53 protein-coding genes, 1 tRNA gene and 4 pseudogenes (1 of these 58 cut by a window edge) are annotated in these 56641 nt (G+C 65.5%); 32 read left to right on the top strand and 26 right to left on the bottom strand.

Features of this window, described 5'->3' with window-relative positions; all coding sequences use genetic code 11:
• The 4 genes from ABIC16_RS00290 to ABIC16_RS00275 all read right to left on the bottom strand — a co-directional run.
• Positions 1-262 carry the start of a BtaA family protein gene (locus tag ABIC16_RS00290; protein ID WP_277968885.1) on the bottom strand. The gene continues 980 nt to the left of window position 1, outside the view, so only the first 262 of its 1242 coding nucleotides appear in the window; its start codon is at positions 260-262; its stop codon lies off the left edge, out of view.
• Positions 263-526: 264 nt separating this feature from the next.
• Complete coding sequence (locus ABIC16_RS00285; protein ID WP_354289625.1) at positions 527-1081, bottom strand: fasciclin domain-containing protein; 555 nt, start codon at positions 1079-1081, stop codon at positions 527-529.
• 91 nt (positions 1082-1172) lie between these two features.
• Entirely contained in the window at positions 1173-1925 is a 753-nt protein-coding gene (locus tag ABIC16_RS00280; protein ID WP_354289624.1) for an anti-sigma factor, read from the bottom strand.
• Positions 1922-2464: a sigma-70 family RNA polymerase sigma factor gene (locus tag ABIC16_RS00275; protein ID WP_277968909.1), complete on the bottom strand. Its 543-nt coding sequence runs from the start codon at positions 2462-2464 to the stop codon at positions 1922-1924. Before ABIC16_RS00275 ends, ABIC16_RS00280 begins: the two co-directional genes overlap by 4 nt.
• Before the next feature lie 243 nt (positions 2465-2707).
• On the opposite strand from ABIC16_RS00275, the gene rpiB reads away from it, so the two are divergent.
• From rpiB to ABIC16_RS00255, 4 genes and pseudogenes are all read left to right on the top strand, one after another.
• Entirely contained in the window at positions 2708-3160 is a 453-nt protein-coding gene (rpiB, locus tag ABIC16_RS00270) for a ribose 5-phosphate isomerase B (RefSeq protein ID WP_354289623.1), read from the top strand.
• Positions 3157-4473 (top strand): serine hydroxymethyltransferase, encoded by a 1317-nt coding sequence (gene glyA, locus ABIC16_RS00265; protein WP_354289622.1) that lies wholly within the window; start codon positions 3157-3159, stop codon positions 4471-4473. Before rpiB ends, glyA begins: the two co-directional genes overlap by 4 nt.
• The gene (nrdR, locus tag ABIC16_RS00260) at positions 4474-4944 is read left to right on the top strand and encodes a transcriptional regulator NrdR (RefSeq protein WP_277968880.1); all 471 of its coding nucleotides are present in this window, start codon (positions 4474-4476) and stop codon (positions 4942-4944) included.
• Positions 4945-5035: 91 nt separating this feature from the next.
• A pseudogene (locus ABIC16_RS00255) lies at positions 5036-6197 on the top strand (TrmH family RNA methyltransferase).
• A gap of 182 nt (positions 6198-6379) precedes the next feature.
• Here ABIC16_RS00255 and ABIC16_RS00250 read toward each other — a convergent pair.
• Positions 6380-6685, bottom strand: coding sequence for a chorismate mutase (locus ABIC16_RS00250; protein WP_354289621.1), 306 nt, complete (start codon positions 6683-6685; stop codon positions 6380-6382).
• 223 nt (positions 6686-6908) lie between these two features.
• Between ABIC16_RS00250 and rpsD the strand changes: the two genes are divergently transcribed.
• Entirely contained in the window at positions 6909-7523 is a 615-nt protein-coding gene (rpsD, locus tag ABIC16_RS00245) for a 30S ribosomal protein S4 (RefSeq protein ID WP_010161826.1), read from the top strand.
• Between the two features lie 196 nt (positions 7524-7719).
• Here the strand turns inward: rpsD and ABIC16_RS00240 are convergent, their stop codons facing one another.
• Positions 7720-9696 carry an alpha/beta hydrolase family protein gene (locus ABIC16_RS00240; protein ID WP_354289620.1) on the bottom strand — a complete coding sequence of 659 codons (1977 nt, stop codon included), beginning with the start codon at positions 9694-9696 and terminating at the stop codon, positions 7720-7722.
• A gap of 159 nt (positions 9697-9855) precedes the next feature.
• Between ABIC16_RS00240 and ABIC16_RS00235 the strand changes: the two are divergent.
• The 3 genes and pseudogenes from ABIC16_RS00235 to ABIC16_RS00225 all read left to right on the top strand — a co-directional run bounded on the left by ABIC16_RS00235 (position 9856) and on the right by ABIC16_RS00225 (position 13712).
• Positions 9856-11488, top strand: a pseudogene (locus ABIC16_RS00235) (M28 family metallopeptidase).
• 18 nt (positions 11489-11506) lie between these two features.
• Positions 11507-12481, top strand: coding sequence for an agmatine deiminase family protein (locus ABIC16_RS00230; protein WP_354289619.1), 975 nt, complete (start codon positions 11507-11509; stop codon positions 12479-12481).
• Between the two features lie 193 nt (positions 12482-12674).
• Positions 12675-13712, top strand: a complete 1038-nt coding sequence (locus tag ABIC16_RS00225; RefSeq protein ID WP_354289618.1) for a metallophosphoesterase — start codon at positions 12675-12677, stop codon at positions 13710-13712.
• A gap of 197 nt (positions 13713-13909) precedes the next feature.
• Here the strand turns inward: ABIC16_RS00225 and ABIC16_RS00220 are convergent, their stop codons facing one another.
• Positions 13910-14308, bottom strand: coding sequence for a low affinity iron permease family protein (locus ABIC16_RS00220; protein WP_277968873.1), 399 nt, complete (start codon positions 14306-14308; stop codon positions 13910-13912).
• A gap of 49 nt (positions 14309-14357) precedes the next feature.
• Between ABIC16_RS00220 and aguB the strand changes: the two genes are divergently transcribed.
• The gene (gene aguB, locus ABIC16_RS00215) at positions 14358-15209 is read left to right on the top strand and encodes an N-carbamoylputrescine amidase (protein WP_277968872.1); all 852 of its coding nucleotides are present in this window, start codon (positions 14358-14360) and stop codon (positions 15207-15209) included.
• A gap of 189 nt (positions 15210-15398) precedes the next feature.
• On the opposite strand, the gene ABIC16_RS00210 is transcribed toward aguB, so the two are convergent.
• On the bottom strand, positions 15399-16067 hold the full coding sequence (locus ABIC16_RS00210) for a uracil-DNA glycosylase (protein ID WP_354289617.1): 669 nt from the start codon (positions 16065-16067) through the stop codon (positions 15399-15401).
• A gap of 23 nt (positions 16068-16090) precedes the next feature.
• Between ABIC16_RS00210 and folK the strand changes: the two genes are divergently transcribed.
• Positions 16091-16588 carry a 2-amino-4-hydroxy-6-hydroxymethyldihydropteridine diphosphokinase gene (folK, locus tag ABIC16_RS00205; RefSeq protein WP_354289616.1) on the top strand — a complete coding sequence of 166 codons (498 nt, stop codon included), beginning with the start codon at positions 16091-16093 and terminating at the stop codon, positions 16586-16588.
• Positions 16589-16605: 17 nt separating this feature from the next.
• Positions 16606-16681, top strand: a tRNA-Lys gene (locus ABIC16_RS00200).
• Between the two features lie 38 nt (positions 16682-16719).
• Here ABIC16_RS00200 and ABIC16_RS00195 read toward each other — a convergent pair.
• Positions 16720-18051 (bottom strand): capsule polysaccharide biogenesis protein, encoded by a 1332-nt coding sequence (locus tag ABIC16_RS00195; protein ID WP_502958271.1) that lies wholly within the window; start codon positions 18049-18051, stop codon positions 16720-16722.
• Positions 18052-18297: 246 nt separating this feature from the next.
• Between ABIC16_RS00195 and ABIC16_RS00190 the strand changes: the two genes are divergently transcribed.
• The gene (locus tag ABIC16_RS00190; protein ID WP_354289615.1) at positions 18298-19722 is read left to right on the top strand and encodes an LTA synthase family protein; all 1425 of its coding nucleotides are present in this window, start codon (positions 18298-18300) and stop codon (positions 19720-19722) included.
• Positions 19723-19726: 4 nt separating this feature from the next.
• Here ABIC16_RS00190 and ABIC16_RS00185 read toward each other — a convergent pair whose 3' ends face one another.
• Positions 19727-20503, bottom strand: a complete 777-nt coding sequence (locus ABIC16_RS00185; protein ID WP_354289614.1) for an SDR family NAD(P)-dependent oxidoreductase — start codon at positions 20501-20503, stop codon at positions 19727-19729.
• A gap of 161 nt (positions 20504-20664) precedes the next feature.
• Between ABIC16_RS00185 and ABIC16_RS00180 the strand changes: the two genes are divergently transcribed.
• Complete coding sequence (locus ABIC16_RS00180) at positions 20665-21279, top strand: sterol desaturase family protein (protein ID WP_354289613.1); 615 nt, start codon at positions 20665-20667, stop codon at positions 21277-21279.
• Between the two features lie 38 nt (positions 21280-21317).
• Here the strand turns inward: ABIC16_RS00180 and ABIC16_RS00175 are convergent, their stop codons facing one another.
• The 5 genes from ABIC16_RS00175 to ABIC16_RS00155 are packed head-to-tail and all read right to left on the bottom strand — an operon-like array spanning position 21318 to position 26580.
• On the bottom strand, positions 21318-22511 hold the full coding sequence (locus tag ABIC16_RS00175; protein ID WP_354289612.1) for a glycosyltransferase family 4 protein: 1194 nt from the start codon (positions 22509-22511) through the stop codon (positions 21318-21320).
• Positions 22508-24145 carry a capsular polysaccharide export protein, LipB/KpsS family gene (locus ABIC16_RS00170; RefSeq protein ID WP_354289611.1) on the bottom strand — a complete coding sequence of 546 codons (1638 nt, stop codon included), beginning with the start codon at positions 24143-24145 and terminating at the stop codon, positions 22508-22510. Before ABIC16_RS00170 ends, ABIC16_RS00175 begins: the two co-directional genes overlap by 4 nt.
• Entirely contained in the window at positions 24142-24750 is a 609-nt protein-coding gene (locus ABIC16_RS00165; protein ID WP_354289610.1) for a histidine phosphatase family protein, read from the bottom strand. Before ABIC16_RS00165 ends, ABIC16_RS00170 begins: the two co-directional genes overlap by 4 nt.
• Positions 24741-25592 (bottom strand): 3-deoxy-manno-octulosonate cytidylyltransferase, encoded by an 852-nt coding sequence (locus ABIC16_RS00160; RefSeq protein WP_354289609.1) that lies wholly within the window; start codon positions 25590-25592, stop codon positions 24741-24743. The genes ABIC16_RS00165 and ABIC16_RS00160 overlap by 10 nt, the downstream gene beginning before the upstream one ends.
• On the bottom strand, positions 25585-26580 hold the full coding sequence (locus tag ABIC16_RS00155; RefSeq protein WP_354289608.1) for a KpsF/GutQ family sugar-phosphate isomerase: 996 nt from the start codon (positions 26578-26580) through the stop codon (positions 25585-25587). Before ABIC16_RS00155 ends, ABIC16_RS00160 begins: the two co-directional genes overlap by 8 nt.
• A gap of 156 nt (positions 26581-26736) precedes the next feature.
• Between ABIC16_RS00155 and kdsA the strand changes: the two genes are divergently transcribed.
• The 3 genes and pseudogenes from kdsA to ABIC16_RS00140 all read left to right on the top strand — a co-directional run bounded on the left by kdsA (position 26737) and on the right by ABIC16_RS00140 (position 30323).
• On the top strand, positions 26737-27585 hold the full coding sequence (gene kdsA, locus ABIC16_RS00150; protein WP_277968861.1) for a 3-deoxy-8-phosphooctulonate synthase: 849 nt from the start codon (positions 26737-26739) through the stop codon (positions 27583-27585).
• Positions 27586-27620: 35 nt separating this feature from the next.
• Positions 27621-27935 carry a hypothetical protein gene (locus ABIC16_RS00145; RefSeq protein ID WP_354289607.1) on the top strand — a complete coding sequence of 105 codons (315 nt, stop codon included), beginning with the start codon at positions 27621-27623 and terminating at the stop codon, positions 27933-27935.
• Between the two features lie 203 nt (positions 27936-28138).
• Positions 28139-30323, top strand: a pseudogene (locus tag ABIC16_RS00140) (TonB-dependent receptor).
• A gap of 45 nt (positions 30324-30368) precedes the next feature.
• Here the strand turns inward: ABIC16_RS00140 and galE are convergent.
• Positions 30369-31364: a UDP-glucose 4-epimerase GalE gene (gene galE / locus ABIC16_RS00135; protein WP_354289606.1), complete on the bottom strand. Its 996-nt coding sequence runs from the start codon at positions 31362-31364 to the stop codon at positions 30369-30371.
• 63 nt (positions 31365-31427) lie between these two features.
• On the opposite strand from galE, the gene msrA reads away from it, so the two are divergent.
• Positions 31428-31970, top strand: a complete 543-nt coding sequence (gene msrA / locus ABIC16_RS00130) for a peptide-methionine (S)-S-oxide reductase MsrA (protein ID WP_354289605.1) — start codon at positions 31428-31430, stop codon at positions 31968-31970.
• Here msrA and ABIC16_RS00125 read toward each other — a convergent pair.
• Positions 31967-32939, bottom strand: a pseudogene (locus ABIC16_RS00125) (L-threonylcarbamoyladenylate synthase). The gene msrA and the pseudogene ABIC16_RS00125 overlap by 4 nt on opposite strands.
• A 38-nt stretch (positions 32940-32977) precedes the next feature.
• Here ABIC16_RS00125 and ABIC16_RS00120 point away from each other — a divergent pair.
• Both ABIC16_RS00120 and ABIC16_RS00115 read left to right on the top strand, forming a co-directional pair.
• A complete protein-coding gene (locus ABIC16_RS00120; RefSeq protein ID WP_354289604.1) occupies positions 32978-34708 on the top strand; it encodes an acyl-CoA dehydrogenase family protein in 1731 nt (576 codons plus the stop codon).
• Positions 34705-35541 (top strand): arylamine N-acetyltransferase family protein, encoded by an 837-nt coding sequence (locus ABIC16_RS00115; RefSeq protein WP_354289603.1) that lies wholly within the window; start codon positions 34705-34707, stop codon positions 35539-35541. The genes ABIC16_RS00120 and ABIC16_RS00115 overlap by 4 nt, the downstream gene beginning before the upstream one ends.
• Positions 35542-35568: 27 nt before the next feature.
• On the opposite strand, the gene ABIC16_RS00110 is transcribed toward ABIC16_RS00115, so the two are convergent.
• Both ABIC16_RS00110 and ABIC16_RS00105 read right to left on the bottom strand, forming a co-directional pair.
• On the bottom strand, positions 35569-35925 hold the full coding sequence (locus ABIC16_RS00110; RefSeq protein WP_354289602.1) for a GntR family transcriptional regulator: 357 nt from the start codon (positions 35923-35925) through the stop codon (positions 35569-35571).
• A 41-nt stretch (positions 35926-35966) separates the two neighbouring features.
• Positions 35967-36545, bottom strand: a complete 579-nt coding sequence (locus ABIC16_RS00105) for a nitroreductase family protein (protein ID WP_354289601.1) — start codon at positions 36543-36545, stop codon at positions 35967-35969.
• A 115-nt stretch (positions 36546-36660) separates the two neighbouring features.
• Between ABIC16_RS00105 and ABIC16_RS00100 the strand changes: the two genes are divergently transcribed.
• The 3 genes from ABIC16_RS00100 (at position 36661) to ABIC16_RS00090 (ending at position 40067) form a co-directional block, all read left to right on the top strand.
• A complete protein-coding gene (locus tag ABIC16_RS00100; protein ID WP_354289600.1) occupies positions 36661-38454 on the top strand; it encodes a peptide MFS transporter in 1794 nt (597 codons plus the stop codon).
• A 15-nt stretch (positions 38455-38469) separates the two neighbouring features.
• A complete protein-coding gene (locus ABIC16_RS00095; RefSeq protein WP_354289599.1) occupies positions 38470-39165 on the top strand; it encodes an NnrU family protein in 696 nt (231 codons plus the stop codon).
• A 65-nt stretch (positions 39166-39230) separates the two neighbouring features.
• Complete coding sequence (locus ABIC16_RS00090; protein ID WP_354289598.1) at positions 39231-40067, top strand: Rossmann-fold NAD(P)-binding domain-containing protein; 837 nt, start codon at positions 39231-39233, stop codon at positions 40065-40067.
• Here ABIC16_RS00090 and ABIC16_RS00085 read toward each other — a convergent pair.
• The 4 genes from ABIC16_RS00085 to lepB all read right to left on the bottom strand — a co-directional run bounded on the left by ABIC16_RS00085 (position 39977) and on the right by lepB (position 43612).
• On the bottom strand, positions 39977-40906 hold the full coding sequence (locus ABIC16_RS00085) for a DMT family transporter (RefSeq protein ID WP_354289597.1): 930 nt from the start codon (positions 40904-40906) through the stop codon (positions 39977-39979). The two genes, ABIC16_RS00090 and ABIC16_RS00085, sit on opposite strands and share 91 nt — an antisense overlap.
• Positions 40903-41904, bottom strand: a complete 1002-nt coding sequence (locus ABIC16_RS00080) for a threonine aldolase family protein (protein WP_354289596.1) — start codon at positions 41902-41904, stop codon at positions 40903-40905. Before ABIC16_RS00080 ends, ABIC16_RS00085 begins: the two co-directional genes overlap by 4 nt.
• A 187-nt stretch (positions 41905-42091) precedes the next feature.
• Entirely contained in the window at positions 42092-42760 is a 669-nt protein-coding gene (gene rnc / locus ABIC16_RS00075; protein WP_354289595.1) for a ribonuclease III, read from the bottom strand.
• A 9-nt stretch (positions 42761-42769) separates the two neighbouring features.
• Complete coding sequence (gene lepB, locus ABIC16_RS00070; RefSeq protein ID WP_354289594.1) at positions 42770-43612, bottom strand: signal peptidase I; 843 nt, start codon at positions 43610-43612, stop codon at positions 42770-42772.
• A 114-nt stretch (positions 43613-43726) separates the two neighbouring features.
• Here lepB and pgi point away from each other — a divergent pair, with 114 nt between their 5' ends.
• From pgi to gorA, 3 genes are all read left to right on the top strand, one after another.
• On the top strand, positions 43727-45217 hold the full coding sequence (pgi, locus tag ABIC16_RS00065) for a glucose-6-phosphate isomerase (protein ID WP_354289593.1): 1491 nt from the start codon (positions 43727-43729) through the stop codon (positions 45215-45217).
• Positions 45214-45588, top strand: a complete 375-nt coding sequence (locus ABIC16_RS00060) for a DUF4174 domain-containing protein (protein ID WP_354289592.1) — start codon at positions 45214-45216, stop codon at positions 45586-45588. The genes pgi and ABIC16_RS00060 overlap by 4 nt, the downstream gene beginning before the upstream one ends.
• A 154-nt stretch (positions 45589-45742) precedes the next feature.
• Positions 45743-47092 carry a glutathione-disulfide reductase gene (gene gorA / locus ABIC16_RS00055; protein WP_354289591.1) on the top strand — a complete coding sequence of 450 codons (1350 nt, stop codon included), beginning with the start codon at positions 45743-45745 and terminating at the stop codon, positions 47090-47092.
• A 13-nt stretch (positions 47093-47105) separates the two neighbouring features.
• Here gorA and ABIC16_RS00050 read toward each other — a convergent pair whose 3' ends face one another.
• The 3 genes from ABIC16_RS00050 to ABIC16_RS00040 are packed head-to-tail and all read right to left on the bottom strand — an operon-like array spanning position 47106 to position 49743.
• Positions 47106-47396 (bottom strand): type II toxin-antitoxin system RelE/ParE family toxin, encoded by a 291-nt coding sequence (locus ABIC16_RS00050; protein WP_354289590.1) that lies wholly within the window; start codon positions 47394-47396, stop codon positions 47106-47108.
• A complete protein-coding gene (locus ABIC16_RS00045) occupies positions 47389-47628 on the bottom strand; it encodes a ribbon-helix-helix domain-containing protein (protein ID WP_354289589.1) in 240 nt (79 codons plus the stop codon). Before ABIC16_RS00045 ends, ABIC16_RS00050 begins: the two co-directional genes overlap by 8 nt.
• A 60-nt stretch (positions 47629-47688) precedes the next feature.
• On the bottom strand, positions 47689-49743 hold the full coding sequence (locus ABIC16_RS00040; RefSeq protein ID WP_354289588.1) for a M13 family metallopeptidase: 2055 nt from the start codon (positions 49741-49743) through the stop codon (positions 47689-47691).
• A gap of 158 nt (positions 49744-49901) precedes the next feature.
• On the opposite strand from ABIC16_RS00040, the gene ABIC16_RS00035 reads away from it, so the two are divergent.
• The 7 genes from ABIC16_RS00035 to ABIC16_RS00005 form a co-directional block, all read left to right on the top strand.
• Entirely contained in the window at positions 49902-51428 is a 1527-nt protein-coding gene (locus ABIC16_RS00035; protein ID WP_354289587.1) for an acyl-CoA carboxylase subunit beta, read from the top strand.
• 67 nt (positions 51429-51495) lie between these two features.
• On the top strand, positions 51496-51783 hold the full coding sequence (locus ABIC16_RS00030; RefSeq protein WP_277968838.1) for a hypothetical protein: 288 nt from the start codon (positions 51496-51498) through the stop codon (positions 51781-51783).
• Positions 51780-51992, top strand: a complete 213-nt coding sequence (locus ABIC16_RS00025) for a hypothetical protein (RefSeq protein ID WP_354289586.1) — start codon at positions 51780-51782, stop codon at positions 51990-51992. Before ABIC16_RS00030 ends, ABIC16_RS00025 begins: the two co-directional genes overlap by 4 nt.
• 178 nt (positions 51993-52170) lie before the next feature.
• Positions 52171-54003, top strand: coding sequence for a cobaltochelatase subunit CobT (cobT, locus tag ABIC16_RS00020; protein ID WP_354289585.1), 1833 nt, complete (start codon positions 52171-52173; stop codon positions 54001-54003).
• Between the two features lie 183 nt (positions 54004-54186).
• Positions 54187-55299 carry an acyltransferase family protein gene (locus ABIC16_RS00015; protein ID WP_354289584.1) on the top strand — a complete coding sequence of 371 codons (1113 nt, stop codon included), beginning with the start codon at positions 54187-54189 and terminating at the stop codon, positions 55297-55299.
• 26 nt (positions 55300-55325) lie between these two features.
• A complete protein-coding gene (locus ABIC16_RS00010; RefSeq protein WP_354289583.1) occupies positions 55326-55589 on the top strand; it encodes a ribbon-helix-helix domain-containing protein in 264 nt (87 codons plus the stop codon).
• Between the two features lie 54 nt (positions 55590-55643).
• Positions 55644-56641: TonB-dependent receptor (locus tag ABIC16_RS00005; RefSeq protein ID WP_354289582.1), on the top strand; the 998-nt coding region annotated here is incomplete at its 3' end.

Here is a 56641-nt window from a genome sequence, read left to right as displayed (position 1 = left end):
GCGGGTTGGCGGTCAGGTACGACAGCACGTTGCATCCGCCCGACGCGATCGTGACGATGCGGCAGTCCGGCGTGATCGCAAGCGCTTCCATGTCGACCGCGGGATCTTCCCAGATCTGCGCATACACCAATCCGCGAAACGCGAAGGTGAACGCGCGTTCGAGCAAGCCCTGCTTGGACAGATGGTCATGCCGATGCACCGCATTGCGCACGGCGGTATTCTTGGAAGCGGACGTCTTGGGGGATCGAAGCGCGATGGCCATTTCAACACTCTCCTGCCGGATCGCGCGGCATAATGGCGCACCGGGCGGCGCCAACGCCGTTACGACGATCGGGTGACGCTTCCATGACGATATTGCGGGGGATTGGGAAGGACCTGCCGACAAAAGGAGGTCGGCAGGTCCCTTACAATCAACCATTCGCCGCAAAGGAGGGGATCCAGCGAACGGGTACACGCATCGGCTCGTCGCCTAGCACATCAATATACGAACGATTCCGGCTGCGGATGCGTCCGAACCATGCTTTTTTTAGGGAAGCATAACGGTGTCGATCACATGAATCACACCGTTCGACTGCATCACGTTGGCGATGGTGACTTTTCCGCTGTGACCCTTGGCATCGGCAATCGTGTAGCTCTTGCCCGATTTTGCGAAGGTCAACGTTCCACCTTCCACCGTGGTGTAGGTCGCCTTGCCCATGTTCGCCTTGATTTTGGACGCGATGTCCGCCGCGGTGATCTTGCCGGGAACGACATGGTAGGTCAGCACCGACGTCAGCATCGCCTTGTTCTCGGGCTTGAGCAGCGTATCGACCGTGCCGGCGGGAAGTTTGGCGAAGGCCGCGTTGGTCGGCGCGAATACCGTGAAGGGGCCGGGGCCCGACAGCGTGTCGACCAGGCCGGCGGCTTTGACTGCAGCGACCAGCGTGGTGTGGTCCTTGGAATTGACGGCATTCTCGACGATATTCTTGTTGGCGTACATTGCTGCACCGCCGACCATCGGGTTGGTCGCCGCGCTCGCGAACGATGCTCCGCTGATGGCGACGGCGGCCGCGACGAGCGCGCTTGGAATGATGCGGTTCATGACTGCTCTCCTGTTTTCGCGTCCTTGGCTGGACACGCAGGAGATACGGCGATCGTTACGGGGCGGATGCGCAATTAAATCTCGCGCGACGTTACACCGGCGCGAGTGCACCCGTTGCGACGACCGGTCCGGTCGGCAGTCCGGTCTTGGAGCCGCCCAGCGGTTCGATCGAGACGGCCAGCGTCGCACCTGCCGCCAGATGACGGCGCAGTATCGGACTGAGCGTCAACGCGGTGCCGCCACGGTCCTGCAACAGACCCAGCGAGCGCGGCGTGCCATCTGCCGGGATCACCCACAGTTGCGCACTGCGATCGGCGCGGGCCAGCGTCGACTGGGTCAGGCGGATCGTACCGCTGCCCTGGTCGTAGACTACCGTCATCGGCAGCGCCTTGGTATCTGGCTCGAGCGACGCGACGAGCGTCGGCTGCGGCGCGGTGACGGGCACGTTCTGGCGCGGCTCCGGAACGGTCGGGAGTGGAATCGGCCGGAGCAGCAGGATCATCAGCAACCCGACCGCCGCGATGCTCGACAGCGCCGCCAGTGATGGCCACAGGCGACTGCCGCGCGGTTGGGCGTGAACCACGGTTGTTGCCCCGGACAGCCGGTCGATCGAGCGTTCGATGCGCGGGAAAATGTCCGGTGCCGCCAGTGCTGGCCAGAGATCGAACAACTGCGAAAGATATCCGCGCCATTGCTCGACCGCGCGGGCAAAACCCGGTTCCGACAGGACACGGCGCATCGCATGCGCACGCTCGTCGCCGTCCAGCACGCCCAGCGCGAGCTCGGCGGCCGTCATGTCGGGACCTTCGTCGCCCGGAATTTCGGAGTGTCGCGAGTCGGTCATCGCTCGAGACACTCGCGCAACCGGGCGAGCCCACGACGTACCCAGCTCTTCATCGTGCCAAGCGGGATATTCTGGCGTTCGGCCAATTCGGCATAGGTCACACCGTCGAAGAAGGCAGTGTGGATCGCGCTACGCTGCCGCTGTTCCAGCAGGTCGAGGCATTCCTGAAGCAGGTGGCTTTGCTCGTCGTGGAGCATCGTCTCGCTGACGAGAGGGGCCTTGTCGAGGATCTCCGGCGCGTCCTCGATCGGGGTCGAGCGGCGGACGGTCTGCGCGCGCTGCCAGTCGATCGCGCGGTTGCGCGCGATCGTGGCGAGCCACGTGATCGGGCTGGCGCGCGAGGGTTCGTACGCCCCGGCCCGCTTCCAGATCGTGAGATATACGTCGTGCAACACGTCTTCCGCTGCCTGCCTTTCGCCGCAGATACGGTAGCAAATCCCGAAAAGCTTCGCAGACGTCAGGGAATACAAATCCCGGAATGCGACACGGTCTTCCTCACCGGTCCGTACCAGCGCCTCGACCAGCCGCGCCCGCGCCATCGCCTCGGGCGATTCGCTGCCCGGCCGTGGTGCCGGGGCGGAGGCTGCTGCAGCATCGGGCGGGAAATCCGTCACGTCCAACGGCGTAGCCCGGCAACACGCGCGCGGCAATCGCCTGTCCCGTCGATTTGGGCGAATTGTTTCAGGAATCGTGGTTCGCTGTGGCAATTCGACGGTCGCGGCGGTATGGGCGCGGTCATCCAACCTGCCCCTATGGGCTCTTTCTTGGGAGCGCGTGCCGCTTTGCGCATCGCCATCGCATCCGATCATGCCGCCTTTGCGCTCAAGCAGGGGCTGGCCGGCTGGCTTGCCGACTTGGGCCATGACGTGCTCGACCTGGGCCCCGACAGCGATGCGCGCGTCGATTATCCCGATTACGGTTTTGCCCTCGCCGCCGCCGTCGCGGACGGGCGTGCCGAACGCGGGATCGCGCTGTGCGGTTCGGGGATCGGGATTTCGATCGCGGTCAACCGCAACCCGGCGGTGCGCTGTGCGCTCGTGTCAGAGCCGTTGTCCGCCGCGTTGGCACGCGAACACAATGATGCCACCGTCATCGCGATGGGCGCGCGCCTCGTCGGCGAGGATATGGCCCGCGCTTGCATCTCCGCTTTTCTTGCCACCGCGTTTGCCGGTGGCCGTCATCAACCCCGCGTCGAGAAACTCGGCGTCCCCGTTTTTGTGAAAGAACCGGCATGAGCACCAACCCCAACCAGCTTCACGACGTCCAGCCCGACGGCTTCTTTACGCGGGGCCTGACCGATGCCGACGCCGCCGTCTTCGGCGCGATCGCGCAGGAACTGACGCGCGAACAGACGCAGATTGAGTTGATCGCGAGCGAGAACATCGTCTCCAAGGCGGTGTTGCAGGCGCAGGGGTCGGTGTTCACCAACAAATATGCCGAGGGTTACCCCGGCAAGCGCTACTATCAGGGCTGCGCGCCCTCCGATGTGGTCGAGCAGCTCGCGATCGACCGCGCCAAGGCGCTGTTCGATTGCGCCTACGTCAACGTCCAGCCGCATTCGGGTGCGCAGGCGAACGGCGCGGTGATGCTCGCTTTGGTCAAGCCGGGCGAGACGATCCTGGGCATGAGCCTCAATGCGGGCGGACACCTGACGCACGGCGCGCGCGCAGCGATGTCGGGCAAGTGGTTCAATGCGGTGCAATATGGTGTCGACCCGGTAAGCCATCTGATCGACTTCGACGAAGTCGCGGCGCTGGCACGCGCGCACAAGCCCAAGCTGATCATCGCAGGCGGCTCTGCCTATCCGCGCCAGATCGATTTCGCCAAGTTCCGCGCGATCGCGGATGAGGTCGGTGCGTATTTCCTCGTCGACATGGCGCATTTCTCCGGGCTGGTCGCGGCCGGGCTGCATCCGTCGCCGCTGCCGCACGCGCATGTCGTCACCACGACGACGCACAAGACGCTGCGCGGTCCGCGCGGCGGTATGATCCTCAGCAATGACGAGGCGCTCGGCAAGAAGTTCAATTCGGCAGTGTTCCCGGGGCTGCAGGGTGGTCCGCTGATGCACGTCATCGCCGCCAAGGCAGTCGCGTTCGGCGAGGCGCTCCAGCCCGGCTACAAGAGCTACATCGCCGCGGTGATCGAGAACGCCAAGGTGCTCGCCGCGACGCTCAAGGAGCGCGGTGCGGAGGTCGTCTCGGGCGGCACCGACACGCATCTCGCGCTGATCGATCTTACCCCGCTGGGCGTGACCGGCAAGGACGCCGACGAGGCGCTCGAGCGCGCGGGCATCACCTGCAACAAGAACGGCATCCCCAACGATCCGCTTCCGCCGACCAAGACCAGCGGAATCCGCGTCGGCTCGCCTGCTGGCACGACCCGCGGGTTCGGCCCCGCGGAGTTCCGCGAGATCGGCAACATGATCGCCGACGTGCTTGGTGGCTTGCGCGAGCATGGCGAGCAGGGCGACCCGAAGGTTGAGGCCAATGTCCGCGAGCGTGTCCGCACCTTGTGCGCCCGCTTCCCGATCTATCCCGAGGGTCTGTGATTGCGCTGTCCCTTCTGCGGCCATGAAGACAGTCAGGTAAAGGATTCGCGTCCGACCGAAGATGCGGGCGCGATCCGGCGGCGGCGGCAATGCGAGGGCTGCGGCGCGCGCTTCACCACGTTCGAGCGAATACAGTTGCGCGAGCTGACCGTGGTGAAGAGCGAGGGCGCGGGCCTAAAGCGCGAGCCGTTCGACCGCGAGAAGCTGCTCCGTTCGGTCTCGATCGCAGCGCGCAAGCGGCCGATCGAGGCGGTGCAGCTGGAGAAGCTGGTGTCCGGGATCCAGCGCCAACTGGAGACGCTGGGCGAGAACGAGGTGCGCTCGGGGCGGATCGGGGAGATGGTGATGGAGGGGCTCAAGGGGCTCGACTCGGTCGCGTACATCCGTTTTGCAAGCGTTTACAAGGACTTCCGCGAGGCGCGCGACTTCGAGGAGTTTGCGGGGACTGTGAGCGAGGTGGGGAAGGGGTAGGGCTTCCCGACCTTAACTGCATCCACATCCCGCCGTTCGTCCTGAGTAGCGGCTGAGCGAAGTCGAAGACGCGTATCGAAGGACAGGGTATTTGAGCTTCCACGCCTATATGTTGCGCTGCGCCGACGGCAGCTATTACGTTGGTCATACCGAGGCACTGGAGCAGCGTGTCGCGCAGCATCAGCACGGCGAAGTGCCTGGATACACCCATACACGCCGCCCAGTTGTGCTTGCGTGGTCACAAGATTTTCCGTCTCGGCTTGAGGCGCTCGAAGCTGAGCGCCAGATCAAAGGGTGGAGCCGTGCCAAGAAGGAGGCGCTGATCGCATCCGACTGGGAGGTATTGCAACGCCTTGCGCGGAAGTCCTTCGATACGGGTCTTCGACAAGCTCAGCCCCTACTCAGGACGAACGGGGGAGAGGGTGAACTGCCCGAAGCATTTGGGAAGCTGCTGGAAGACGTGGGCATTTCCCAATCCGTTCGTGCTGAGCGAAGTCGAAGCACCGCCCCAGGCGAAACGCCGGACAATGTGCTCTCCCCACCCCCCGTCCTAGTCCTCGTCCGCCCCCAGCTCGGCGAGAACATCGGCAAGGCCGCGCGCGCGATGCTCAACTTCGGGCTGACCGAGATGCGGCTCGTCTCCCCGCGCGACGGCTGGCCCAATCCGAGCGCAGGACCCGCCGCGTCGGGCGCAGACATCGTGCTCGAACAGGCGAAGGTGTTCGAGACGGTCGCCGACGCGATTGCGGATTGCGCGCACGTGTATGCGACCACCGTGCGCAAACGCGGCGTGACCAAGCCTGTTGTTACCCCAGAAGCCGCCGCGCAGGCGATCCACGCCACTGCAGGGCGCTCCGCGATCCTGTTCGGGCCTGAGCGGTCCGGGCTCGAGACCGACGATGTCGCGGTTGCGCGAAGCATCATTACCGTGCCGATCAACCCCGAGTTCGGTTCGCTCAACCTCGCGCAGGCGGTGATCCTGGTCGCGTACGAATGGTCGAAGGGCGTCGCGCTCGCGAGCCCGCCCGAAGTCGACATGCCGCTCCCGGCCCCGCAGGAAGAACTGGATGGGATGATCGCGCAGCTCGAGGCGATGCTTGAGGAAAGCGACTTTTTCTTCCCTCCAGCGCGCACGCCGGTGACGCGGCGGACCTTGCGGACGCTGCTGACCAAGCCCGGCTGGTCGACGCAGGGAAGTGCGGACGATGCGGGGGGTGCTCAGTTCGCTCGCCGGAAAAAAGCCGCGGACGTAAGCGAAGGCCGTCGCCCCGGGCTCGTCCCGGCAAAGAGACTTCTTCTTAGCGCCTTAGCGCCTTTGCGAGAGTATCTCTTCTCGGACGTTCGAGAAGAAAGAGTTTGATCTCGCAAAGGCGCAAAGGCGCAAAGCAAGGGTGGAAGGGTGTTTTGCGCTTCGCGCGGATGTCTATTGCCGAGCTCAGCGCCGATCGAAGGCCGCCAGCTCATAGGCGATCGACGCTTCGACCAGACGCTCCCACAGATCCGCGACTACCGTCTCGGGCACGCCAGCCGCACGCGCTTCGGCGCAGGCGTTTGCAATGACCTGCGCCTTCCGCGCCTCGTCGCGCACGGCGCCGCGTTCGGGTTTGATGCGGGCGGCGGCGTCCATATAAGCGAAGCGCCGCGCAAGCAGCGCCACGAGCTCGCGGTCGAGCGAGTCGACGCCCGCCCGCACCTCGATCATCGTCGTGCAGTCGGGGCCGGGAAGGATCGGATCGGTCATGCCAAGCCCTTGGCGCGGTCCGCGCTACCTGTCCAGCGACTCGGGCCAGCTTGACTCCTGCGCCATCCCCGGCTAACCGCCCGCCTTCGCAAAAGGCCCCGCACCCCGGTGAAGCGGTGGCCCCGACCAGACCCTCGGGTCAGGCGGAGCGATGACCGGGTATCGATCAGCAAAGCCTCACCGCGGCGTTGGTCTTGTTATTGGCACTTGCAAGGAATTCATCATGTCGAAGCGTAGCAGCGCAAAGTACAAGCTCGATCGCCGGATGGGCGAGAACATTTGGGGTCGTCCCAAGTCGCCCGTCAACAAGCGCGAATACGGCCCCGGCCAGCACGGCCAGCGCCGCAAGGGTAAGGTCTCGGACTTCGGCATCCAGCTCCGCGCCAAGCAGAAGCTCAAGGGCTATTACGGCGACGTGACCGAGAAGCAGTTCCGCGCGTGCTACACCGAAGCAGCGCGCATGAAGGGCGACACCGGCCAGAACCTGATCGGCCTGCTCGAGCAGCGTCTCGACATGATCGTGTATCGCGCGAAGTTCGCACCGACCGTCTGGGCGGCGCGTCAGCTCGTTTCGCACGGCCACGTTCGCGTCAACGGCGTGAAGTGCAACATCGCGTCGCGTCGCTGCTTCGTCGGTGACGAGATCACGCTGGGCGACAAGGCCAAGGAAATGGCGCTGGTGCTCGAAGCACAGCAGCTCGCCGAGCGCGACATCCCCGATTACGTCGCACCGGACGGCGCGGCCAAGGTCACCTTCACGCGCGTTCCGTCGCTCGACGAAGTGCCGTACCCGGTGAAGATGGAACCGAACCTGGTTGTCGAGTTCTATTCGCGCTGATCTTCTGATCTGTGGCGACGGAAAGGGCGGTCCCGCTGGGGCCGCCCTTTTTCGTTGCGCTTCCTTTCCCCCTCCCCGTTCGCCCTGAGCGCGGTCGAAGGGTCGCCCGCAAGACAGGCTAAGGCCCGTGGAGAGGAGGCTTCGACTGCGCTCAGCCCGAACGGAGTGGGGGTGGGGGTAGCTAGGACAAGACCCGCTACTGGATCCCCATCGTTGCGCGCAGGAACATGTCGCTGCGGTCGAGCAGCGTCGTCCGGGCTTCGCTATCGTCGAGCGAATGCGCGAGCCCCTTGAATTCCACCAGTTCGACTTTCTTCCCCGCCGCGCGCAACCGGTTCGCCATCAGGCGGGATTCACCGATGCCGACATTCTGGTCGAGGTCGCCGTGGAACATGAGCACGGGCACGGTGATCTTGTCGGCGTTCTGCGCAGGCGAGCCCTGGCGGACATGCGGCCCCTTTCCAATGAAGGCGTCGACCAGATTATAGTCCATGTACGTGTCATGCTCGTGCCGCAACGTATCGAGATCGGTCACCGGTGCGATCGCGACGATCGCCTTGAACAGCGTCGGGTCGAGCACCGGCGACTGCAACGCAGCATAGCCTCCGTAGGACCAGCCGACGATCGCGAGCGTCGACGGGGCGGCGATCCCTTCCTTGACCAGCCAGCGCCCACCGTCGTTGACGTCGCCGATCGCGGTCCGCCACGCTTTGAAGCCGTTCTCGCTGAACCAGCTGTCGCCATACCCCGCAGACCCCCGGTAATTGGGTTGGAGCACCGCGTAGCCGCGCGCGGCGAAGAATTGTGCGAGCCAGTCGAACCCCCATTCGTCGCGCGCGCTCGGACCGCCGTGCGGCATGACGATTGCGGGGATGTTCTTCCCGGTGCTGCCGACCGGCAGCGTGAGATAGGCGGGGATCTGCGTGCCGTCCGCTGCAGGGAAAGTGATCGCCTTGACCGGCGCGAGCGTGACGCCGTCAAGCGGCGGACGCGAGCGGAGCAGCCCGTCCAGACGCCGCGTCTTCTTGTCGAACAACGCATAGCCGCCGGAGTCGATATCGCTGCCGGTCCACAGCAGCAGCTTCGATTCGTCCGCGCTTGCATCGACGAAGCGGACGAGCGGCGTCTTGGGGAGCGCCTTGGCGAGACTTGCGCCGAGCTTCTTCAATTCCGGATCAAAGAATTCGACCTGCCGCTTATCGGTGGCATAGGTAGCGCCAACGACGCGGTGCTGCCGTCCGACCTGAATCAGCCCGTCGACATCGACGTCGGGTCGCGCGAACACCAGATCGCGTTTGAGGCTGCCATCCAGTGCGATCTTGAACAGCGCCCTGCGTCCGTCCTGCACATCAAAACCGTACGTGACGTTGAGCGCCGGATCGACCGCATAGGGATCGAACCCTTGCCCACTTTGTGAGTCGCGCGTGACGGTGCTGAGCGGAAGCCAGGTGCTGACGCCGGGCTTGCGATATTGGTAGAGCGTCCTCGTGCCGCTGTACCCTTCTCCTGTGGTCGGCTGCAGGCCCATGATGCGGACGTGCCCCTGGCCATCGGCGATGTATTCGCGCGCGGTGGATCGTGGTTTCTCGACCGTCTGCCGTCGGAGTGTGACAGGGTCGACCTGTTCGACGCCCATGCCCGGGTTTTCCACCGCAAGGAGCGCTCCGGTGCTGGTTGTCGCAAGGAACTGACGCGTCATCAACACGGTGCTGCCCTCCGCATTGCCCTGCCAGTCGATGATGCGGCCGCCATTCTGCATGGGGCCGGACGCATCCATACTCGTCCGCGCGCTCAGCAGCTTGAGATCCTTGCCGTCCGCGCCGAGGGTCACGATGCGGTTGAAGCCGAGCATGTCCCGCACGCCCCCCGTGACGACGCTGAATCCGCAGATCAGCCGGCTGTTATCGGACCATTGGCAGTAATCGAGATGTTCCTTGTCCCCGTTTGACGCGAGCACGGTGACTGGCGGCGTCTCTGCTACGATCGTGAACACCATCGCGCGATAGCCGCGCCCGGCGTCCGCTACGACCGCGACGAAGCGCTTCCCATCGGGCGACAGGCTGATTTGCTGGATTTCGTCGCGCGCGCCAAATTTCTTTGCCGCCTCGCTCGCGGCCTGCAGCGGCGTTGTGGCAGACGCCAGCAACGTTGCCGCGATAAAGTATTTATGCATCCCCACATCTCCCCCGCGGCGGACAATAGCAGGCAATTTCGGTCCGCCAACCCGCCTGCCGGTCGTGTTGCGCCCGGCACGGGAGGCTGTCAGAACGGCGATCAAGCAACAGGGGGTGACGTGCCGGTGAAGAGCTTCGAAACACTTGGATTTGGCGTTATGTTGGTGTTGCTGCCGCAACAGCTTGCCGCCCAGACGACCAAGCCCGCACCCGCGATTTCGGTCGAGACGCTCAAGGACGTCACAAAGACCCTCTCCTCCGACGCGTTCGAGGGCCGCAAGCCGACCACGCCGGGCGAGACCAAGGCGACCGACTATATCGTCGAACGCTTCAAGGCGGCGGGGCTCAAACCGGGCAACGAGGGCAAGTGGTTCCAGGACGTGCCCTTGGTCGAGCTGACCGCGACCAACGTCACCCCGATGACGTTCAAGGGCGGCAAGACCCCGGTCAGCGTCGCCTATCGCAGCGACATGGTGCTCGCGACCTACCGCGTCACCCCGAAGATCGACTTGAAGGACAGTCCGGTCGTGTTCGTCGGCTATGGCATCACCGCGCCCGAGCGCGGGTGGGACGATTATGCGGGCGTCGACGTGCGCGGCAAGACGGTCGTCATCCTCGTCAACGATCCCGACTGGCAGACCCCGACCAACACCGGTCTCTTCGAGGGGCGCGCAATGACCTATTACGGTCGCTGGACATACAAGTTCGAGGAAGCCGCACGCCACGGCGCGGCGGGCGCGCTGATCGTCCACGAGACCGCGCCCGCGGCCTATGGCTGGGGCGTCGTCCAGTCGAGCTGGACCGGGCCGCAGCTCGAGCTCGACGAGAAGGGCGACCATGCCGACCAGAGCCAGGCGATCGGCTGGATCCAGCTCGACAAGGCGCGCGCGTTGTTCGCGAGCGCGGGGCAGGATTTCGATGCGCTCAACAAAGCAGCCAAAGGTCAAGGGGTTCAAGGCGGTGCCGCTGGGCGTGACCGCGTCGGCGTCGTTCGACAACACAATCAAGCGGCAGGCGTCGAAGAACGTCGTCGGCATCCTGCCCGGCAAGCCCGCCGCGCAAGGCGGGGCTCCCGGCGAATATGTCTTCTACACCGCGCATTGGGATCATCTCGGGCGATGCGACCCGGTCGATGGCGACGATATCTGCAACGGCGCGCTGGATAACGCCAGCGGGACCGCGGGACTGGTCGCGCTCGCCGAGGCCAACGTCAAGGCGGGGGCGGCTCGCCGCTCGCAAGTGTTCCTCGCGGTGACGTGCGAGGAATGCGGGCTGCTCGGTGCGCGCTATTATGCCGAGCATCCGATCTACCCGATGGCGCAGACCGTCGGCGGCGTGAACATGGACGGCCTCAACGTCGTCGGTCGTGCGAAGGACTTCGTCGTGACGGGCGCGGGCAAGTCCGAGCTCGAGGACATGATGAAGACGCTCGTCACCGCGCAGGACCGCGTGATCAAGCCCGAGCCCAACCCCGAGCGCGGCAGCTATTTCCGCTCGGACCATTTTGCGTTCGCGCGAGCCGGCGTGCCGATGTTCTACGGCGAATCGGGCGAGGATCTGCGCGTGGGCGGGACCGCGGCTGGCCATGCCGCGACCGAGGACTATATCGTGCATCGTTATCACAAGCCGCAGGACGAATATAATGCGGCGTGGGACTGGTCGGGTGCGGTCGAGGATCTGACGCTGTATTACGGTCTCGGCCGTGCATTGGCGGATGGGACGCGCTGGCCGAACTGGTACAGCACCGCCGAATTCCGTGCGATTCGCGACAAGAGCCGCGCGGGCAAGTAAACACAGGATCGAGCACGCATGACACGCCTAGTCCCGCCCGCCGAATGGGCCCCGCACGCCGCCGTGTGGATCGGCTTCCCGAGCCACCCCGACCTGTGGGTCGAAGACCTCGAGCCCGCGCGGACCGAAGTGGTCGCTTTCGCGCGCGTGGTTCATGCAGAGGGGCGGGGCGAGCGCGTGCTGCTCGTTGCCGCGGACGACGAAGCCGCGACTGCCGCGCAGGCGATGGCGGGCGATTTCGCGGAGATCGTGGTCGAATCGTTCGGCGACATCTGGCTGCGCGATACCGCGCCGATTGTGCTGTCGGACGGTAGCGCGCGCGACTTCGGCTTCAACGGCTGGGGCGGTAAGTATGACCTGCCGGGCGACAGCGACATCGGCATGCGGCTTGCGACGGATCGCAAGCTTGCGGTCGAGCGCTGCGACTGGATCCTCGAGGGGGGTGCGATCGACGGAGACGGAACCGGTCTCGTCGTCACGACCGAGCAATGCCTGCTCAATCCCAACCGCAATCCGGCACTGAGCAAGATGCAGATCGAGCAGCGGCTGTGCAACGATCTCGGGTTCGCGCACATCCTGTGGCTGGGCGACGGACTTATGCACGATCATACCGACGGCCATGTCGACAATCTCGCGCGCTTCGTCGCGCCGGGCGTCCTCGCCATCCCGGAGGCGGCGGAGAACGACCCCAACTGGCAGGTATATCAGCAAGCGGCAGCGGCGGCGGCTGCAATGCCGGGGATCTCGGTGGTGCGCATTCCGTCGCCCGGACGGGTGCTGCGCGACGATGAGATCGTGCCGGCGAGCTACATGAACTTCTACATCGGCAATGCCGCGGTGGTGGTGCCGCTGTACGGTGCGCCGAACGATGCGGCAGCGGTGGCGGCGCTTCAGGCACTGTTCCCGGAGCGCGAGGTTGTCGGCTTGCGCGCGGATGCGATCCTGACCGGGGGCGGCAGCTTCCACTGCATCTCGCAGCAGATCCCGGGGTAGGGGGGGCGCCTTCTTTCCGGTCTCGGCATCCATCCGTTGGGATGATGTCGTCGACGCTCCCCGACGAATCTTCAATGCGCAGGCTCTAATCGCCAGAAGGAACACCTGATCTTCCACCTGCTCTTCAGCCTGCCATGGCTGTTCGTCACGTTGCGCATTCATCCTGCCGCTCCCGTGGCACCCGGGGGCGAAGGTGATCCTCGCGGGCGGGTTGCTAATCGGTTCGCAATTTCTGCTGTGGAGCCGGCTTTCCTCGGGGTCGCCGTTCGCGCCCGAGATGCCGCGCTTCGTCGTGCTCGTCTTCAACGTGGCGTATGGTGCGATCCTGTTGTTGGCGGTGTTCCAGCTGGTCGTCGATCTCGCGCGACTTCCTGCGCTGCTGATCGGGCAGGGCGGCTTCGCGGTGCCGGTGGCGGTGCGGTACGGCATGGGGCTGTCGGCGCTGTTTCTCGCCGGCCTGGGCGTGGCGCAGGCGCAACGGGTGCCGCCGGTGCGCGACATCGACGTGGTCATCCCCGGGCTGCCCAAGGCGTTCGATGGCTATACGCTGGTCCAGTTGACCGACCTTCACATCAGCCGCCTGTTCCCGGCGCGCTGGACGCAGGCGGTGGTCGATCGCACCAACGCGCTCCACCCCGACCTCATCGTCGTGACCGGCGACTTCATTGACGGCTCGATTGCAATGCGCCGCGCCGATGTCGAACCGCTGCGCAGGCTTCGCGCCGTCGACGGGATTTACGCGATCCCCGGCAATCACGAATATTTCTTCGAGTATGACGGGTGGATGGCGCATTTTGCGGGGATGGGGATGCACTTGCTCCCTAACGCGCATGCGGTGCTGACGCGCGGCGAGGGGCAGATTGTGCTCGCAGGCGTCACCGACCTGTCTGCGCGTGCGACCGGCCACCCCGGTCCCGATCTCGCCAGAGCGCTGGCGGGGGCACCGGCGGACGCGCCGATCATCCTGCTCGACCATCAGCCGCGGTTGGCGCGGGCGGCGGCGGCGCGGGGCGTGGCGTTGCAACTGTCGGGGCATACGCATGGCGGGATGATCGTCGGGCTCGACCGGCTAGTCGCGCGCGCCAATGCGGGTTTCGTTTCGGGACGCTACGCCGTCGACGGGATGACGCTGTACGTCAATAACGGCACGGGGCTGTGGCCGGGCTTCGCGCTGCGACTGGGTGTGCCGTCGGAGCTGACGCGGATCACGCTGCGGGCAGGGCCACGCTAGGCGCGTTTTCGGTACCGAACCTACACCGTTTGCCCTGAGCGTAGTCGAAGGGTCGCTTGCCAAACCGAGTGAGGCTTGTGACCGGAGCGGGGCTTCGACGTCGCTCAGCCTGAACGGATTGAGGGGGGCAGTCAGACCGGACGCCGCGTTCGTGACTCTGGGCTAATGCCTGCGCAGGAATACCAAGCGGCGGGACGCTAAAGCCGCCCCAACAGCCGCTCGATCGATTCGTGATGCGTCGTGTCGTCGCCGCACTCTCGCTCCAGCACGCGCTTGATCCGTTCGAGCTCGTCCTGCGTCATATGTTCGATCCCGATGAACTCGTTGCGCGCTTCCGTCGTCGCGCGGATGATCTCGTCGAGCTTGGCCTGGATCGCGGAGGCGTCGCGATTCTGCGCGTTCTGGATCAGGAACACCATCAGGAAGGTGACGATCGTCGTCGAGGTGTTGATGACGAGCTGCCACGTGTCCGAATAATGGAACACTGGCCCGGTCAGTCCCCAGAGCAGCACCACCGTGAACGCGGAAATAAACGCGATCGGGCGTCCCGCCCAATTGGCCACCCGTTGGGCAATCGTCTCGAACACTCGTTCCATTCGCGATATCCCGTTTGAATCTGCGCCACGAACCACGATATGGCGACGCATGACCGAAATCACCGTCGCCGCACTTCAGCTCGCTTTCTCAAACGATATGGACGCGAATATCGAGCATGTCTCGGAACTCGTGCGCGAGGCCGCGAGCCGTGGCGCGCAAGTGATTCTGCCACCCGAACTGTTCGAGGGCGAATATTTTTGCCGGGTCGAGGACGAGGGGCTGTTCTCCAACGCCAAGCCGGTGGGCGAGCACAAGGCGGTGCTCGCGATGCAGGCGCTCGCCGAGGCGCTCAAGGTGACGATCCCGACGAGCTTCTTCGAGGCGGACGGTCCGCATCATTACAACAGCCTCGCGATGATCGGCCCCGACGGCGAAGTTCAGGGCGTCTACCGCAAGAGCCATATCCCGGATGGGCCGGGCTACGAGGAGAAATTCTATTTCCGCCCCGGCAACACCGGCTTCAAGGTGTGGCCCGGTCCGGAGAAGACGACGCTCGGTGTCGGCGTGTGCTGGGACCAATGGTATCCCGAGACCGCGCGCGCGATGATGCTGATGGGCGCGGAAGTGCTGTTCTACCCCACTGCGATCGGCAGCGAGCCGCACGACACGTCGCTGGATACAGCGCGGCTTTGGCGGCGCGCGATGGTCGGCCATGCGGTGTCGAACGTCGTGCCGATCGTCGCGGCGAATCGCGTCGGCGTCGAGCACGACCAGACTTTCTACGGCACGAGCTTCATCGCGGACGAGCGCGGAGACATTCTGGCGGAACTGGGGCGGGCGGACGAAGGCGTTATCACCGCTACGATCGATCTGGATCGGGTCAAGCGCCACCGTGCCGCGTTCGGATTTTTCCGCGATCGTCGGCCCGACCTATATGGCCGGCTGGTGCAGGATATCTGATCGGGTCAGGGATGACCCGCGAGGGCGATCGGACTGGGGGGTGGCGGGACTACCGCCAGACTGTCTCGATCGTCCTCGCGCATCGGTACGCTACGCTTCTCGGCTGCAGCCCTACTCCGCAACAACCGATTCGGGTATAACCCCGGACTCGTTAAATATCTCTCATCCATAAGTTCAGCGCGGCAAGTGTTAGGCAGCGGAACTGTCCCGAAGTTGTGCTGCGCGTGCGAACACGGCCTCGAACATCTCGATGGTAAGCCTCCCGGTATTCTGGTTGTAGCGCGAACAATGGTAGCTATCGATCAGGATCCGGCCATCGGGCATGCGATGTTCGGCGAGATGGCCGAACTTGCACTTGGGTAACCGCCCGCCCAGTGCCTTGACCGCGGACTGATGTGCGATCTGGCCCAGCGCGACGAACACGCGTGCCCGTGGCAGAGCGGCGATCTGTCCTTCAAGGAATGGGCGGCACGTGCGGATCTCTTCGGGGGTGGGCTTGTTCTGCGGCGGCAGGCATTTGACGGCGTTGATGATCATCGCATCCTGCAATTGGAGCGTATCGTCTGGCTTGGCTTCGAAGGTGCCCGTCGCAAACCCGTATTTGGTGAGCGTGTCGTACAGCAAAACCCCCGCAAAATCGCCCGTGAAGGGGCGACCGGTGCGGTTCGCGCCATGCTTGCCGGGAGCCAGTCCGATGATGCCGAGCCACGCCGCCGGGTCGCCGAACGCGTTGACGGGGGCATTCCACCACGTCGGGAATTCCTCGCGCAATTCCTCCCGGAACGCGACGAGGCGCGGGCAAAGGGGGCAATCGTGTGGCGGTTCGGAGTCCGCGAGCGGGCTGGGTGCGAAGTTCATCAAAAGGCGATAGGCATGTTTGGGTGTCGATCTCAACCACCTACCCGCTTTATGCCATCGCGATCGGATCGAACCGACGCGGACGTCATGGCCATCCACGAGCCGAAGTCCGGGCAGCGATCGCTGCCTTGCCCAATGTGCTGGCGGTGTCTCGCTTGATCGAGACTGCGCCGGTCGGGCCGTCCCTGCGACGTTTCACCAATTCCGCGGTCCTGCTCCACAGTTCCGAGACACCACCGATGATGTTGGCCCGGCTCAAGCGGATCGAGCGCGATTTCGGACGCCGCCGGGGACAACGTTGGTCGGCGCGGGTAATCGATCTCGATATTGTGCTGTGGTCGGGGGGCGCATGGCGGGACGCCACGCTCTGCATCCCGCACATCGCCTTCCGAACGCGGGATTTCGTGCTGCATCCGCTCGTGCAAATCGCCCCGCTATGGCGCGATCCGCAGACCGGACGGACGATCCGGCAACTTGCAATGCGCTTGGACATGGTTGACCGGACGCGCATCCGCTCCTAACGCGCATCGGCGTGTGTGGGCTCGTAGCTCAGTCGGTAGAGCAACGGACTTTTAATCTGTAGGTCCCGGGTTCGAATCCCGGCGAGCCCACCACGTGATGCTTGCGTGCGCTGCGGCATGGCCCATCGGTTTCAGGTCGATAGCACCGCCGTCGCTGAACGCTGATGCTGCGACGATACGGCGGACGCCGGAAGCAACGGGCTCGCAGCCTCGATCTTCGCAATGATTCCGCTCGTTAGTTTCTCGAGTGCCTCTTCCGAGAAGAAACCGCCCGGGACGAGACAACGCTCGATCAGCACGCGCCGAAACGCGTCGAACGTCGCAGTGTCGGGTTTCCCCGGAGTCGCCCAAAAATCGTTGAGGCGCCCCTGAAACGTGATGTCCTCGATATCGTAAACGGCCTGCCCGAGCGCGATCACCGGAATTCCCTGGGCCAGCGCGAGTGTTCCGCTGGTGCTGTTGATCGTCACCATGCCCTGCGATTTTAACGAAATCGGGACGATGTCGCCGCCCTCGAGATAGTCGATCCGGTCGGTTACGCCGTGCAATGCTGCGAGCGTCTTCGTTTCGAGCCGCCAGTCGCGCACGCCGTTGTCGAGCGGATGTTCCTTGATCACGAGTCGCAATTCGGGCGGCGCATGGCTGGCGAACGACGTGATCACCATGCGCAGCGCATCCGCGATTCCTGCAAACGACGAATGCAGCCGGATCTGCGCATCCGAATCGAGCTGCAACGGGAACAGGACGTACGGTGCGTTGCGGTGTGCCAACGCCGCCTGGACGCTTTGCGCACGTTGCGCTGCCGCCTTGCGCCGTGTCAGGCGTCGGACCCACCCCATGCCCTCAACCAGAGGATGCCACGGGCGATGGTTTTCCCAATGGGGATAGTGCGATCGGCTCAGCACGTCCGCGGTATTGTAGATCAACGCCTCGGTCGCACGGCGGCGGAAAGACGAGGGGACGGGCGCGTGCTGGGGAACGGGCGGCAGCAACGCTGCCTGCGCGCGATACCAGGACGGGTCGCGCGGCAGCGTGGAGTGGCCGTTGACCCCGCCGAGTTCAAGCGTGACCCAGTCGGGCCGGATATAGCCTTCCTCGAACACGTGGACCGGGACGTGCAGGTCGCGACAAACCGCGATCGCCGCCATGTGGATCGGACGGCAATCACCGAACAGCAATACGTCGGTGATCTTGCGGTCCGCGATGATCCGGCTGAGTTCCGCGGGCCAGTCCTCGAGCCGCCCGCGATAATCGATCCCGTTGGGAAGGCGCCAGAACAGACGGTCGCCGCCGTTGAAGTTGACCTTGTGAACCCCGTAACCATCGCGTCGCAGCACCTGCCCCAGCCGTCGGAACAGCGGACCCATCAGGCCTTGCAGCAACAGGATGTTGCGCTCTGCGAGCGGCTGCACGATCGCAGCTCTTGCCGTACGGGGTTGTGTGACGGATTCATCGGAAAGCATGTCCGGCATCCGTAATTCCTCTTGTTTTCAATACCGCGACCCTTGGGATCGCATTGGCTTGGTCTATCCATAGAACTGGCAACGTCATTTTCCAAGGTAGTGGTGCGGCTCGTCCGGGGAAGTGACAGCGTCGCGCCTGCTGGCTATAGGCGAGCGCGTTTCTCTGACGCCGGACCGACCGCGGCGTCTTGGCGCGGCGGGGACGCAACCCATTCTGTGGCGAACGGTGTGATCCCATTACTGACAATGCTGTTCTTTTCGACGCTGTTCGACTCAGCCGCGCGGCCGCGGGCTGGCGTGTTGCGAGACTGGCGCGGCGTGGCACTTCATGCGCTCGTCATGATGGGCGTATTCGGGCTAATCTTGGCGGGCACCGGAAACGCGGTGATTGCGGCACTGGTCGGGGCAGCCCTCGCCGGGCTGTTCATGGTCGCGTCGAATGCGAAACGCCAAATGCTGGGCGAGCCTCTGGTGTTTTCGGATCTTGCGCTGCTAGCCGGCGTCGTGCGGCACCCTCGGTTCTATTTCTCGGCGCTCTCGCCGACGCAACGTTGGATCCTCGCGATCGGCGCTGGGGCGGCGGTGATCGCGATGGTCCTGCTATCCTCCTTCGCGGTGCAGCCGCACCTGACCGGAGCCGCGCTTGTGCTGGGCAGCGGACTGGCGCTTGCCGGTGTATTGCGCAGCCGCGCGCTTGATCGCCTTGCGCGGACCCCCAATCTCGAAGGTGATTTCAGGCGATTGGGCATGGTCGCCACGCTGCTGCTCTACTGGTGGCGCTGGCGTGAGTCGCCGGATCCGCAACCGTGCGAGGGCGAACGTCGACGCGACACAGCCGCGATGCCCGAACTGGTCGTGATCGTGCAGTGCGAATCCTTCTGTGATCCTCTTGAGATCACGCACGATCCGCGTGATTCGCTTCCCGGGCTGGACGCGGCACGGGCGGCGGCGTGGCAATGGGGGACGCTCGATGTCAGCGGCTTTGGCGCCTATACGATGCGGACCGAATATGGCGTGTTGTTCGGTCGCAGCGAGGAAGCACTCGGTTTCCGACGGTACGACCCCTTCCTGACCGCGGCGGGGGAGGCGTCCTATGCCTTGGCGGCGCGGCTGGGTGGCGCGGGTTATCGTAGCGTGTTCGTCCATCCGCACGATCTGCGCTTTTACAGCCGCGATCGGTTGATGCCACAAGTTGGCTTCGACGCGATGATCGGCGAAGAGGGTATCGCAGCGCGAGACGAAGGTGCGGGGCGCTATGTCGATGATCGAACGCTCGGATCATCGGTGATCGCAATGCTCGAAGCGGCGGCGGAGCCGACGATAATCTACACCGTCACGATGGAAAACCACGGCCCGTGGGACAGCGATGCCGCGCGCGACGCTGCCGGGCGGCGCGACGCGTATCTTCGCCACGTCCGGAGCAGCGATGCGATGCTGGGCGACCTAATGGCGTATTTCGCGCAAGCCGGGCGCCCTGCGCTGCTCGTGTTCTTCGGGGATCACCGGCCCAGCATCCCGGGCGTTACCGCCCCTGGGGGTGCGCGGCATACGCCCTATGTGATGCTGCGCTTCAGTGCGGACGGCGCCGTCGTTTCGGGCGGGGGGGATCCCGTCGACCTTACGCCGGCCGAATTGCATCACCGGATCGTGCACTGCGTCGTGACACCCTAAGCGACTAGCGCTCGCGTGGGGTAAGCGCCAAGAGCAGCCGGTCCCGCCACGTCGACGGCAGCATCCGATCGAACCAGCGCAACACGCGGAACGGCCATGGGAAGATTGCGTGGCGAACGCCGCGTTCCGCCGCTGCCGCGATTCGTGCTGCGGCATCGGTCGGCTCGACCTGAAACGGCCGTGGACCAATGTTTCCGCGTTCCGCGGCGGTATTGATGAACCCGGGGGACACGACGGTGACGCGGACGCCATGCTTGCGGACACTCAGCCGCAAGGCGTCGCCGAAGCGCAAAAGCCCGGCCTTCGACCCTGCATAGCCAGTGGCAAACGGCAGGGAATGAAACGCCGCGGCGGATCCGACAAGCACGATTCCTCCTTTGCGTCGGTGGGCCATGCGTCGCGCGAGCACAGCTGCCATCGCGGCAGGCGCTACATAATTGACAAGTCCCAGACGCGCGACTTGCGCCGCGTCCTCCACCACGTCGCCGCTAGCGCGCACCTCGCCCGTCCCTGCGACCAAAAGCGCGAGCGTAATGGCCCCGGTATCGTCCTCGTCCTCAACCGCGGCGATCGCGGCGGAAATATCCGTCAGGTCTAGCTGTCGCACCCGGACTTCGGCACCGGCGGCGCGACATCGCGTTGCGACGCTCTCCAATCTCGTACGGTCACGCCCCCACAGGAGAAGCGTCCGGCCAGACATGGCATAGGATTGCGCCAGTTCTGCCCCCAGGCCGCCCGACGCCCCGGTGATGAGGATGCAATCCAGTGACGATTTGTTCATGCTTCGCTTCTACCGCCGTAAGTGACACATGGAACACACTCCCTGTCCTGATCGGTGCATCGCAGCATCTTGCCGCTTTGCGGGTTGACAGAAGGGGGCTCGGTCTGACCATAGCTTTCTCCAAATCTGCGAACTGGACTGGGACTTTGCGAGGCCTGCCGATGACGAATTACAGGTCCGATGTTCCCCGCATTCGGCTTTTCAAGAACGATTTCCTTGAGCGTTTCACCGTGATTTCGCCGGCGGCGTTTGCGGTGACATGGACGATCTTCCTCGGCGTCGCGGTCTACGCGAGCTGGGGCGTGACGAGCATGGGTGTGTCACTTGCGCTTGTCGCGGGGGGCGTGCTGATCTGGACGCTGTTCGAATATGTCATGCACCGCTTCATTTTCCACCTGAAGTTCAAGTCGGAATGGGGACAGAAGCTGATCTTCATCGCGCATGGCAATCACCATTCCATGCCTGGGGATCCGTATCGCAACATCATGCCGCCGCTCGTCAGCGTGGTGATTTCGTGCGCGGTCTGGCTGCTGTTCGTCGAACTGATCGGCAAACCGGGTTCGGTGCTCTTTCTGGGCTTCGGGATTGGCTATGTGGTCTATGACGTGACGCACTATGCGTGCCATCAGCTCCCGATGCGCGGGAAGATCCTGAGCGCCTTGCGCAAGCATCACATCCGGCATCATCATGCCAAGGAAGAAGGCAACTTCGCGATCACCGCGATCGTGTGGGACCGGATGTTCGGGACGTATATCCAGAAGAAGACACGCGCCTAGTCCAGCAAGACTGCCGGTCCCGCTCTAAAGGCGGCAGATCAGCGGTGCAGGGCGCCGATCGCGGCGTTGACGATCGCGATATGCTGCTCCCAGGTCGGCGCACGATACGTGGGCAGGCGTTCCAGTTGCGCAGCGCGGACCGGCCCATCTTGGAAATGGTCCAGGATGGTGTTCCGCCAAGCCGGACCATCAAGTGGATCCAGGAAATCTGGGACGGTATCGCCGGCTTCGCGCAATGCCGGCAAGTCGCTGCAAATGACCGGCGTTCCCACGGCGAGCGCTTCCGAGACCGGCATGCCATACCCTTCCGCAAAGGACGGCAGCACCAGCGCACGCGCGCCGCGCAGCAACGCATCGAGGTGCTGGTCCGAACAGCCGTTGCGCTCCTCGACATGGCCACGCAGCGCCGGACAGCGTTCCAGCATGTCGATGACCTGCTCGTTTTCCCATCCCCGCCGACCGACGATGACGAGCCGCGGGATCGCGGCCTGCGGCAACGTCTCGGCGAAGGTCCGCCACAGGTTGAGCAGCAGGAGATGGTTCTTGCGCGGCTCGATCGTGCCGACGCACAGGAAATAGGGAACCTCCGGGACCGGTAACGGCGTGGTCGGCGTCGGCATGACCTGGGTGCCGAGCAGCGCGACATGGATCGTGACGTCGCGTCCGGTCCGCTCGATCCAGGGACGCATCGAGACACCTGTTGCGGCTGAATTGACGATCACGCCATCGGCATGCGCGGCGATCGTCTCGATCCGGCGCTGATGCAGGCGTGCGCCGTCAGGGCGCGCATATTCGGGATATTCGATCGGAATAAGATCATGCACCAGGCACAGGAACCGCGCCTGTTCGCGCGCGAGGATCCGCTGGACCAGCGCCGGGCGCGTGAGGTGGTGCGGTGAGGCCTGGACATAAACGCTGCCGGGCGTCGGGCGCCCCGGCTTGGGCAGCAGCGTCATCAACAGCGGCACGGTCTCGCGCAGCGAGCGCTGCTCGACTCCGCCGCCTTCCGAATCCCACCGTCGTTCGAGCAAGTCGAGATAGCGCAGCGCGGTCTGCGTCGACAGCCGCCCGTAGCCGGCGAGCGGATGCACCGCGGCGAAATCGAGCCGGTCTCCGAGCGATGCGGACAAGCCTCGCGCATAAGCCATCTCGACTCGGTCGACCCCCGAGGGGGTGTGGTGGCGCGCGCGCGAGATCAGGCGCGAGAGATCGAGGATCACGCGATTCGTCACGACGTCTTGGCTCCCATCAGGCGACCTTGCACCTGGCGCAACCGGCTGACCCAGCCGAGCCGGTTGTGCGTGGCGCCTTGGCCCATCCGCCCGATCAGGACTTCAGGCGAACAGGGCAGGCTCGTCGCCGGGTCTAGGTAGCGCGGATAGGCGATCAGCACCGCGGCGATCAGGTCGAGCACGCTCAGCGGTCGCCCCCGGCGATCGGGGACATGGCCGAGGTCGCGGGTGACACCCCAGCCGGCGTAGAAGGGCGTTCCGTGGCAGGTGACGTCGCGGCCGCGCAGCAACGCCTCGAACCCGGTCAGCGAGGTGAGCACGTGGACGCCGTCGACGAGATCGAGCAGCGGTGCCATCCCCCCGCCCACGACGACGCGGTCGGCATAGCGTAGCGCATCTGCCTCCGAGACCGCGCCGACGCGGTGGCCCGCGGTGACGTCGGGGTGCGGGCGGAACCAGATTTCGGCGTCGGGCTCGCGCTCGCGCGTGCGGCGGAGGAGTTCGAGGTTGCTGGCGAGGCCATCCCCGCCGAGCCGCACCGACATGTCGTCCTCGACCTGGCCGGGGACGAGCACCAGGCGGCGTTCGGGTTGGCGGGGCGGGAAGCAATGCACTGTATCGCTGCCATATTTGCTGATGCCCGCCGCCAGGATCGTGTCGCGTAAGCGGGCTGCGCGGGCGAGCATCTCGGGGGGGAAGTCGGCGGTGGCGAGCAGGGTTTCGAGATCGCTCGCGCGGCTCGGGTCGTAGTGAATCCCGCGCCAGTCGACCGCAACCGACGAGGGTGGAACGAGATTACTGCCAAGTCCGACCGACCGGACGAACCCGTCCTCGACCCGGACGAGCGGAATCGCATCCGCCGCAGCCTGCGCCACCATTGCGGCGGACACCCGCGAGGGCCATATCGCAACTGCCCCGCCGACGCGCGCAGCATAGGCAAGTGCCCGCCGTTCGGACCGGAAAAAGCGCAGATCGTGTTCAGGTGTGTACAGGAATCGCGCAATCTCATGCCGTTTCCACCACGAAAAACCGCATCCTGCGACGATATTTCGGTTCCCCGCGAACGTCAGCCGCCAATCGCGAAGCGTCGCGACGGTCGCGGTCAGATCGCTCGGCTCGCCCGTGAACGGATCGCGGTAGCGGGTCTGCACCAAATGCCGGGCGACGGTCCGGCGCAGCGTGTCGGCATCGTCGCCGGGCACGCCGAATCGTCCCGCCGACAGGAGATGGACCCGCACGTCGGCAACGGCGGCCAGCGCGACCCAGTCGTCGTCGCCGTGCGCGACCAGTGCGGTCATGCCAGTCAAGAGCGACCAGGGATCGATCGGCACCGTGCCGCGACGGGCGGTCACCGCGACCCGTTGCGCGGCCGCGCGGTCGGCGGCGGGGAGCAGCGCCCGGGCCGCCAAGTCTTCGCGCGGTTCGCGGGTCCGCAGGACGACCGCGATCGGGGCCGGCGCTGGCGTACCCCAGAAACATCCGCCGACCCGCGCGGCGCGGATCTCCGCGAACAGGCGGTCGGTCGTATCGGCGTCGAGGTCCGGGGACGGCGCCGTGCCCTCCTGCGTGACCGTCACGGTATCGCCGGGGAAGGGCGGCGCCCGCAGCAATGGGGGCAATGCGGGAGTGGTCATGGACGCACGTCCCAAGCGGCCAGCCGAAGGCCGTCCGTGTCGCGTTCGATCACGCCGTACGCGCCGGTCCGCAGCTTGAGCGACGGCAGCGAAGCCGCCTGGTGCTGAAGCGCCGGATCGGCCAGCAGCGCGAACCGTGCCGCGCCATTGCTCGTCACGATCAGAACATGGCCCTCAGCGGTGGCGAACAGGTCGCGCCATCCCGCGATCCGGCGCTCCGCATCGACGATCCAGCCGTCGGGCGCCTCCGCCGCATGGTCCCAGCGCGCCAGTGCAGGCTCGCCGATCCGGTCGATCACCTCGGACTCCAGTCTGGCTTCGTCGGGCCCGTGGTCGATTTCGATCAGCCAGTCCGCCGGCTCCACCAGCAGCGCAGCGGGCTGTTGCGCCAGAATTCCGCCGATCGTCGATCGTGTCCGCAGCAGCGGCGCGGCCAGCGCGCGATCGAAGCCGATTCCCCCGCGCGCGAACGCGAGACCCAGCGCCTCGGCCTGCGCGACGCCGCTCTCGACGAGCGCGAGATCGGTCGCCGCGCCGATCCGGCGCGCGGGTTCTCCGGCTGCGAAAGTGTTGCCGTGCCGGACGATGAAGACGCTCAGACCCATGAAAGCTGCGGTTCGCCATGCTCTGCGATCAGCCGCTCGGCCAGTGCGAGGTCGGCGGGCGTGTCGATCCCCGACATGGTGTGCGGCATCGCCTCCGCCGCCACGGTCAGGATCGCCTCCCCCGTCTCGAGGAAGCGGAGTTGCTCGAGCCCTTCGAGTTGCTCGTATTGCGTCGGCGGCGTCGCCTCGAACCGCCGCAGCGCGTCGAAACGATAGGCGTACAGCCCGATGTGGCGGAACACCGGCGACAGCGGCGCGGTGTCGCGCAATCGCGCTTCGTCGCGGATCGCGGGGATGACCGCCTTCGAGAACCACAAGGCGCGTCCGTCGGCGCCACGCGCGCAGGTGGTGCCGCTGAACGGCGACGCTGCCTTGTGCTGGCGCATCGCATCGAGCGCTGGCCAGGGAAGCTGGACCACCGGGGTGGCGACCGAACAGGACGATCCGCGCAAGGCCGCGATCAGCGCCTCGATCAGCGCAGGCTGGACGAACGGTGCGTCCCCCTGAAGGTTGACGATGATCGGCGGGGCGACGGCGCGGTCGCGCGCGACCGCCCAGGCCCGGCCCGAGCCCGAGGAAATCGCCGGATCGGTCATCACCGCCGCGCAGCCGAGGCTTTGCGCGTGGTCGAGGATGCGCGGATCGTCGGTCGCGACGACGACGTCGACGTTCCCCGCGCGCGCCGCGCCTTCCCGCGCGATCGCGACGACGCGCGACAGCAGCGTCCGCCCGGCGATGTCGATCAAGGGTTTGCCCGGAAGGCGGCTCGACCCGAACCGGGCCGGAACGACGATCAGGTCGGAGGGCAGGTCGGCGGCCAGGTCGGCGGGGGTCTCAGACAACGCCTGCCCGCAGGATGTCGTGGAGGTGAATCACGCCGACCAGCCGCGAATCCTCACAGACGAACAGCACCGAAACGGCATTGTCGTTGAGGATCCGCAGCGCGTCCGATGTCAGCGTATCGGGCGTGACGGTGATCGGCGTCGGCGTCATGTGTTCGCCGATATTGTCGCCGAGCCGCTCGCTCGCGAAAGACCGTCGAAGATCGCCGTCGGTGAAGACGCCGACCAGACGATCCTGCGTGTCGACCACCGCGGTGCAGCCGTAGCGCTTGCGGCTCATTTCCATCGTCGCGTCCAGCAGCGTCGCGGTCAGGCGGACCATGGGGACCTCGCTGGTTTCGGCCATCAATTGCGCGACGGTGGTCAGTTGCGCGCCGAGCCGCCCGCCCGGGTGGAAGACGAAGAAGTCCGACCGCGAGAAGCCGCGTTGCTCGGTCAGCGCGACCGCGAGCGCATCGCCCAGCACCGACTGGACGACGGTCGACGAGGTCGGCGCGAGTTCGTTCGGGCACGCCTCGCGCACTTTCGGGAGCGCGAGGCAGATATCGGCGGCGCGCCCGGCGGTGCTCTCCGGGTGTGCGGTCGCGACGATCAGCTTGACGCCGAATCGACGGCAGTAGGTGATGATCGCGCCGAGTTCGGCGGTTTCGCCCGACCAGCTCAGCGCCATCACGACGTCACCGACGCTGATCATCCCGAGGTCGCCGTGGCTCGCCTCGCTGGAATGCAGGAACAGTGCCGGGGTCCCGGTGGACGCCATCGTCGCGGCGATCTTGCGACCGACCAGCCCGCTCTTGCCGACGCCGGTAACGATCAGGCGACCGGAAAGCCTGGTAAGCGCTGCGACGGCTTCCAGGAAACTGTCGCGCAGTGGGGCCACCCGCAGCGCTTCGGAAAGCGACTGAAGCGCATCCATCTCGATCCGCGTCGTGCGAAGCGCGGACAACAGCCCCGAATCGTCCAAGACCTTAGCGGCGGTTGCGTGCATATGTTCCTCGCAGTTCCAGGCGACACGGTAAGAGTCGGCCTACAACTAAAGTGTTATCGCGTTGACTTCCAGCCAAACGACGGCACAGATCGCCGCACTGCGGCAAGGTGCCGTGGTAGAGAGATAGGCTCCCCACATGGCAAGGGAAAAAGCGTAATGCGTCTGTGTGGACGGGAAATCGGTCCGACCGAGCCGCTCTTCTTCATCGTCGGCCCGTGCGTCATCGAAAGCGAATCGTTTGCGCTTTCTACCGCAACGCAGCTTCGCGCGATCGCGGACCGGCTGGGGGTCCTGCTGATCTACAAAAGCTCGTTCGACAAGGCGAACCGCAGTTCGGGCGCGTCGTTCCGCGGCCCCGGGATCGAGGAAGGTCTCCGCATCCTGGAGAAGGTCCGCGCCGAAACCGGCCTGCCGATCCTGACCGACGTCCATAGCGAAGATCAGGTCAAGATGGTCGCGGACGTGGTCGACGTGTTGCAGACCCCCGCGTTCCTCGCGCGGCAGACCGATTTCATCGCGGCGGTCGCGGCGTGCGGCAAGCCGGTCAACATCAAGAAGGGGCAGTTCCTCGCCCCCGGCGACATGCGGCACGTTGCCGACAAGGCGCGCGCGGCGGCGGCGGCGGCCGGTGTGCCGACCGACAATTTCATGATGTGCGAACGCGGCGCGAGCTTCGGCTATAACAATCTCGTCTCCGACATGCGCAGCCTTGCGATCATGCGCGATACCGGGTGCCCGGTGGTGTTCGACGCGACGCATTCGGTGCAATTGCCGGGCGGGCAGGGCGATCGGTCTGGCGGTCAGCGTGAGTTCGTGCCGGTGCTGGCGCGTGCGGCGGTGGCGGCGGGGATTTCGGGGCTGTTCGTCGAATCGCATCCGGATCCCGATCAGGCGCTGTCGGATGGCCCCAATAGCTGGCCTTTGGACAAGCTCGAGGCGTTGCTCGAGCAGCTCGTCGGGATCGACGCGCTGGTCAAGCAGGCCGGGCTCGAACCCCGGTCCTGACGCAGCCGCGCGGTCCCGGCAGGCGTTGATTCGGCATGTTTGCGCATGTTCCCGTCGCAATCGGCATCCAGCTCGCGTGTTGGGGGATCGGCCGCGCGCTCGGGGCACCGACGCGCGCGTCGGTGTGGATCGGCTGTTTCGCAGGCAGCGCGGTGTGCGTGATGCGCGAGATCACCCAGCGCGAATATCAGTGGATCGAACAGTTCGGCGGCGGTCGCCGGGCGAACATGCCGGGCTATGCCGGGCTGGAGCTGTGGGCGTGGAACAGCCACTCGATCAGCGAGACCATCGTCGCGATCGCGGCGTCGGTTGCGCTTGCCGCGATCGTGACGTGGCGCGGGACGCGCTGAACCACGCACCGTACCGTCCGTTCATCACGGGGTCCGTTCATCACGGGGCAAGGATACTGGCGGCAGCATCCCGGAAGGCCCGTGACAAAGGGTCAGGACCAAATCGTTCCGGGAGACGATGTGCTGGTCTTGATACTTTATCTCATCACATGTACGGGTCGCCACTGCACAGGACCAAGTGCTTAGAAAAGGCCGTCTCCCCAATGCTCCGAAATCTCCTGTTGAGCAGCGTCGCTGCGTCCCTGGTTCTTCCCGTTGCCGCCTTCGCCGCCGAGCCCGCCCCCACGGTGACGCCGGCGACCGCCGAGTCTGCCGGCGACGTTTCCGGGCAAACCGGCGCGACCAAGTCCGCGGGTCCTGACATCATCGTGACCGGGCGCCTCGATGCGGCGCGCGCGTCGATCCAGCCGAGCCTGGGCGCGACGACCTATTCGATCACCAGCGCGCAGATCAAGGCGCTGCCCGGCGGCGACAATTTGCCGCTCAACCAGATCCTGCTGCAATTGCCGGGCGTCGTGCAGGATGGCGGCGGCCAGTTCCACGTCCGCGACGACCACAACAACCTGCAATATCGCATCAACGGCACGATCCTGCCCGAAGGCGTCTCGGTGTTCGGCCAGACGCTTTCCCCGCGCATCGTCGAGCGGTTCGACCTGCGCACCGGCGCGCTGCCCGCGCAATACGGCCTGCGCACCGCCGGCATCATCGACATCACGACCAAGAACCATTTCGACAATAGCGGCGTCGCGCAAATCTATGGCGGGACCAACGACACGATCCAGCCGAGCATTGAATATGGCGGGTCGACCGGGCAGACGAATTACTTCGTCACCGGCAGCTACAAGCACAGCAACAACGGGATCGACCCGGTCGATTCGGGGCGGACCCCGCTCCACGACAAGACCGATCAATATCAGGGCTTCGTCTATCTCGATCACACGCTGGATGCGAACAACCGCGTCTCGCTGATCGGCGGCTATGCCGACCAGAGCTATCAGATTCCCAACCCGCGCGGGCTGCGCCCCGACAAGGGCTACAGCGTCGGCGGCGTCAGTGACTTCCTGAGCGACGACCTCGACGAGCGCCAGCACGAGCAGACCGCGTTCGCGCTCGCCAGCCTGTTGCACGATGCGGGTCCGCTGACGCTGCAGGCGTCGCTGTTCGCGCGGTACTCGGCGTTGCGCTACACGCCCGACGTGGTCGGTGAGCTGCTGTTCAACGGCTTGGCGCAGCGCGCGTTCAAGCGCGATTTCACCTTCGGCGGGCAAGTCGAGGGCGCGTATCGGCTGAGTCCGGCGCATACGCTGCGCGGCGGCGTCATCATCTCGCGCGATCGTAGCAACAGCCGCACGTCGACGGCGCTGTTCCGGCTCGATTCGACCGGCGCGCAGCTTGGTGAGCCCGACACGGTGATCGACAACGGCGCCGCGACCGAGATGACCTACAGCGCGTATCTGCAGGACGAATGGAAGATCGCCGATCCGCTGGTCGTCAACTTCGGCGGCCGGTTCGATGCCTATAACGGCTATCGGTCCGAAAGCGCCTTCTCGCCGCGCGTCAACGCGGTGTTGACCCCGCTCGCGGGGCTGGCGCTCCACGCCGGCTATTCGCGCTATTTCTCGCCGCCGCCGTTCACCAACGTCGCGACCACCAGCGTGCTGCTGTACCGCGGCACGAGCGCGCAGGCGCCCGGCGACGACGGCGTCAATCCGCCGCTCGCGACGACGCCTTATGCCGAGAAGCAGGACTATTTCGACGTCGGCGGCCAGTGGAAGCTGACCCCCGCCGTCACGGTCGGTCTCGACGCATACTATCGCAAATCGCACAATCTGCTCGACGAGGGGCAGTTCGGCGCGCCGATCATCCTGACGCCGTTCAACTACGCGCGAGGCACGATCAAGGGCGTCGAGGGGAACGTCAGCTACTCAGCGCACGGTCTCTCGCTGTACGGCAACATCGCTTATGCCAAGGCGCAGGGCCGCAACATCGTCTCGTCGCAGTTCAACATCGACCCGGCCGACCTGGCGTATATCACGACCAACTCGATCTATCTCGATCATGACCAGACGTGGACCGGATCGGCAGGCGCATCGTACCGGGTCGAGCAGGGCTTCCTGCGCGATTCGCGCTTTGGCGGGTCGATGATCTACGGCTCGGGGCTGCGCCGCGACGGCGACGTTCCGAACGGCGGCAAGCTTCCCGCCCTATGCGGTGTTCAACCTGACCGCGAGCCACAATTTCGCCGGGCCGGGGATCGAGATCCGCGCGGACATCATCAACGTCGGCGACCATGTCTATCAGATCCGCGACGGGTCCGGGGTCGGGGTCGGGGCGCCGCAATTCGGCGCGCGCCGCGGGTTCCTGTTCGGGATCAGCAAGACGATCTGAGCGCACTGTCACCCCGGGCGCGTCCCGGGGTGACGGGCGTGGTTCTTACTCCCGGTCGCTCAGCTTGCGCTCCCACGCGAGCGCGTCGCGGACGATCAGGTCGAGGTCGGCGCGCTTGGGGGTCCAGTCGAGCGTCGCCAGAATCGCGCGATTGTCCGCGACCAGCTCCCCCGCATCGCCCGCGCGGCGTCCTTCGATCACGCGGTCGAGCTTGCGGTTGGTCACGCGGTCGACCGCGTTCAACACTTCGAGCACGGAAAAGCCCTTGCCATAGCCCGCGTTGAGCGTGTGGCTGCGGGTCGGCTCGGCGATCAGTACGTCGAGCGCCGCAACGTGCGCCGCCGCGAGATCGCTGACGTGGATATAGTCGCGCACCCCGGTGCCGTCGGGCGTCGCATAATCGGTGCCATAGACGCCGACCGTCGCGCGCTTGCCGAGCGCCGCCTCGACCGCGATCTTGATGAGGTGGGTCGCGCCGACCGTGGACTGGCCGCTCCGGCCCTCGGGGTCCGCGCCCGCGACGTTGAAATAGCGCAGCGCCGCGTAATTGATCGGATGCGCCGCCGCGACGTCGCGCAGCATCGCCTCGGTCATCAGCTTGGACGTGCCGTACGGGTTGATCGGCATGGTCGGATCGCCTTCCGCCACCGGCACGCGCTCGGGCGTGCCATAGGTCGCGGCGGTCGAGGAGAAGATGAAGTGCTTCACCCCCGATACGACCGCGCTCTCGATCAGCGCGCGGCTGGCGACCGTGTTGTTGCGGTAATATTTGAGCGGATCGCTGACCGATTCGGGCACGATGATCGACCCGGCGAAGTGCATTACCGCGCGGACGCCGTGATCGCGCATCGTCGCGCGGACCAGCGTATCGTCCTCGATCTCGCCGCGCACGAGAGTCGCACGCGGGTCGACCAGCCAGTCGAACCCGGTCGTCAGATTGTCGTAGACCACGACGCGATGCCCGGCGTCGAGCAGGGCCAGGACGGCATGGCTGCCGATATAGCCGGCGCCCCCCGTAACGAGCACTGATCCGTCGAGCATCGCCATTCCCCTTTTGTCTTTCCCGCCCGTACCTATCTTAAAGCCCTAAACAAGGAGCGAATGATGACAAGCGAAGTCGCAACGCTGGCGGGCGGATGTTTCTGGTGCACCGAGGCGGTGTTCAAGGACGTGATCGGCGTCGAGAGCGTCGAGAGCGGGTATATCGGTGGCCGCGTCCCCAACCCGACCTACAAGCAGGTGTGCGGCGGCGATACCGGCCATGCCGAGGCGATCCGCGTCACCTTCGACAGCGATCAGGTCCGCTATGGCGACATCCTCGACATGTTCTTCGCGACGCATGATCCGACGACGCTCAACCGCCAGGGCAATGACGTCGGCACGCAATATCGCTCGGCGATCTTCCCGCATTCGGACGAGCAGGCCGACGAAGCCCGCGCGGCGATGGAACGTGCCGCGAAGGACTGGCCCGCGCCGATCGTCACGACGATCGAACCGCTGACGGAGTGGTATGACGCCGAGGACTATCACCAGGATTATTGGGACAGCGAAGGCCAGCGCAATCCGTACTGCATGGCGGTGATCCCGCCCAAGCTGGCGAAGCTGCGCAAGAGCTTCGCCGCGCGGTCGAAGACGGTCGCGGCCTAGTCTCGGTGGGCGGCGCGGCGCAGGCGATCGTTGATCGCCGCGCCGATGCCGGTTTGCGGGATCGGCGCGATCGCGATTCGGGACCGGTCTGAAGCGTCGGCCTGGTGCAATGCATCGAACAGCCTGGCTGCGGCTTCTGTCAGATCGCCCTGCGTCGACAGGGTCGCGTGCCCCCGCGACGGCACCGAACCCGATGAGATACTCGTCTTCCGCCGCTTCGGTAGCGTTCAACCGGAGCGGCTTGCGCGGCGCATAATGGCTGGCAAGCTGGCCCGGCGCGGTAACGATCGCTGCCGCTCCGTCCTCTTCCCGCTTGCCAAGCGGAGGGGCGGCGAGGTTTCCGAACCGCGCCAGATCCTCCGCCGTCACCGGCCCGGGTCGCAAGACTTCTAATCCGGCGACGATGGTCGACTCGACGCCAGCCGCGGTCGCGCCATCGTCGACCACCAGCGCAATCCGCCCGCCGAGCGATGCCACCACATGCGCCGCGCGCGTCGGGCTGATCGCCCCACTCGCGTTGGCCGAGGGTGCGGCAAGCGGCACGCCGGCGGCGGCGATCAGCGCACGCATCGCACGGTGCGCAGGCACGCGGATCGCGATCGTGTCCAATCCTGCCGTCACCAGCGACGCTATCCCCGCGTCGGGGCGTAGCGGCAGCACCAAGGTCAGCGGCCCCGGCCAGAATGCCGCCGCCAGCGCGCGCGCGGTCGCATCGAATACCGCGATCCGCTCCGCCGCCGCAAGATCGAGCACATGGACGATCAGCGGGTTGAAACTCGGCCGCCCCTTGGCCGCATAGATCCGCGCGACCGCCCCCGAGTCGGTCGCGTTGGCGGCGAGTCCGTAAACCGTCTCGGTCGGGATCGCGACGGGTTGCCCGGCACGAATCAACGCGGCGGCCTCGGCGATCGCTACGGCACCGTAGGGTAAGGTTCGCGTCTGCAGCGGCGGGTTTGGCGCGGTCATCATGCGGCGCTATAGCCGCCACAAACCTGCGCGATAAGAGGATGCCGCCCGTGTTCACTCCAGCCACCGCCGACCAGCGTTTCGTGCTCGACCATATCGTCGGGATTGCCGATCTCGCCGCGACCGAACGCTTCGCCGCCGCCAGCGACGATGTCGTCGATGCGGTGCTCGAGGGCGTCGGGCAGTTGGCGGTGGGTGAATGGGCGCCATTGCTGCGCACCGGCGACACGGTCGGCGCGAAATGGACGCCGGAAGGGGTCGTCATGCCCGATGGCTTCATCAAGGCGTATCACGACTACGTCGAGGGCGGCTGGGGCACGATCGGCGTGCCGGAAGAATTCGGCGGGCAGGGGCTCCCCTTCGCGATCCAGACCGCGGTGCTCGATACGCTCGGCGCGGCGAACATGGGCTTCGCGCTCGCGCCGACGCTGACGGTGGGCGCGATCGAGGCGCTCGCGCACCACGGTTCGCCCGAACAGCAGGCGCTGTACCTCCCGCACCTCGCGACTGGTGAGTGGACCGGCACGATGAACCTGACCGAGCCGCAGGCCGGGTCGGACGTGGGGGCACTCCGCACCACCGCCACCCCGCGGGGCGACGGGACGTTCCTGATCAAGGGCACCAAGATCTACATCTCGTTCGGCGACCATGACATGGCGCCCAACATCGTCCACCTCGTCCTCGCACGCACTCCCGGTGCGCCCTCCGGGACCAAGGGCATCTCGTTGTTCCTGGTCCCCAAATATCGCCTCGATGCGGACGGCAAGCCGGGCGATTTCAACGACGTCCGCGTCGTCTCGATCGAGCACAAAATGGGCCTCCACGCCTCCCCGACCTGCGTGCTGAGCTTCGGCGACCAGGACGATTGCGTCGGCGAGCTGATCGGTGCGGAGTTTGGCGGCATCCGCGCGATGTTCACGATGATGAACAACGCGCGCCTCAACGTGGGGCTCCAGGGCGTTCAGGTCGCCGAGGCAGCGACGCAGGCGGCGGTCGGCTATGCGCTCGACCGGGTGCAGTCGGCGCGCGCGGGGTCGGGCAATGCTGCGCCCGTCCGCATCGTCGAGCATCCCGACGTCCGCCGCATGTTGCTCCGCATGAAGGCGCAGACGCAGGCGGCGCGTGCTTTGGTCTATTACGCCGCGTCGCAGGTCGATCGCGCGACGCTTGGCGAAGCGGGCGGGCAGGAGCGGCTCGATATCCTGACCCCGCTCGCCAAGGCGCACGGCACCGATCTCGGCAACGAGGTCGCGAGCCTCGGCATCCAGATCCACGGCGGGATGGGCTATGTCGAGGAAACCGGCGCGGCGCAGTTTTTCCGCGATGCGCGCATCACCCCGATCTACGAGGGCACCAACGGGATCCAGGCCGCCGATCTAGTCGGGCGCAAGCTTTCGATGGACAATGGCGGCGTCTTCGCCCGCCTCATCGCCGACATGCGCGCCGAGGCGCAGGACAGCGGGCTCAACGCGCTGATCGACGCGTGCGACGAGGTCGGGCGGCGGCTGGCCACGCTCGACGCCGACGACAAGCTCGCGGCGAGCTATCCGTTCCTGACGATGCTGTCGGTCGCGGTGTGCGGCTGGCTGATGGAGCGGCAGGGGCGGATCGCCGCGGACGCCGAGGGCGACCGCGACTTCCTCGGCATGAAGGTCGCCGCGGCGCGCTTCTACGTCGCGCAGATCGTCCCCGAGGCGATGGGATTGAAGGCCGCCGCGATGGCGGATGCGAGCGTGCTCTATTCGATCGCGCCCGAGGCGTTCGCGGCATGAGCGACGCCGTGTTCGATCTCGACGCCTATTTCGCCCGCGTTCACCTCCCCGCACGGCCCTCGGTCGACCATCTTGGGCTCGGCGTGTTGCAACGCGCGCACCGGCTGGCGATTCCGTTCGAGAATCTCGACATACTGCTCGGCCGCGGGATCGCGATCGACAGCGCGAGCGTGTTCGCCAAGCTCGTCACCGCGGGACGGGGCGGTTATTGCTTCGAGCATAACCGGCTGTTTCTCGATGCGCTCCACGCGCTCGGGTTCGCGGCGCGGCCTTTGCTGGCGCGGGTCTGGATTGGCGCCACCGACGTGCCGCCGCTGACGCATACGTTCAGCCTGGTGACGCTCGGCGAGGAACAGTGGATCGCCGATCCGGGCTTCGGCGGCAGCTATACCCCGCCGATGCCGCTGATCGACGGCGCGCAAGTGACCGCGCCCGATGGCGCGCTGTTCCGGCTCGATCGCGCGGGTGACCATGGCTGGATGCTGCTGCGCGACGGCGATCTGACGACCACTGACGGGCGCGGGACGGGGACCGGGTTCCAGCCGCAGTACAGTTTCGACACACGCCCGGTGTTCGATGCCGATCTTGCGCTCAGCAATCGCTGGACCTCGACCGCACCGGCCAGCCGGTTTCTGCACGCAGGGATCGTCAGCATCGTTCTGCCCAACGGCTTCGCCTCGCTGACCGATACGACCTACAAGCGCCGCGCGGGCGGGGATGAGACGAGCGCGGTGATCACCGATCCACGCGTGTACCGGTTGCGGCTGAGCATGATGTTCGGGATCACGCTGTCGGCGGAGGAAGTTGTGGCGCTGGGAGTGGTGGCGGGGTAGGGGAGCCTGTCCGCGCAGACCGTCCCGTTACGCCTGCTCGCGCTCCAGCAGGTCTGAGACGTCGAGCCCAAGCAGATCGATATGCGCGGCGATCCGCGGCCAGCTCGTCTCGAGGAAATGCGTGCGTTCGGCGGTGCGCAGCTTCTCTGCAGCACCCGGCAGCACGAACATCCCGACCCCGCGGCGAACCTCGACATAGCCGTCGTCCTGGAAGCTCTGATACGCCTTGGCGACGGTCAGCGGGTTGGCGCCATGTTCGGCAGCCAGCGCGCGGACCGAGGGAAGCTGGTCCCCCGCGCGAAACTGTCCGCGCAGGATCGCCGCGGAAATCGTGCCGCGCAGCTTGATGTAGACGGGCGAGTCTTCGCTGTTCAGGGCTGTCATGCTGATATAATACAGCGCATTGCTGTGCTATGTCCAGTCTTTTATGGCTTCCACTTTGTAACAATGTTTTCCAAAATGGGACGTGGGCGTTCGTCTAGTTGCCGTGACGGCGTTCCGAGGAACATGAACCCGGCGATCCGTTCCGGATCCGCGCCGAACGCATCGCGGACCGCGCTCGAATAACTCGGCCAGCCGGTCAGCCATCCGCCGGCATAGCCAAGCGCGTGCGCGGCATGCAGCAAATTCATGCAAGCGGCGCCCGCTGACATTTCCTGCTCCCACAACGGAATGTGGCTTTCGGTCTTGGGCGACGACAGCACGACCACCAACGTCGGGGCCTGTTCGGCGAATTGCACCAGCGACGCGATCTCGGTCGCGCCAGCCTGCGGGCGTTCCGCGCGATAGGCCGTTGTGATGACGTCCGCCAACGCCGCGCGGTGCTCGGAGCCCACCACCACGAACCGCCACGGCGCAAGCTTGCCGTGATCGGGGGTGCGTGCGGCGATCGTCAGGATCGTCTCGAGTTCGGCGGCATCTGGCCCCGGCGCGACCAGGTCGCGCGGCTTGCCCGAGCGGCGGGTGGCGAGGAGCGAAAGCGGAGTTGTGCGATCATTGAACATGCTTTGCCCTTAACGCGGTACGCCGCATATTTACACACCTGCGATTGACGTTAGTCTCGCCCGCAACCAAACGCGCCACAATCGCCGGCGCCACGACATTTTCAGGAGTTTGTACATGGTGGACACCCCGACCGCGGATACTCCGCGCGAGCCGGATATTTCCCATGTCAATCCGGCAGCGGGCGAGACGTGGTTCGGGCATCCGCGCCAGCTCGCCCGGATGTTCACCACCGAAATGTGGGAGCGCTTCGGCTATTACGGCATGCGCGCGTTGCTCACGCTGTATCTCACCAAGCATTTCGTGTTCGGCGATCGCGCCGCGACCGGGCTCTACGGCGGGTTCACCGCGTTGGTCTATCTGACCCCGCTCGTCGGCGGCTATCTCGCGGACCAGTATCTCGGCTCGAAGCGCTCGGTGAAGTTCGGCGCGATCATGATGGCAGTCGGCTATTTCACGCTCTGCTTCGGCGGGCAGACCGCGGTGCCGTTCGCGACGATCGACGGGCAACGCTACAACGTCACGGTCGAAACCAACGCCGGGACCGAGCAACGCTTCATCACCGACCAGGGCCAGCGCCTGCAGGTGAAGGGCAATGACGACGGCACCGTCTCGCTGCTCAGCGCCGACGGCAGCACCGCACGGACGATCGTCAAGGACGGTTTCAAGTCGGATGCCGAGCGCAGCCCGCTGTTCGTCACGATCATGCTGATCGCGCTCAGCCTCGTCTCGGTCGGCAACGGTTTCTTCAAGCCCAACATCTCGACCATGGTCGGCGAACTCTACGCGCAGGGCGACCGACGACGCGATTCCGGGTTCACGATCTTCTACATGGGGATCAACGTCGGGTCGCTCGGGTCGCAGATCCTGTGCCCGATCCTTGCGGCGACGTTCGGCTGGTGGGCGGGCTTCGGGCTCGCGGCGATCGGCATGTTGATCTCGTTCACGCTGATCCAGTTCGATGGCGGCAAGCTCAACGGGTACGGCGAACCTCCGGTCCGCACCGGGCCGGACCGCACGATCCCGATCTTCATTGGCGCGCTGATCGCGGTGCCGGTGCTGTATTTCCTGTTCGTCAACCTGATGAACGCGGAGCCGCCGGTACCGGGGTCGGGCTTCGTCGGCTATCTCGCGTCGTTGTCGCTGATGGGCAAATTGCTGTTCGGCACCTTCCTGATCGGGATTCCCGCGATCCTGATCTGGTCGTTCGTGATCGGGGACCGGCGCGAGTTCCAGATGATGCTCGCTGCGATGGTGCTGATCGTCTTCAACGTCGTGTTCTGGACGTTGTTCGAACAGGCCGGATCGTCGCTGACGCTGTTCGCCGATCGCAACACCGATTTGCGGCTGTTCGGCAATTTCGCGATTTCCGCGCCGCAGACGCAGTTCTTCAACGCTTTCTTCATCGTCACCTTTGCGCCGATCATGAGCATCCTGTGGACCGCGCTTGCCAAGCGCGGGATCGAGCCGTCGATCCCGGTCAAGTTCGGGATCGCGCTGATCGGCGTCGGGCTGGGGTTCCTGTTCCTGGTGCTGGGGGCTGGTTACGCCGGGCCGGGGTTCCAGGTCGGTGTCTGGTGGCTCGCGGGTCTGTATCTGATCCACTCGCTCGCTGAACTGTGCATCTCGCCGGTCGGGCTGTCGATGATCACCAAGCTGTCGATCGCGCGGATCGTCGGGCTGATGATGGGCGTGTGGTTCCTGTCGATCAGTTGCGCGCAATATGTCGCGGGGATCGTAGCGCAGTTCGCGAGCGTCGACACGGTCGGCGGGCAGGTCACCAACCTCAAGGTCAGCCTCGATACTTATACCGGCACGTTCACGACGATTGCACAGGTCGCGATCGTGCTGGGCGTGGTATTGCTAGCGCTGTCGTGGCCGCTCAAGAAGTGGATGCACGGAGTCAAATAACCGGGGGGTAGACGCATGGACGGCACGGAAATGGTTCTCGTGAGCGCGGTCGCGTTCGTCGGCTCGCACTTCCTGCTGTCGCATCCGCTGCGCGCGCCGATCGTCAAGGCGGTCGGCGCGAACGGGTTTCTCGGGATCTACTCGCTGGTCGCCTTCGCCACGCTTGGGTGGCTCGCGCATAGTTACCAGACCGCGCCCGCCACCGCGTCGTTATGGGCGGTGGGCGAGGGGATCTGGGGACCGGTGACGCTGGTGATGCTGGTGGCGAGCATCCTGTTGATGGGATCGCTGCTCGGCAATCCGGCGTTGCCCGGCAACCCGTCCACCGCCGCGCCCGCCACGGCGCGCGGCGTGTTCAGCATCACGCGGCACCCGATGATGTGGGCGTTCGCTTTGTGGGGGCTGTGCCACATCGCGGTCTATCCGATCGCGGCGAACATCATCGTTGCGGTCGCGATCATCATTCTGTCGCTGGTCGGTGCGGCACTCCAGGATCGCAAGAAGGAGGCGCTCCAGCCCGAGCTGTGGCGCGACTGGGAGCGGAAGACGAGTTACTGGCCGTTCGTTGCGATCACACAGCGTCGCGCGAAATTGGGCGGGTTCCGTCCGCACGACATCGCGGGCGGCGTGGTGATCTGGCTCGTCGCGACCTGGGCGCATTTGCCGCTTGCCGGGATCGCGGCGGGGGTGTGGCACTGGATCTATCGCTAGGGTTGGCGCGTCTGTGGGGTTCGGGCTACCGCGCCACCTTCCGCTACCCCACGAAAGACGTCCTCATGCGCTTGTTGATTTTCGGACTGGGTTACACCGCGCAGGCGCTTGCCGATCGGCTCCGCGGTGACGGCTGGCGCGTCGTCGGCACCAGCCGGGACGGGCGCGCTGGGACGATCCGGTTCGACGATACCGACGCGGTCCGGCGCGAGATCGCGGTGGCGACCCACATCCTGTCGTCGGTTCCCCCGGCGGACGAAGCTGACCCGGTGCTCAGGACCTATGGCGCGGACCTGCTCCGCGCGGACGCATGGCGCGGCTATCTGTCCTCGACCGGCGTCTATGGCGACGTCGGCGGCGCCTGGGTCGATGAGACCGCGCCGACCGGCACCGGTCGCCGCAGCGCGCGGGCGGAGGCGGATGCGGCATGGCTTGCCTCAGGCGCGCATGTGTTCCGCTTGCCGGGCATCTACGGGCCCGGCCGCTCGCCGCTCGACCGCGTGGCAAAGGGGGCTTCGCACCGCGTTGACGTGCCCGGACAGGTGTTCAGCCGCTGCCATGTCGAGGATATCGTATCGGGCGTGATCGCCGGAATGAACGGCCCTGCGGGCGCGTATAATCTGGCAGACGAGCTCCCCGCGAGCCCCAACGACGTCGTCGCCTTCGCGGCCCGTCTGCTCGGGATGGAACCACCGCCGTTCGTCGCACTCGAAACCCTGTCACCGATGGCGCAGGGGTTTTACGCCGAGAACCGCCGCATCGCCAACGGCAAGGCGAAGCGTATGCTGTACTGGAGCCCGCGCTACCCCGATTATCGCGCGGGTCTGCGGGCCTTGAGCGCGATGACGAGCCCGCCGATCACCAGCGCCGCGCCAGCCGCCGCGAGCGCCGACCAGCGATAGCCCTCGAACAGCGTCGACAGGCACATCGCGATGACGGGTACGAGCACCCCCGAATAAGCCGCCTTGGCAGGCCCGATCACGCGCAGCACGCCGAAATAGAGCGGGAACGCCACCGCCGAAGCGAACACGCCGAGGTACAGCGTCGCCGCGACATAGGCGAGCGTCGGCTCGAACACCGGCGGGCCGGTGGTGATCCAGGCGAACGCGCCGTCGAACAGCGCGCCGAGCAGCATCGCGACCGCGAGCATCGGGATCATCGGATAGGCGCGGGCGGTCTGTGTGCCCTGCATCACGTTTGCGCTCGACGCCGAGAAGATCGCGAGGACGGTGAAGCCGATCCCGGTCAGCACCTGCGTCGGCCCGTGCGGGTCGACCCGCATCTCGCGCAGGAACAGCAGCGCCACCCCCGCCATCGCGACGCCCATCCCGACGACGAGCTGCCGCCCGAGCTTCTGGCCGAGGAAGATCCGCCCGAACACCGCATTGGGAAGCAGCATCAGCGCGAACACCACCGCCACCAGCCCCGAGGTGATATACATCTCCGCGCGGTAGACGAAATTGAAGTTGAGGGTGAATTGCGCGAGCCCGAGCAGGATCGCGAAACGCCAGCCGCGCGCATCCAGCTTGAGCCGTTCACCGCGCGCCGCCGCATAGCCCGCCATCACGATGCCCGCGACGAGGAAGCGATACGTTACCGACCAGCTCGCCGGCACGACCCCCAATTGCCCGCGGATGACGAGCCAGGTCGAGCCCCAGATCAGCGTGACGATCCCGAACGGGATCAGGATCGCGAGCTGGCTCGACCGGGGTGGCCAGGCGCCGGGGGGCGCGGAACTCAAAGCGCCGCGATCGCGTCGGCGAGCGGGCGGATGTCCTCCGGCTGCTGGTCCCACGAAACGACCAGTCGCGCTTCGCCGGGGCCCCAATCGTAGAAATCGAACCCGAGCGCGCGCAGCTTTGCGGCTTCTTCCGCGGTGACGCGGATGAACACCTCGTTCGCTTCGGTCGGGTGGATCAGCCGGTCGCCCGCACCCTGTGCGAGCAGCGCCGCGCCCGCATTGGCGTTGCGCGCGAGATCGAGCCACAAATCGCCCTCGAGCATCGCGAGCAGCTGCGCGGCGAGATAGCGGCCTTTGCACAGCAACATGCCCGCGCGCTTGCGGCGGTACAGCGTCGCGTCCGCCAAGTCGGTATCGAAGAACACCAAGGCCTCGGCATTCATCCCGCCGTTCTTGATGAACCCGAAGCTCAGCGCGGTGACGCCCGCGCGCCATGTCATGTCGGCAAGCGAGCATTCGGACGATGCGATGGCGTTCGCAAAGCGCGCGCCGTCCATGTGCAGCCCGAGCTTGCGGGACTTGGCGATCTCGCCGATCGCGGCGACGTCGGCGGGGGAATAGACCCGGCCATATTCGGTCGCATTGGTGATCGAGATCGCGTGCGGCTGGGTCTGATGGACGTCGTAGCGGGTCGCGTCGAGCACCGCCGAGATCGTCTCGGGGGTCAGCTTCGCGCCGTCGCCGTCGGCGAGGAAAAGTTTTGCGCCGTGCGTATAGAATTCGGGTGCGCCGCATTCGTCGTTCTGGATATGCGCGTCGCGGTGGCAGATGATGCTGCCGTGTGGCGGGCACATCGCCGCGAGCGCGAGGCAGTTCGCCGCAGTGCCCGAGGGGACCCATAGCGCCCGCACCTGGGTTTCGAACACTTCGGAGAAGCGCGCATCGAGCTGTTTGCTCCAGCGGTCGCCGTCATAAGCGGTGTCCATCGTGTTGGCGTCGGCCATTGCGGCGAACAGGGCCGGATGCACCGGCGCGGCATTGTCTGAAAAGAAACGCATGCGGCGTGCCTACGCGTGCGGTCGCGGGGGCGTCAACCAAAGGGAGGGAGGGGGCGGTGGGCGCTGGTGGATCTCCACACCTCCGTTCGGGCTGAGCGCAGTCGAAGCCTCGCCCTCACCGCGCACGTCGCCATGTTTTGCGCGCTGCCCTCTGACGGCGCTCGGGGCGAACGGAAGCTTTTGGCCTTTACGCCCGCAGCTTATCCAGCAACGCGGTCGCCGCGGCGGTCTCGGCTTCCTGCTTCGAACTCCCTTCCGCCTCGGCTTCCGCGAACGTTCCCAGCGTCACCTTCACCCGGAAGCGCGGCGCATGATGCGGGCCGGAGCGTTCCAGCACTTCATAGGTCGGCGCCTTGCGGTTGTGCGACGCCGCCCATTCCTGCAACCCCGATTTTGGGTGCTGCGGCGCCGCCAGCTGCCGGCTCGCACGATCCTGCCAGCAGCTGCGCACCGCCTGTCGCGCGCCGTCCAGTCCTGCTTCCAGATAGACCGCGCCGATCAGCGCTTCCATCACGTCGCCGAGCACGTTGGCGCTGTCCGCCGCGCCATCGTCGCGCGCCTGCTTGCCGAGCTTAAGATACGGCACCACCCCGATCGTGCGTGCGACGTCGGCGCAGATCGCGCCCGTTACCAGCGCATTCAACCGCTTCGACAAGGCGCCTTCGGGCTCTTTCGGGAACAGCTCGAACAGCCATTCCGCCATCACCAGCCCCAGCACCCGGTCGCCGAGGAATTCGAGCCGCTCGTAATTCGCGGCGGCCTGGCTGCCATGTGTCAGCGCGCGCTCGAACGGGACGATATCGACCGGTCGGTGGCCAAAATGCTCGGCGACCCAATCCTGCAATGGCTTAGTCATCGGGACGGCTCAAAACCCCGCGCCGATCCGCGACCAGCGCGCCGCGCTGAACCACGTCCACGGCAGCAGCCAGTTCGCAGAACCATCGGTCGAGAAGAACGAGACGACCGCCTTGCCCTCGATCCGCTCCATCGGGACGAATCCCATGCCCTGCGGCGGATCGAACCGGCTGTCGCCGCTGTCGTCGCGGTTGTCGCCCATCACGAAGACGTGCCCCGCTGGCACCTTGTAGACCGCGGTGTCGTCGGCGCTGGGCATCTCGCCGCGGTCGAGCACGGCGTAGCTCTTGCCGTTGGGAAGCGTTTCCTGGAACTGGCGATAGCGGCAGATCGGCGTGCCGGCGGCGTCGGCGTCCATGAATTCGGCAGGGCATTCCGTGCCGCCGGGATAATTGGGCGACAGCGGGATCGTGAAGTCGGGCATCCGCACCTTGGGGATCGCCTTGTCGTTGAGGAACACCTGGCCGCCGCGCATCTGGACGGTGTCGCCGGGCAGGCCGATCACGCGCTTGATCACGTCATGATCCTCGCCTGGAGGCCCGCGGAACACGACGACGTCGCCACGTGCCGGGTCGCGCGGCAGGATCCGACCGGGGATCAGCGGCACGCCCCACGGCAGCGACCAGCGCGAATAGCCGTAGTTCCACTTGGACACGAACAGGTAATCGCCGATGTACAGCCGCGGCAGCATCGATTGCGACGGGATGCTGAACGGCGCGAAGATGAAACTGCGGAACACGAACACGACGATCGCGAGCTTGAGGAAGAAGCTCAGCGTTTCGCGCGTCTCGGATTTCGCCGTGCGGGGACGCGTTTTGCCGATCGGGGCGGGGGTCTGTTCGGTGTCGGCCATGCGGCGCGGTTTGCGGGGGACGGAGCGTGTCGTCAAGCTGGCGGTTGTAACTGGGTGACGCTAGGGCGATCTACACCGGGAATCGAACCACCCTAACACGCAGACGAGGTACTCATGGCAGCCGACTGGACCGCGATCGAAGGGCTTCCCAGCCCCCGGCTTGAAACCCTGTTCGCCGAGGACGCCGATCGGCTCGCGCGGTTCAGCGTCGACGTCGCCGGGCTGCACTTCGATTTCTCCAAGACGCACCTGACCGAACAGGCGGTTGCCGCGTTCGAGGCACTCGCCAAGGCGCAGGATCTCAGCGGCAAGCGCGAAGCGTTGTTCGCGGGCGAGATCGTCAACACCACCGAGGGCCGCGCCGCGACGCATGTCGCCGAACGGGGCGAGGGGTCGGAGGACGACGTCGCGGCCGCGCGGGTGCTCCATGCCCGGATGCGCGCGCTGATCGACGCGATCGAGGGCGGCGCGCTCGGCGAGATCCGCCACGTGCTCCACGTCGGCATCGGCGGCTCGGCGCTCGGGCCGGACCTGCTGGTCGATGCGCTAGGCCGCGAATCGGGCCGCTACGACGTCGCGATCGTCTCCAACGTCGATGGCTGCGCGCTCGAGGAAGCGTTCGCGAAATTCGATCCGACCGCTACGCTGCTGGTCGTTGCGTCCAAGACCTTCACCACCAAGGAAACCATGCTCAACGCCGAATCGGTGTTGCAGTGGATGGGCGAAGGCGGCGTCGACGACGTCTATGGCCGCGTGATCGCGCTGACCGCGGACCCCGACAAGGCGGTCGAATGGGGTGTCGATGAAACCCGCGTGTTGCCGTTCGCCGACAGCGTCGGCGGGCGCTATTCACTGTGGTCGTCGATCGGTTTCCCCGCGGCGCTTGCGCTCGGCTGGGACTGTTTCGCGGACATGCTTGAGGGGGCAGGCGAGATGGATCGCCATTTCCGCCAGACCTCGCTCGCGCACAATGCGCCCGTCCTCGCGGCGTTCGCCGATCTGTATTACACGCACAACCGCCACGCCGAGACGCGCGCGACCTTCGCCTATGACGAGCGGCTGCGGTTGCTCCCGTCCTACCTCCAGCAGCTCGAGATGGAATCGAACGGCAAGGGCGTAACGATCGATGGCGAACCGCTCACGGGCCCGTCGGCGGCGATCACCTGGGGCGGCGTCGGCACCGATGCGCAGCATGCGGTGTTCCAGCTGCTCCACCAGGGCACGCATCTCGTGCCGGTCGAGTTCGTCGCGGTGATCGAGCCGGGTGACACGCTCGCCGAGGATCACCATCGCCAGCTGCTGCTCAATGCGTTTGCACAGGGTGCCGCGCTGATGAAGGGCCGTCCGAACGACGATGCCGCGCGCAGCTATTCGGGTGACCGGCCGTCGTCGACGATCCTGCTCGACGATCTCGACGCGCGGACGCTCGGCGCGCTGATCGCGTTCTACGAACAGCGCGTGTTCGTGAATGCCACGCTGATCGGGATCAACCCGTTCGACCAGTTCGGGGTCGAGCTCGGCAAGGAAATGGCCAAAGCGGCGGATGCGGGCGGACAAGAGTTCGACGTGTCGACCACCGACCTGATGAAGCGCGCGTTCGGATGATCGTGCTGGCGGCGATGATGGCTTCGATGACGGTGGCGGAGATGCGCCACCAGCGCCGGGTGCTGATCGTCGCCGCCCCAAGCGCAGCCGATCCGCGCAAGGTGGCGCAGGATGCGGCGCTGGCGGGAATGCCCAAGGCGCTTGCCGATCGCGACGTCACGGTCGTCGAGCTTACGGGGGATACCGTAAAAGGCGCGGCGGATACCGCGGCTGTGCTGCGCGAACGGTGGCGGTTGCCCCGGGCGGCGTTCGGCGTGGTGCTGGTCGGCAAGGACGGCCACGCCGCGCTGCGCCGGTCCGAGCCGATCGACGCCGCCACGCTGGTCGCGACGATCGATGCGATGCCGATGCGCCGGGCGGGGCAGCGGTAGCGAGACGCAATACTGCCCCGATCCGTTCGTTTCGAGCGAAGTCGAGAAACCCGGCACAGCGCAGGCTTCTCGACCTCGCTCGAAACGAACGGTGGGGGTGGTGGCTTACAGAGATTTAAAGGCTGCGTGTTTGGCGGCTGCAGAAGGACAAGACATGGCTGACTATGACTACGACCTCTTCGTCATCGGTGCGGGCTCGGGCGGCACGCGCGCCTCGCGGGTCGCGGCGGCGCATGGCGCGAAGGTCGCGGTGGCGGAGGAATATCGCGTCGGCGGCACCTGCGTCATCCGCGGCTGCGTGCCCAAGAAGCTGCTCGTCTATGGTGCGCATTTCGCCGAGGACCTGAAGGACGCACGTCGTTTCGGCTGGGACGTGCCCGAGAACCTCGGGTTCGACTGGATCCGGCTGCGCGACAATGTGCTGGAGGAAGTCGACCGGATCAACGGCGCCTATACCGACACGCTGACCAACAACGGCGTCGACATCATCCTCGACCGCGCGACCGTCACCGGTCCGCATTCGGTCAAGCTCGGCGACGGACGCGAAGTGACCGCGGGCAAGATCCTGATCGCGGTCGGTGCGACGCCGATCGTCCCCGAATGCCCGGGACACGAGCTCGGGATCACTTCGAACGAGGCATTTCACCTCGACGCGGTGCCCAAGCGCATCCTGATCGCTGGTGCTGGCTATATCGCCAACGAATTCGGCGGGATCTTCAACGAATTCGGCGCGAAGGTCACGCTGATCAACCGCACCGACCAGATTCTGCGCGGCTATGATGAATCGATCCGCGATCGACTGCTCCAGATCTCGATCATGAAGGGGCTCGATTTCCGCTTCAACGCCGAGTTCCGCGGGATCGAGAAGCAGCCCGACGGGTGCCTGCGCGTCTCGATGACCGGGCATGAGCCGATCGACGTGGATTGCGTGATGTTCGCAACCGGGCGCGCGCCCAACACGGGCGGTCTCGGGCTGGAGAGCGCAGGCGTCGAGCTCGACGACAAGGGCGCGATCGTGGTGGACGAGGACAACAAGTCGACCTGCGACAGCATCTATGCGGTCGGCGACGTCACCAACCGCGTGCAGCTCACCCCCGTCGCAATCCGCGAGGGGCAGGCGTTCGCCGACACGATGTTCGGCAACAAGCCGCACCGCGTCGATTATGAGAACATCCCCTCGGCGGTGTTCAGCCATCCCCCGATGGCAGGCGTCGGGCTGACCGAGGCGCAGGCGAAGAACAAGTTCGGTTCGGTGAAGGTCTATATGTCCGACTTCCGCCCGATGAAGAACGTGCTGGCCGGCCGTAACGAGCGCGCTTTGTACAAGATGGTGTGCAATGCCGAGACCGGGCAGGTCCTCGGGCTCCACATGATCGGCCCGGATTCGCCCGAGATCCTGCAGGCGGCGGCGGTCGCGGTGAAGGCGGGGCTGACCAAGGACGATTTTGACCAGACCGTCGCGCTGCATCCGTCGATGGCGGAGGAGCTGGTTCTGCTGCGGTAGGGGCTGCTGGCCGTTACAATCGACCCCGCGTGCGCATCGCTTGATGCAGCACGCGGCGGACGGTCAGAAGATCCCCCGTGCGATCGTAAAAGATGCGATGGCTTCCTGCCGTGGTGGACCGGATCGGCGGAGCGATGTCCGGCACCAGCGCACCGGACTCAGGGTATTCCCGCAGTCGCAAGATCGCGTGTTCGAGCATGTCGAAGTATTTCGCTGCGACATCCTCACCAAAACTCTCGATACTGAAACGCAGAATCTCATCGAGATCGGCCGACGCCTCGGCAGCGACCTTGAGATCAAGCATTCCTTGGCAAGTGTTTGGCTCTGATGTCGGCGAATATCTGCTGGACCGGTCGAGGGTCGATCCCCGAAGCAAAGCCCTTCGCGACTTCCGCCTGAAGCCAGGCAAGCCCGGCCGCCGCATCGAGATCCCGCTGCATCAAGTCGCGAACATAAGCACTGGTATTTGCAAAATCGCCTTCGGCGACACGTTGCTTCGCCCAGTCCTCTAGCGAATCCGGCACGGAAATCATCATCTGGGCCATGGGCTGAACGTACGACTTGGCCGCAAACCTGTCCAGCCCATCCCCTCCCGCCTACCAGATATGCACGCGCTCGGCGGGCGCGAGATACAGCTTGTCCCCCGGCTTGACGCCGAACGCCGCATACCAGGCATCGACGTTCCGGACGATTCCGTTGACCCGGTAATAAGGCGGCGAATGCGGGTCGGTCAGCAACCGCGACCGCGCCGCGCCTTCGCGCACCTTGGCTTGCCACGCCTGCGCGTAGGATAGGAAGAAGCGCTGGTCGCCGGTCAGCCCGTCGATCACCGGGGCCTTGCCGTGGCTCGCCTGATACTTCTGATAGGCGGCATAGGCGGTTTCCACCCCGCCGAGATCGCCGATGTTCTCGCCGAGCGTCAACGCGCCCTTCACATGGACGCCGGGGATCGGCTCATACGCATCATATTGCTTGCTCAGCGCCGCGGTGCGCGCCTTGAACGCAGTGTGTGCTTCGGGCGTCCACCAGTTCTCGACCTTGCCGGTCGGCCCGAACAGGCTCCCCTGATCGTCGAAGCCATGCCCCATCTCATGCCCGATGATTGCACCGATCGCCCCGTAATTGACCGCGGCATCAGCCTTGGGGTCGAAATACGGCGCTTGCAGGATCGCAGCGGGGAAGGTGATCTGGTTCGCCAGCGGGTTGTAATAAGCGTTCACCGTCTGCGGGGTCATTTCCCACAAGGTCCGGTCGACCGGGGCCTTCAGCCGCGAGAGATCGAGCTGATGCTGGAACTCGCCCGCGCGGATCGCATTGCCGAGCGGATCGCCGCGGACGACCTGGAGCGACGCATAGTCGATATACTTGACCGGATGCCCGACGCGCGGATCGAACGCGGCGAGCTTGGCGAGTGCCGCAGTCTTGGTCTTGGCGTCCATCCATCCGTTGGCGGTGATGCGGTCCTTGTACGCCGCGCGCAAATTGCTGATCAACTCGCCCATCTTGGCTTCGCTCTCGGGCGGATAGTGGCGCTTGACGTAGATTTCGCCGATCGCCTCGCCCATCGTGCCGTTGACCATTGCGATCCCGCGCTTCCAGCGCGCGCGTTGCGACGGCTGGTCGTTGAGCGTCTTGCCGTAGAACGCGAAGGTCGCATCGTCGAACGTCTTGGGCAGCATCGGCGCGGCCGCCGTGGCGAAGCGGAACTTCATCCAGTCCTGCCAGGTCGATACCGGGGTCTCGGCGAAGATCTTGCCGAGCCCGGTCAGCGCGGTCGAGTTGCTCATGATGACCACCGGGAAATCGCCATAGCCCGACGTCTGGAGCAGCAACGGCCAGTCGAATTCGGGCGCAAGCGCGGTCCGCTGTGCCGCAGTCATCGGCTTGAGCATCGCCATCAGGTCGCGCGATTGGACCGGCGACCATTGCACCTTCGCCATCGCGGTTTCGAGCGCGACGATCCGGTCCGCGCGCGCGCCCGCGTCAGGAAGCCCCGCCAGTGTCAGCATCTGCGCGACATAGGCGCGGTAGGCGGTGCGGTATGCGTCGTACTTCGGACCGGCCTCCAGATAGTAATCGCGCCCGCCCATGCCGAGCGACCCCTGGCCGGTGCCGACCGTATAGCGTGTCGGATCGCTCGGATCGGGGAGCTGGCCGATCTCGACCGGGCTTGCGTAGCCCGGAGTCGCGAACAGCATTTGCAGCTTGGCGCGGTCGTTCGCCGCGTCGATCTTCGCGAAATAGGGCGCGAGCGGTGCCGCCCCGGCCTTGTCGATCGCGGCCTCGTCCATGAAGCTTGCGTAGAGATCCCCGAATTGCTTCGCGCCAGCGCCGACTGCGGCGGGGTGGGCGGCGGCATCGTCCAGGATCTTGCGGACGTTGGTTTCGGCCTCGTCGGTCAACACCACGCCGTAGCCGGCGGACGTGCGATCCGGCGCGATCTGCGTGCGCTTGTCCCAGCCGCCGTTGGCGAAGGTCCAGAAATCGTCGCCGGGCTTTACCGTCTTCTCCTGCGTCGTGAGGTCGATCCCGAAGGTGCCATAACGGGCGCCGGTTGCGGCCGGCACCGGGTCGGTCTTCGCGAGGCCGGGGGACGTCAACGCCCCCAGCGCGACGGCGGTCGATAGACGAAGCAAGAGCATGGTACGCATCGATTTCCTCTCTGTGTATTGCCCGAGTATAGCGCTGTCGCTGGCGGTCGCAATCGGCATCGGGCATCGTTGGCGTGAATGGCACGGTGTTGCGTTCTGCCCTGAAAACGCGAAAAGAACCCGCAACCGGGTGTTCAAGCCGATCCTTAGGAGTTGCCATGTCCTCGACCCTCGCCGAACTGGAACGCAAGCGCGCCGCGGCGCGGCTGGGCGGGGGTGAGAAGCGCATCGCCGCGCAGCACGCCAAGGGCAAGCTGACCGCGCGCGAACGACTCGACGTGCTGCTCGACGAAGGCTCGTTCGAGGAGCTCGACATGTATGTCGAGCATAACTGCGTCGACTTCGGGATGCAGGACCAGATCGTTCCGGGTGACGGCGTCGTCACCGGATCGGGGACGATCAACGGGCGACTGGTGTTCGTCTTCAGCCAGGATTTCACCGTGTTCGGCGGGTCGCTGTCCGAACGCCACGCGCAGAAGATCTGCAAGATCATGGACATGGCGATGAAGGTTGGCGCGCCCGTGATCGGCCTCAACGACAGCGGCGGCGCGCGCATCCAGGAGGGCGTCGCCTCGCTCGGTGGCTATGCCGAAGTGTTCCAGCGCAACGTGCTCGCCAGCGGCGTCGTGCCGCAGATCAGCCTCATCATGGGGCCATGCGCGGGCGGCGCGGTCTATTCGCCGGCGATGACCGACTTCATCTTCATGGTGAAGGACTCGTCCTACATGTTCGTCACCGGCCCGGACGTCGTGAAGACCGTCACCAACGAGATCGTCACGCAGGAGGAACTCGGCGGCGCGGTCACGCACACCACCAAGTCGGGCGTCGCCGATGTCGCGTTCGAGAACGACATCGAGGCGCTGCTCGCCGCGCGCGACTTCATCGATTTCCTGCCTGCATCGAACCGAGAGGGATCGCCCGAGCGGCCGTCGTCGGATCCGTGGGACCGGCTCGAGGAGTCGCTCGATACGCTGGTCCCGGCGTCCGCCAACCAGCCGTACGACATGCACGAGCTGATCCGGAAGACCGTCGACGAAGGCGATTTCTTCGAGGTTCAGCCGACGCACGCCGCCAACATCATCACCGGTTTCGGGCGGATCGAGGGGCGTACCGTTGGGTTCGTCGCGAACCAGCCGATGGTGCTGGCGGGGTGCCTCGACATCAATTCGTCCAAGAAGGCGGCGCGGTTCGTGCGCTTCTGCGATGCGTTCGAAATTCCGATCGTCACCTTCGTCGACGTGCCGGGCTTCCTGCCGGGGACCGCGCAGGAACTGAACGGCATCATCAAGCACGGTGCCAAGCTGCTGTTCGCCTACGCCGAGGCGACCGTCCCCAAGATCACCGTGATCACGCGGAAAGCCTATGGCGGCGCGTATGACGTGATGGCGTCCAAGCATCTGCGCGGCGACCTCAACTATGCCTGGCCGACCGCCGAGATTGCGGTGATGGGTGCGAAAGGCGCGGTCGAGATCATCTTCCGCGGCCGCACGCCCGCGGAAATCGCCGAGCAGACCGCGCAATATGAAGCGCGCTTCGCCAACCCGTTCGTCGCCGCGAGCAAGGGCTTCATCGACGAGGTGATCCAGCCGCACTCGACTCGTCGCCGGATCGCGCTGGGCTTGCGCAAGCTGCGCGGCAAGGCGCTGGAGAATCCGTGGAAGAAGCACGACAACATTCCGTTGTGAGTCCCTCCCGGCGCGTATTGCCGTAGCGCGGCGAAAACCGCATAATTGCGGAAAGAGGAGCGCCGGGATGCAGACCGAACGGGTGACTTTCCTGACTACGCCAGAGCAGAAGGCGAAACTCGACGCATATGCAGCGCGACATGGTCGCTCGGTCGGTAATGTCCTGCGCGAGGCGTCGATCCGCTACATGGTAGAGGAGCAGACGGAGGACAGCGAACTCACGGCGCTGATACAGGAGCTCGAAGCTGCGCTACCGCAGATGCAGGCAGCGTTCGAGTCGATCGAACAGTCGATCGCCGGGTCGCGCGCGGCGCTGCACGAGGCAAGCGCGTATTTTTCGAACAAGCCGCAGTGACCGCCACCGAGAAGGCGATGAGCGTCGTCAAGAATGTTCTGCTGTTCCGGGAAACGCTCGAACGGATCAACACGGAGATGGCCGCGCTGCGTGGCGACATCGCCTCGCTGACGCACAACGTGATCGATATCGACAAGCGACTGGTTCGTATCGAAACCATGGTCGAAATGGCGGGTCGCGGCGGAGGACCGCCGCGCATCGAAGGCTGACCAAGGTCCGCGTCTTCTGTCGTGCATTCTGTTAGCAATTTCGGCATGCCTTTCCGCTCGAACCTTTCCGGCAGCGTTGTTGCTGGGAAGCTGACCCACAATCCCACCGCCCCGGTTGCGACGATCCACCCGAATCCCGATCTCGCACCTGGGCACATTGCCGTGCCGGAGTTGAACCGTGGCCACTGATACCCCTCTCGATCGTTTCAAGGCCGTGCTTGGCGGAACCGCGCGCGCGCTGGCGGACGAACCCGAGATCGAGCTGGCCTATACCGCGGACGCCCCGACGCAATCGGGCAAGCACATCAAGGTGCCGATGCCCGCGCGCACGCTCCCGCCCGAACAGGTCGCCGAGGCGCGCGGTTTCGCCGACGGCTTCGCGCTGCGGCTGCGGCACCACAATGCCGCGATCCACAATCGCCACGCCCCAGGCGAGGCGGTCGCGCGCGCAGTGTTCGATTCCGCCGAGAACGCGCGGGTCGAGGCGCTCGGGAGTCGCGGCTATGCCGGGATCACCGCCAATCTCGACACCGCGATGGAAGCCCGGCTGCGTGCCGACCCGATCACGCGCGCCCGCACGCGTGACGAAGTCCCGTTGTCGACTGCGCTCGGGTTGCTGGTGCGCGAACGGCTGACCGGAGTCGCTCCGCCCGCCGCGACGCTACAGGGGCTCGATCTCGTACGCGACTGGATCGAGCAGAAGGCCGGTGGCGATCTCGATGCGATGGCGCTGGCGATCGACGATCAGCGCGCCTTTGCCGGGCTGATTACGCGGTTGCTCGAGGACCTCGAGCTGGTCGAGGGTGACATGACCCCCGAGGATTCGGACGAGGGCGGGAACGAGGATGAAGGCACCGAGGAACAGCAGGAGGAAAGCGAGAGCGAGGACGGCGACGATCAGGGTGACGAGGGTCAGGGCGAGATCGAGGCGCGCGGGTCCGAACAGGATTCCGAGTCCGAGGACGGCGAAGGGCAGGAACAGGGCGACGATTCGCTCGACGACATGGACGGCGAGCCCGGCGACGATGGCGAGGAGGGCATGCTCCCGGTCCGCCCCAACCGCCCACCCGCCGATTTCTCCCCGCAGTTCGAATATAAGGCTTGGACCACCGCCTATGACGAGGTGATCGCCGCGACCGACCTGTGCGACGCGGACGAGCTCGTGCGGTTGCGCTCGTATCTCGACCAGCAGCTCGTCCATCTGCAGGGCGCGGTGACCAAGCTCGCCAACCGGTTGCAACGTCGGTTGATGGCGCAGCAGAACCGCAGCTGGGATTTCGACCAGGAGGAGGGCATCCTCGACGCGGCACGGCTCGCGCGGATCGTGGTCAACCCTACGCTGTCCTTGAGCTACAAAATCGAGCGCGAGACCGATTTCCGCGACACAGTGGTGACGCTGCTGATCGACAATTCAGGCTCGATGCGAGGTCGTCCGATCTCGATCGCGGCGATCAGCGCGGACATCCTCGCGCGCACGCTTGAGCGGTGCGGGGTCAAGACCGAGATCCTCGGCTTCACCACGCGTGCGTGGAAGGGCGGGCAATCGCGCGAGACCTGGCTCGCCGCTGGGCGCCCACCGCAGCCGGGGCGGCTCAACGACGTCCGCCACATCGTCTACAAGAAGGCGGACGAGCCGTGGCGGCGCGCGCGCAATTCGCTCGGGCTGATGATGCGCGAAGGGCTGCTCAAGGAGAATATCGACGGCGAGGCGCTGCTGTGGGCGCATTCGCGGCTGATCGCGCGGCCCGAGGAGCGCAAGATCCTGATGGTCATCTCGGACGGCGCGCCGGTCGACGATTCGACGCTCTCGGTCAATTCGGGGAGCTATCTCGAACGCCATCTGCGGCAGGTGATCGGCTGGATCGAGGCGAAGTCCCCGGTCGAGCTCGCCGCGATCGGGATCGGGCATGACGTGACGCGCTATTATGCGCGCGCGGTGACGATCATGGATGCCGAGCAGCTTGGCGGGACGCTGATCGAACAGCTCGCGGCGTTGTTCGACACGCCGTAGTTTCCGGTAAAGGAGATTATTGCAAAGATAACGAAACTATTTGGCGGCTGAATATATTATACATCAAGAAGTACGAGGAATTACAAAGACCTGGCACGGTGCACCGCAATTCGTCTTCTGATCGTAACCCTGTATAGTTATGCTGACGGCGTCGGGGGACGCCCGTGAGCAACAGGAGCGGGAATGGCAAGTACTGGCGGTCGGATAGACCATCTCGATAGGTTGCGTGGTGTCGCAATCGTGTCGGTGGTCTTGTTTCATTACTGCGGGCCTACCTATGCTGCTATCCTGGGATGTAATAGCGGCATATTCAGTCCGTTGGTGGCGCGTGGCTGGGTTGGCGTACAACTGTTCTTCCTGATTTCGGGCTTCGTCATTCTGATGACGCTCGAGAAATCACGCGCGTTCGGGCCGTTCCTGTACCATCGGTGGCTTCGCCTTTTCCCTGGGATGCTGATCGCAACGATAGCGCTCGTGCTGTTCAATGCCGCTACCGACATGCCGGGACCCCATCCGATGCGAAACTGGCTGGACCTCATACCGGGGCTGTTTTTCGTTTCGCCATCGGTCCTTCATGCAGTCACCCATCTCGACATACAGCCGCTCGATGGCGTTTTCTGGACGTTGTATACGGAGATGGGATTCTACGTCGTTTTCGGCGCGCTGTACTTCGCAGCCGGTTGGCGGGTGGCCGTTTGCGCTATGGTGGTTCTGTCAGTGGCGACGTCGACCGGGGATACGGCGTTGGCGATGATGGGTGTTTCCCAAAGTCTGCGCCGCGTTGTCGAGCCGATGGAATGGATGAATATGCATCTGTACGGCTGGTTTGCCAGCGGAGCGCTGTTCTACAAGGCGCGCCAAAACAAAAGCGCCGCGCTGTTCAACTGGGGCCTCGTGCTCGGTATCGCGACGGCAATGACGCAGGCCAGCGTCATCCCGCTACAATGGACCGAGCGCGCAGTCCTGATCCTGGTCGTAGTCCTGTTCGCGACTGCGCAGGTGTCGCGAGCGCTGCAATCGGCGCTTGCCGGGAGGATCGTGATGTTCTTTGGCTCGATCAGCTATGCCCTATATCTGCTGCATAACGAGGTCGGGGTCTCCTTGATTGGATGGGGCAATACGAATTTTGACGGCGTGCCCACTGTCGTGGTGGTGGGAAGCGTTGCAGCCGGTGCCGTGGCCGCCGCCTGGAGCGTAACGCGCTATCTCGAACCGGCGGTGAAGCGGATCGTCAAAAACGCTACCCGGAGGCTGTTGAGCACAAGGACGAAGGCGAGCGAGCCGGTCGAGATTTGAGGTCACCGACCTGCTACCATAGGGGAATGCAGATCGTTCCCCCCGCCGGCGGTTTCATCGGGCCTGTTAAACGATCGGTGACGATCGCAGGGCACGCGACGTCAATCAGTCTCGAGCCGATTTTCTGGCGTGCGCTCGATGATGCCGCGCGTCTGCGCCAATTGCCACTTAACGCTCTGATAGCGCAGATCGATGCGCTCCGTATCAGTGTTGACGATCCGCCAAACCTTGCAAGCGCGCTGCGAAGCTGGATCGTTTCGATCATGAGCAATGAGAGTAGTTCTCAATAGCGTTGACAATGCGAGTGACTCGCAATAGCGAAGCCTCAATCAAGGGGGAACTTCATGTCACGTGCCGCCGCTGCAAAGCCTGCCTACCTCGCCTTGTCCTGCGTGGGTGCGTTCGCGAGCATGCCCGCCTTCGCCAACGACGCGCCCCCGCCCCCGCCCGCCAACGACGGAGATCCCGACCAGCGGCTCGACATCGTCGTCCACGGCCACCGCGAGCCACGCCGCGACCCCAAGCAGGTCGCGCCGCTGGTCGATACGCCCAAGTCGATCGTCGTCCTCGACAAATCGGTGATCCAGCAGACCGGATCGACATCGCTGCAGGATGCACTCCGCACCGTTCCCGGCATCACCTTCGGCGCAGCGGAGGGCGGCAACCCGATCGGCGACCGCCCGTTCATCCGCGGGTTCGACAGCCAGGGCAGCGTCTATGTCGACGGCGTGCGCGATCTGTCGTCCCAGACGCGCGAAGTGTTCGCGATCGAATCCGTCCAGATCGTACGCGGGTCGGATTCGACGCTTGGCGGGCGCGGCAATGCGGGCGGGTCGATCAACATCCTGTCGCGGCTGCCCCAGCTCGATACGTTCGGCTCGGCGAGCGCGAGCTACGGCAATGGCGACTTCAAGCGTGTTACCGGCGACGTCAACGTCAAGCTGAGCGATACCGCCGCGTTCCGGCTCCAGGGGCTATGGCACGACCAGGAGTTCGCGGGACGCGATTCGGTCTACGCCAAGCGCTGGGGCTTCGCGCCGAGCGTCACGCTGGGGCTGGGAACGCCGACCCGCCTGACCGCAAGCTATTATTATCTCGAGAACCACGAACTGCCCGACAGCGGCATTCCCTACCAATATGTCTGCTCCGCGACGAATTGCGCGCTTCCGGCGGGGAACGTCTTCACTACGCCCGCGCTCGGTACGATCACCACGCGCGGGGGGCAGACCGGGACGGTCAAGCGGTCGGCGTTCTACGGTCTCGAAAATCGCGATTTCCGCGACGCCACCGTCAATCAGGCAATGCTGCGGGTCGAGCATGACTTTGGCGGGATCACGCTGCG

The organism is Sphingomonas sp. PvP055, assembly GCF_040546365.1.
In the GTDB taxonomy this organism is placed as follows: domain Bacteria; phylum Pseudomonadota; class Alphaproteobacteria; order Sphingomonadales; family Sphingomonadaceae; genus Sphingomonas; species Sphingomonas echinoides_A.
Note: the sequence above shows the minus strand (reverse complement) of the source record. Positions and strands in the feature narration are given on the sequence as shown.

Bases quoted from the DNA above. Each gene is read 5' to 3' on its own strand.
- ABIC16_RS00285 (WP_354289625.1), bottom strand. From the start codon at position 1,081: ATGAACCGCATCATTCCAAGCGCGCTCGTCGCGGCCGCCGTCGCCATC.
- ABIC16_RS00280 (WP_354289624.1), bottom strand. From the start codon at position 1,925: ATGACCGACTCGCGACACTCCGAAATTCCGGGCGACGAAGGTCCCGAC.
- ABIC16_RS00275 (WP_277968909.1), bottom strand. From the start codon at position 2,464: ATGGCGCGGGCGCGGCTGGTCGAGGCGCTGGTACGGACCGGTGAGGAA.
- glyA (WP_354289622.1), top strand. From the start codon at position 3,157: ATGAGCACCAACCCCAACCAGCTTCACGACGTCCAGCCCGACGGCTTC.
- ABIC16_RS00250 (WP_354289621.1), bottom strand. From the start codon at position 6,685: ATGACCGATCCGATCCTTCCCGGCCCCGACTGCACGACGATGATCGAG.
- rpsD (WP_010161826.1), top strand. From the start codon at position 6,909: ATGTCGAAGCGTAGCAGCGCAAAGTACAAGCTCGATCGCCGGATGGGC.
- ABIC16_RS00240 (WP_354289620.1), bottom strand. From the start codon at position 9,696: ATGCATAAATACTTTATCGCGGCAACGTTGCTGGCGTCTGCCACAACG.
- ABIC16_RS00230 (WP_354289619.1), top strand. From the start codon at position 11,507: ATGACACGCCTAGTCCCGCCCGCCGAATGGGCCCCGCACGCCGCCGTG.
- ABIC16_RS00220 (WP_277968873.1), bottom strand. From the start codon at position 14,308: ATGGAACGAGTGTTCGAGACGATTGCCCAACGGGTGGCCAATTGGGCG.
- aguB (WP_277968872.1), top strand. From the start codon at position 14,358: ATGACCGAAATCACCGTCGCCGCACTTCAGCTCGCTTTCTCAAACGAT.
- ABIC16_RS00210 (WP_354289617.1), bottom strand. From the start codon at position 16,067: ATGAACTTCGCACCCAGCCCGCTCGCGGACTCCGAACCGCCACACGAT.
- ABIC16_RS00195 (WP_502958271.1), bottom strand. From the start codon at position 18,051: ATGCTTTCCGATGAATCCGTCACACAACCCCGTACGGCAAGAGCTGCG.
- ABIC16_RS00190 (WP_354289615.1), top strand. From the start codon at position 18,298: ATGCTGTTCTTTTCGACGCTGTTCGACTCAGCCGCGCGGCCGCGGGCT.
- ABIC16_RS00185 (WP_354289614.1), bottom strand. From the start codon at position 20,503: ATGAACAAATCGTCACTGGATTGCATCCTCATCACCGGGGCGTCGGGC.
- ABIC16_RS00180 (WP_354289613.1), top strand. From the start codon at position 20,665: ATGACGAATTACAGGTCCGATGTTCCCCGCATTCGGCTTTTCAAGAAC.
- ABIC16_RS00170 (WP_354289611.1), bottom strand. From the start codon at position 24,145: ATGACCACTCCCGCATTGCCCCCATTGCTGCGGGCGCCGCCCTTCCCC.
- ABIC16_RS00165 (WP_354289610.1), bottom strand. From the start codon at position 24,750: ATGGGTCTGAGCGTCTTCATCGTCCGGCACGGCAACACTTTCGCAGCC.
- ABIC16_RS00155 (WP_354289608.1), bottom strand. From the start codon at position 26,580: ATGCACGCAACCGCCGCTAAGGTCTTGGACGATTCGGGGCTGTTGTCC.
- kdsA (WP_277968861.1), top strand. From the start codon at position 26,737: ATGCGTCTGTGTGGACGGGAAATCGGTCCGACCGAGCCGCTCTTCTTC.
- ABIC16_RS00145 (WP_354289607.1), top strand. From the start codon at position 27,621: ATGTTTGCGCATGTTCCCGTCGCAATCGGCATCCAGCTCGCGTGTTGG.
- galE (WP_354289606.1), bottom strand. From the start codon at position 31,364: ATGCTCGACGGATCAGTGCTCGTTACGGGGGGCGCCGGCTATATCGGC.
- msrA (WP_354289605.1), top strand. From the start codon at position 31,428: ATGACAAGCGAAGTCGCAACGCTGGCGGGCGGATGTTTCTGGTGCACC.
- ABIC16_RS00120 (WP_354289604.1), top strand. From the start codon at position 32,978: ATGCCGCCCGTGTTCACTCCAGCCACCGCCGACCAGCGTTTCGTGCTC.
- ABIC16_RS00115 (WP_354289603.1), top strand. From the start codon at position 34,705: ATGAGCGACGCCGTGTTCGATCTCGACGCCTATTTCGCCCGCGTTCAC.
- ABIC16_RS00110 (WP_354289602.1), bottom strand. From the start codon at position 35,925: ATGACAGCCCTGAACAGCGAAGACTCGCCCGTCTACATCAAGCTGCGC.
- ABIC16_RS00105 (WP_354289601.1), bottom strand. From the start codon at position 36,545: ATGTTCAATGATCGCACAACTCCGCTTTCGCTCCTCGCCACCCGCCGC.
- ABIC16_RS00100 (WP_354289600.1), top strand. From the start codon at position 36,661: ATGGTGGACACCCCGACCGCGGATACTCCGCGCGAGCCGGATATTTCC.
- ABIC16_RS00095 (WP_354289599.1), top strand. From the start codon at position 38,470: ATGGACGGCACGGAAATGGTTCTCGTGAGCGCGGTCGCGTTCGTCGGC.
- ABIC16_RS00090 (WP_354289598.1), top strand. From the start codon at position 39,231: ATGCGCTTGTTGATTTTCGGACTGGGTTACACCGCGCAGGCGCTTGCC.
- ABIC16_RS00080 (WP_354289596.1), bottom strand. From the start codon at position 41,904: ATGCGTTTCTTTTCAGACAATGCCGCGCCGGTGCATCCGGCCCTGTTC.
- rnc (WP_354289595.1), bottom strand. From the start codon at position 42,760: ATGACTAAGCCATTGCAGGATTGGGTCGCCGAGCATTTTGGCCACCGA.
- lepB (WP_354289594.1), bottom strand. From the start codon at position 43,612: ATGGCCGACACCGAACAGACCCCCGCCCCGATCGGCAAAACGCGTCCC.
- pgi (WP_354289593.1), top strand. From the start codon at position 43,727: ATGGCAGCCGACTGGACCGCGATCGAAGGGCTTCCCAGCCCCCGGCTT.
- ABIC16_RS00060 (WP_354289592.1), top strand. From the start codon at position 45,214: ATGATCGTGCTGGCGGCGATGATGGCTTCGATGACGGTGGCGGAGATG.
- gorA (WP_354289591.1), top strand. From the start codon at position 45,743: ATGGCTGACTATGACTACGACCTCTTCGTCATCGGTGCGGGCTCGGGC.
- ABIC16_RS00050 (WP_354289590.1), bottom strand. From the start codon at position 47,396: ATGCTTGATCTCAAGGTCGCTGCCGAGGCGTCGGCCGATCTCGATGAG.
- ABIC16_RS00045 (WP_354289589.1), bottom strand. From the start codon at position 47,628: ATGATGATTTCCGTGCCGGATTCGCTAGAGGACTGGGCGAAGCAACGT.
- ABIC16_RS00040 (WP_354289588.1), bottom strand. From the start codon at position 49,743: ATGCGTACCATGCTCTTGCTTCGTCTATCGACCGCCGTCGCGCTGGGG.
- ABIC16_RS00035 (WP_354289587.1), top strand. From the start codon at position 49,902: ATGTCCTCGACCCTCGCCGAACTGGAACGCAAGCGCGCCGCGGCGCGG.
- ABIC16_RS00030 (WP_277968838.1), top strand. From the start codon at position 51,496: ATGCAGACCGAACGGGTGACTTTCCTGACTACGCCAGAGCAGAAGGCG.
- ABIC16_RS00015 (WP_354289584.1), top strand. From the start codon at position 54,187: ATGGCAAGTACTGGCGGTCGGATAGACCATCTCGATAGGTTGCGTGGT.
- ABIC16_RS00010 (WP_354289583.1), top strand. From the start codon at position 55,326: ATGCAGATCGTTCCCCCCGCCGGCGGTTTCATCGGGCCTGTTAAACGA.